This window comes from Hymenobacter busanensis (genome assembly GCF_008727865.1).
GTDB lineage: Bacteria > Bacteroidota > Bacteroidia > Cytophagales > Hymenobacteraceae > Solirubrum > Solirubrum busanense.
The window spans coordinates 281,662-339,332 of record NZ_VTWU01000006.1; the positions used below are offsets into that span (position 1 = coordinate 281,662).

43 protein-coding genes (2 of these 43 only partly in view) are annotated in these 57,671 nt (G+C 63.8%); 25 read left to right on the top strand and 18 right to left on the bottom strand.

Annotation, left to right across the window (positions count from 1 at the left end; genetic code table 11):
• A protein-coding gene (locus tag F0P96_RS17020) for a heavy metal translocating P-type ATPase (RefSeq protein ID WP_151080126.1) crosses the window boundary here: on the bottom strand, positions 1–1,380 show its 5' portion. The gene continues 888 nt to the left of window position 1, outside the view; only the first 1,380 of its 2,268 coding nucleotides appear in the window; it begins with the start codon at positions 1,378–1,380; its stop codon lies beyond the left edge, outside the window.
• A gap of 379 nt (positions 1,381–1,759) precedes the next feature.
• Here F0P96_RS17020 and F0P96_RS17025 point away from each other — a divergent pair, with 379 nt between their 5' ends.
• Genes F0P96_RS17025 through uxuA form a run of 3 tightly spaced genes read left to right on the top strand, consistent with a single transcriptional unit; the run spans position 1,760 to position 5,833 of the window.
• The gene (locus F0P96_RS17025) at positions 1,760–3,292 is read left to right on the top strand and encodes a xylulokinase (RefSeq protein WP_201743871.1); all 1,533 of its coding nucleotides are present in this window, start codon (positions 1,760–1,762) and stop codon (positions 3,290–3,292) included.
• Positions 3,270–4,601 (top strand): xylose isomerase, encoded by a 1,332-nt coding sequence (xylA, locus tag F0P96_RS17030; RefSeq protein ID WP_151080128.1) that lies wholly within the window; start codon positions 3,270–3,272, stop codon positions 4,599–4,601. The genes F0P96_RS17025 and xylA overlap by 23 nt, the downstream gene beginning before the upstream one ends.
• 53 nt (positions 4,602–4,654) lie before the next feature.
• Positions 4,655–5,833 carry a mannonate dehydratase gene (gene uxuA, locus F0P96_RS17035; RefSeq protein ID WP_151080129.1) on the top strand — a complete coding sequence of 393 codons (1,179 nt, stop codon included), beginning with the start codon at positions 4,655–4,657 and terminating at the stop codon, positions 5,831–5,833.
• A gap of 27 nt (positions 5,834–5,860) precedes the next feature.
• Here the strand turns inward: uxuA and F0P96_RS17040 are convergent, their stop codons facing one another.
• Entirely contained in the window at positions 5,861–6,220 is a 360-nt protein-coding gene (locus tag F0P96_RS17040; protein ID WP_151080130.1) for a YbbN family protein, read from the bottom strand.
• 167 nt (positions 6,221–6,387) lie between these two features.
• Here F0P96_RS17040 and F0P96_RS17045 point away from each other — a divergent pair, with 167 nt between their 5' ends.
• Together F0P96_RS17045 and F0P96_RS17050 are read left to right on the top strand one after the other, a co-directional pair.
• A complete protein-coding gene (locus F0P96_RS17045; protein ID WP_151080131.1) occupies positions 6,388–7,998 on the top strand; it encodes a sensor histidine kinase in 1,611 nt (536 codons plus the stop codon).
• Entirely contained in the window at positions 7,976–9,025 is a 1,050-nt protein-coding gene (locus tag F0P96_RS17050) for a response regulator (protein WP_151080132.1), read from the top strand. Before F0P96_RS17045 ends, F0P96_RS17050 begins: the two co-directional genes overlap by 23 nt.
• Before the next feature lie 74 nt (positions 9,026–9,099).
• Here F0P96_RS17050 and hemF read toward each other — a convergent pair whose 3' ends face one another.
• The 11 genes from hemF to F0P96_RS17105 all read right to left on the bottom strand — a co-directional run bounded on the left by hemF (position 9,100) and on the right by F0P96_RS17105 (position 20,821).
• Complete coding sequence (gene hemF / locus F0P96_RS17055; RefSeq protein ID WP_151080133.1) at positions 9,100–10,056, bottom strand: oxygen-dependent coproporphyrinogen oxidase; 957 nt, start codon at positions 10,054–10,056, stop codon at positions 9,100–9,102.
• A 44-nt stretch (positions 10,057–10,100) separates the two neighbouring features.
• Positions 10,101–11,009 carry a universal stress protein gene (locus F0P96_RS17060; protein ID WP_151080134.1) on the bottom strand — a complete coding sequence of 303 codons (909 nt, stop codon included), beginning with the start codon at positions 11,007–11,009 and terminating at the stop codon, positions 10,101–10,103.
• A 48-nt stretch (positions 11,010–11,057) separates the two neighbouring features.
• Positions 11,058–11,795, bottom strand: coding sequence for a sulfite exporter TauE/SafE family protein (locus tag F0P96_RS17065; protein WP_151080135.1), 738 nt, complete (start codon positions 11,793–11,795; stop codon positions 11,058–11,060).
• Positions 11,796–11,869: 74 nt separating this feature from the next.
• Complete coding sequence (locus F0P96_RS17070; protein ID WP_151080136.1) at positions 11,870–12,355, bottom strand: FixH family protein; 486 nt, start codon at positions 12,353–12,355, stop codon at positions 11,870–11,872.
• Positions 12,356–12,378: 23 nt separating this feature from the next.
• The gene (ccoG, locus tag F0P96_RS17075) at positions 12,379–13,794 is read right to left on the bottom strand and encodes a cytochrome c oxidase accessory protein CcoG (RefSeq protein ID WP_151080137.1); all 1,416 of its coding nucleotides are present in this window, start codon (positions 13,792–13,794) and stop codon (positions 12,379–12,381) included.
• 247 nt (positions 13,795–14,041) lie between these two features.
• Entirely contained in the window at positions 14,042–14,950 is a 909-nt protein-coding gene (locus F0P96_RS17080; protein WP_151080138.1) for a cbb3-type cytochrome c oxidase N-terminal domain-containing protein, read from the bottom strand.
• Positions 14,944–15,150 (bottom strand): hypothetical protein, encoded by a 207-nt coding sequence (locus F0P96_RS17085; RefSeq protein ID WP_151080139.1) that lies wholly within the window; start codon positions 15,148–15,150, stop codon positions 14,944–14,946. The genes F0P96_RS17080 and F0P96_RS17085 overlap by 7 nt, the downstream gene beginning before the upstream one ends.
• A gap of 90 nt (positions 15,151–15,240) precedes the next feature.
• Positions 15,241–17,433, bottom strand: coding sequence for a cytochrome-c oxidase, cbb3-type subunit I (gene ccoN, locus F0P96_RS17090; protein WP_151080140.1), 2,193 nt, complete (start codon positions 17,431–17,433; stop codon positions 15,241–15,243).
• A gap of 215 nt (positions 17,434–17,648) precedes the next feature.
• The gene (locus tag F0P96_RS17095; protein WP_151080141.1) at positions 17,649–18,083 is read right to left on the bottom strand and encodes a DoxX family protein; all 435 of its coding nucleotides are present in this window, start codon (positions 18,081–18,083) and stop codon (positions 17,649–17,651) included.
• A 116-nt stretch (positions 18,084–18,199) separates the two neighbouring features.
• On the bottom strand, positions 18,200–18,367 hold the full coding sequence (gene ccoS / locus F0P96_RS17100) for a cbb3-type cytochrome oxidase assembly protein CcoS (protein WP_151080142.1): 168 nt from the start codon (positions 18,365–18,367) through the stop codon (positions 18,200–18,202).
• A 6-nt stretch (positions 18,368–18,373) separates the two neighbouring features.
• A complete protein-coding gene (locus F0P96_RS17105) occupies positions 18,374–20,821 on the bottom strand; it encodes a heavy metal translocating P-type ATPase (RefSeq protein ID WP_151080143.1) in 2,448 nt (815 codons plus the stop codon).
• 167 nt (positions 20,822–20,988) lie between these two features.
• Here F0P96_RS17105 and F0P96_RS17110 point away from each other — a divergent pair, with 167 nt between their 5' ends.
• From F0P96_RS17110 to F0P96_RS17140, 7 genes are all read left to right on the top strand, one after another.
• Complete coding sequence (locus F0P96_RS17110; protein WP_201743870.1) at positions 20,989–21,477, top strand: hypothetical protein; 489 nt, start codon at positions 20,989–20,991, stop codon at positions 21,475–21,477.
• A gap of 24 nt (positions 21,478–21,501) precedes the next feature.
• Complete coding sequence (locus F0P96_RS17115; protein WP_151080144.1) at positions 21,502–21,903, top strand: group III truncated hemoglobin; 402 nt, start codon at positions 21,502–21,504, stop codon at positions 21,901–21,903.
• A gap of 306 nt (positions 21,904–22,209) precedes the next feature.
• Positions 22,210–23,553 (top strand): carboxylesterase family protein, encoded by a 1,344-nt coding sequence (locus F0P96_RS17120; protein WP_151080145.1) that lies wholly within the window; start codon positions 22,210–22,212, stop codon positions 23,551–23,553.
• Positions 23,554–23,885: 332 nt separating this feature from the next.
• Positions 23,886–24,215 carry a hypothetical protein gene (locus F0P96_RS17125; protein ID WP_151080146.1) on the top strand — a complete coding sequence of 110 codons (330 nt, stop codon included), beginning with the start codon at positions 23,886–23,888 and terminating at the stop codon, positions 24,213–24,215.
• 99 nt (positions 24,216–24,314) lie between these two features.
• Positions 24,315–24,599, top strand: coding sequence for a hypothetical protein (locus tag F0P96_RS17130; protein WP_235917505.1), 285 nt, complete (start codon positions 24,315–24,317; stop codon positions 24,597–24,599).
• 54 nt (positions 24,600–24,653) lie between these two features.
• The gene (locus F0P96_RS17135) at positions 24,654–25,610 is read left to right on the top strand and encodes an ABC transporter ATP-binding protein (protein ID WP_151080147.1); all 957 of its coding nucleotides are present in this window, start codon (positions 24,654–24,656) and stop codon (positions 25,608–25,610) included.
• Positions 25,607–29,242, top strand: coding sequence for an ABC transporter permease/M1 family aminopeptidase (locus F0P96_RS17140; protein ID WP_151080148.1), 3,636 nt, complete (start codon positions 25,607–25,609; stop codon positions 29,240–29,242). The genes F0P96_RS17135 and F0P96_RS17140 overlap by 4 nt, the downstream gene beginning before the upstream one ends.
• Before the next feature lie 38 nt (positions 29,243–29,280).
• Here the strand turns inward: F0P96_RS17140 and F0P96_RS17145 are convergent, their stop codons facing one another.
• Entirely contained in the window at positions 29,281–30,663 is a 1,383-nt protein-coding gene (locus F0P96_RS17145; protein ID WP_151080149.1) for a hypothetical protein, read from the bottom strand.
• Positions 30,664–30,799: 136 nt separating this feature from the next.
• Here F0P96_RS17145 and F0P96_RS17150 point away from each other — a divergent pair, with 136 nt between their 5' ends.
• From F0P96_RS17150 to F0P96_RS17160, 3 genes are all read left to right on the top strand, one after another.
• Complete coding sequence (locus tag F0P96_RS17150) at positions 30,800–31,399, top strand: hypothetical protein (protein ID WP_151080150.1); 600 nt, start codon at positions 30,800–30,802, stop codon at positions 31,397–31,399.
• A 252-nt stretch (positions 31,400–31,651) separates the two neighbouring features.
• A complete protein-coding gene (locus F0P96_RS17155; protein ID WP_151080151.1) occupies positions 31,652–32,884 on the top strand; it encodes an NADP-dependent isocitrate dehydrogenase in 1,233 nt (410 codons plus the stop codon).
• Positions 32,885–33,118: 234 nt separating this feature from the next.
• Positions 33,119–35,782, top strand: coding sequence for a cation-translocating P-type ATPase (locus tag F0P96_RS17160; protein ID WP_151080152.1), 2,664 nt, complete (start codon positions 33,119–33,121; stop codon positions 35,780–35,782).
• Positions 35,783–35,806: 24 nt separating this feature from the next.
• Here F0P96_RS17160 and F0P96_RS17165 read toward each other — a convergent pair whose 3' ends face one another.
• From F0P96_RS17165 to F0P96_RS17175, 3 genes are all read right to left on the bottom strand, one after another.
• Complete coding sequence (locus F0P96_RS17165; RefSeq protein ID WP_151080153.1) at positions 35,807–37,858, bottom strand: HelD family protein; 2,052 nt, start codon at positions 37,856–37,858, stop codon at positions 35,807–35,809.
• A 219-nt stretch (positions 37,859–38,077) separates the two neighbouring features.
• Positions 38,078–38,806 (bottom strand): LytR/AlgR family response regulator transcription factor, encoded by a 729-nt coding sequence (locus F0P96_RS17170; RefSeq protein WP_151080154.1) that lies wholly within the window; start codon positions 38,804–38,806, stop codon positions 38,078–38,080.
• Positions 38,775–39,503, bottom strand: coding sequence for a sensor histidine kinase (locus F0P96_RS17175; protein ID WP_235917506.1), 729 nt, complete (start codon positions 39,501–39,503; stop codon positions 38,775–38,777). Before F0P96_RS17175 ends, F0P96_RS17170 begins: the two co-directional genes overlap by 32 nt.
• 344 nt (positions 39,504–39,847) lie before the next feature.
• On the opposite strand from F0P96_RS17175, the gene F0P96_RS21065 reads away from it, so the two are divergent.
• The 7 genes from F0P96_RS21065 to F0P96_RS17205 all read left to right on the top strand — a co-directional run bounded on the left by F0P96_RS21065 (position 39,848) and on the right by F0P96_RS17205 (position 50,509).
• Positions 39,848–39,991, top strand: a complete 144-nt coding sequence (locus F0P96_RS21065; RefSeq protein ID WP_160619883.1) for a hypothetical protein — start codon at positions 39,848–39,850, stop codon at positions 39,989–39,991.
• A gap of 66 nt (positions 39,992–40,057) precedes the next feature.
• On the top strand, positions 40,058–40,984 hold the full coding sequence (locus tag F0P96_RS17180) for an ABC transporter ATP-binding protein (protein WP_151080156.1): 927 nt from the start codon (positions 40,058–40,060) through the stop codon (positions 40,982–40,984).
• Entirely contained in the window at positions 40,981–44,601 is a 3,621-nt protein-coding gene (locus tag F0P96_RS17185; RefSeq protein ID WP_151080157.1) for an ABC transporter permease/M1 family aminopeptidase, read from the top strand. Before F0P96_RS17180 ends, F0P96_RS17185 begins: the two co-directional genes overlap by 4 nt.
• Positions 44,602–44,649: 48 nt before the next feature.
• Positions 44,650–45,300 carry a hypothetical protein gene (locus tag F0P96_RS17190; protein ID WP_160619880.1) on the top strand — a complete coding sequence of 217 codons (651 nt, stop codon included), beginning with the start codon at positions 44,650–44,652 and terminating at the stop codon, positions 45,298–45,300.
• A 738-nt stretch (positions 45,301–46,038) separates the two neighbouring features.
• Positions 46,039–48,876, top strand: a complete 2,838-nt coding sequence (locus F0P96_RS17195; RefSeq protein WP_160619878.1) for a PAS domain-containing sensor histidine kinase — start codon at positions 46,039–46,041, stop codon at positions 48,874–48,876.
• Positions 48,877–48,905: 29 nt separating this feature from the next.
• Entirely contained in the window at positions 48,906–49,295 is a 390-nt protein-coding gene (locus tag F0P96_RS17200; RefSeq protein ID WP_160619875.1) for a response regulator, read from the top strand.
• 26 nt (positions 49,296–49,321) lie between these two features.
• On the top strand, positions 49,322–50,509 hold the full coding sequence (locus F0P96_RS17205) for a PAS domain-containing sensor histidine kinase (protein ID WP_151080161.1): 1,188 nt from the start codon (positions 49,322–49,324) through the stop codon (positions 50,507–50,509).
• A gap of 145 nt (positions 50,510–50,654) precedes the next feature.
• On the opposite strand, the gene F0P96_RS17210 is transcribed toward F0P96_RS17205, so the two are convergent.
• On the bottom strand, positions 50,655–50,843 hold the full coding sequence (locus tag F0P96_RS17210; protein ID WP_151080162.1) for a hypothetical protein: 189 nt from the start codon (positions 50,841–50,843) through the stop codon (positions 50,655–50,657).
• Positions 50,844–51,035: 192 nt separating this feature from the next.
• On the opposite strand from F0P96_RS17210, the gene F0P96_RS17215 reads away from it, so the two are divergent.
• From F0P96_RS17215 to F0P96_RS17225, 3 genes are all read left to right on the top strand, one after another.
• The gene (locus tag F0P96_RS17215) at positions 51,036–52,199 is read left to right on the top strand and encodes a PAS domain-containing sensor histidine kinase (protein ID WP_151080163.1); all 1,164 of its coding nucleotides are present in this window, start codon (positions 51,036–51,038) and stop codon (positions 52,197–52,199) included.
• A 90-nt stretch (positions 52,200–52,289) separates the two neighbouring features.
• Positions 52,290–52,712, top strand: coding sequence for a response regulator (locus tag F0P96_RS17220; protein ID WP_151080164.1), 423 nt, complete (start codon positions 52,290–52,292; stop codon positions 52,710–52,712).
• A gap of 412 nt (positions 52,713–53,124) precedes the next feature.
• Positions 53,125–57,671 carry the 5' portion of a hypothetical protein gene (locus F0P96_RS17225; RefSeq protein ID WP_151080165.1) on the top strand. It continues 2,290 nt past the right edge of the window, so the window shows 4,547 of its 6,837 coding nt (coding positions 1–4,547); its start codon is at positions 53,125–53,127; its stop codon lies beyond the right edge, outside the window.

A 57,671-nucleotide genomic window follows, 5' to 3' on the forward strand; every position in this document is an offset into this window, starting at 1 on the left:
GGGCGCCACGAAATCAGTCACGGCCGGCTCGCCCTGGGTGATGGTGCCGGTTTTGTCGAGCAGCACGGTATCGACTTGGTAAGCCTTTTCCAGCGCCTCGGCGTTGCGGATGAGCACGCCGTGCTCGGCGCCTTTGCCGGTACTCACCATCATGGCCGTGGGCGTGGCCAGCCCCAGGGCGCAGGGGCAGGCAATGATGAGCACGGCCACAAAATTGACCAATGCCAGCGGCAACCGGGTGCTTTCGGGCGCCAGATCGAACCACAGCACGAAGGTGAGAATGGCAATAACGACCACCGTGGGCACAAATACGGCGCTGACTTTGTCGGCCAGCCGCTGAATGGGCGCGCGGCTGCCCTGGGCCTCTTCCACCAGCTTCACAATTTGGGCCAGCAGGGTATCGGCCCCCACCTTGGTCACGCGGAAGCGAAACGAGCCGGTGGTGTTGAGCGTGGCCCCAAACACGGCGGCGCCCGGCAGCTTTTCCACCGGCAGACTTTCACCCGTGAGCATGGCCTCGTTCACGGACGAGTGGCCTTCGGTGACCACGCCGTCGGTGGCTACTTTTTCGCCGGGGCGCACCACTACCGTGTCACCCAGCTGCAGCTGCGCCAGCGGAACATCCATTTCTTGCCCACCGGGGCGCACCACGCGGGCCGTTTTGGCCTGCAGCCCCAGCAGCGACTTCATGGCCGCCGAAGTTTGGGTTTTGGCGCGCAGTTCCAGCACCTTGCCCAGCAGAATGAGCGCAATGATGGTGGCCGTGGTGTCGTAGTATACCTCGGGCATGATGCCCCGGCGGTGGAAGTAGCCCGGCACCACGGTAGCGGCGAGGCTGTAGAGAAACGCCGCGCCGGTGCCCACGGCAATGAGCGTGTCCATGTTGGCGGCCCGGTGCCGCAGCCCGTTCCAGGCCGACACGTAGAACTCGCGGCCGCTGTAGAGCAGCACGGGCAGCGTGAGCAACAGCAGCGCGTAGTTGAGCCACGACACGTTTACGCGCTCCAGCAGCGCGGGCCAGAGCATAAGCATGCTCAGCGGCATGATGACCAGGGCCAACCCGGCAGCTACTGCGAAGCGGCGCTTGAGTTGCCGGTAGGCCCGGGCCTTCTGCGCATCGAGGTCGGCTTGGCGGTCGGCGGCGCTGGTGTCGGGGGCGCGCTCGGTTACGCCGTAGCCGGCCTTCACCACGGCTTCTTTTATGGCCGCGGGCGTCACCTGGTCGGGCAGGTACTGCACGGTGGCTTTTTCGGTGGCCAGGTTCACCAGCGCATTTTGCACGCCGGGCGTGCGGCTCAACGACCTCTCAACAAACGACGCGCACGACGCGCACGTCATGCCTTCGATGTCGAGGGTGGTGGTTTCGGGAGTAGCAGACATTATTAAATCAGCGAATAGAATACCGGAAGGCCGTTTTGCGGGCATTGCACCAATCACAGAAAGGCTCTACAAAGTAACGCGCACCGGCGGCGGGAGTTGGTACGGAATCCGACCCGCGCACTTGCATAATTTGGCCGACGCCCAAACAAACACCCGTGGTTTTTCAGCCTGTTTTACAAGCTATTCACGTGCTTCTTCCACCGAAATTCTTTCCGCAACCGATTGCGGAAACCGGGCGCGGGCCAGCGGTTTTGCCGTGCTTCAGACCCACGCGGAAGACGTATATTCGGCAGCTAAACGCCTGCCAATGGCCCCGCAAGCTGCGTTTGGCGGCTGGTTGAGCGTCCCACCTGGCTTCTCTACGTTCCTTTCTCCGCCCATGACCTACCTCCTTGGCTACGATATCGGCAGCTCGTCGATCAAAGTCGCGCTGCTCGACGCCGATACGGGCCGGTGCCTGGCCAGCGTCACGTCGCCGCAGCAGGAAATGGAGATTAGTGCGCCGGTGGCGGGCTGGGCCGAGCAGCAGCCGGAACGCTGGTGGCAGGAAGTCGTCAACGCTACCCGGCAGCTCCGCCACGAGTACGCCTTCGATGCCGCGCGGGTGGCCGGCATTGGCATCACCTACCAGATGCACGGGCTGGTACTCGTCGACCACGCCGGCCAGGTGCTGCGCCCGGCCATCATCTGGTGCGACAGCCGCGCCGTGGACCTGGGCAACCAGGCATTCCACGACCTGGGCGAAACCCACTGCCTGCAGAACTACCTGAACTCGCCCGGCAACTTCACGGCCTCCAAGCTGAAGTGGGTGCAGGAACACGAGCCCGACATCTACGCCCGGGTTCACAAGATTCAGCTGCCCGGCGACTACATTGCCTTTCGGCTGACGGGCGAGCTGCAAACCACCGTCTCGGGCCTGTCGGAAGGCGTGTTCTGGAACTTCCGCGAGCAAGCCGTGGCGCAGGATCTGCTCGATTACTACGGCATCAGCCGCGAGCTGCTGCCCGCCGTGGTCGACACCTTTGCCGTGCAGGGCCGGCTGGCGCCCGCACCGGCCCAGGAGCTGGGCCTGCACGCGGGCACGCCCATCGGCTACCGCGCCGGCGACCAGCCCAACAACGCGTTTTCGCTCAACGTGCTGCAGCCCGGCGAAATTGCTGCCACGGCCGGCACCTCGGGCGTGGTCTACGGCATCAGCGACGCGCCGACCGCCGACCCACACTCCCGCGTGAATGCCTTTGTGCACGTAAACAGCACGCCCGAGCAGCCCCGCAACGGCGTGCTGATGTGCATGAACGGCACCGGCATTCTGAACAGCTGGCTGCGCAAAGTGGTGGGCGAGCTGCCCTACGACGAGATGAACCAACTGGCCGCACAAGCCCCCATTGGAGCCGCCGGCCTGCAGTTTTTCCCCTTCGGAAACGGCGCCGAGCGCATCCTGGAAAACCAGCCCACCGACGCCGAATTGCGCGGGCTCAACTTCAACATTCACGACCGTCGCCACGTGCTGCGGGCCGCGCAGGAAGGCATCGTTTTCGCCCTCGTCTACGGCCTGAACATCATGCGGGCCGCGGGCGTGCAGGTGCATACGGTGCGCGCCGGCAACGCCAACATGTTCCTGAGCCCGGTGTTTCGCGAGGCCTTTGTGAACTGCGGCAACGTGGCGCTGGAGCTCTACAACACCGACGCGGCCCAGGGCGCGGCCCGCGGCGCCGGCGTGGGCGTGGGCCTCTACGCCTCCCCTGCCGAAGCCTTCGGCGGCCTGGAGCGCCTGCTGACGCTGGCCCCCACCCCCGATTTGCAGCCGCAATACCAAGCGGCCTACGCCCGCTGGCAGCAGGTACTCACCACCCATATTCTTCCTCAACCCTCTAGCCTCCCCCAACGCAATGTCGCGCAGCCTGCTTTCTAAAACCGAGTACTTCCAAGGCATCGGCCCCATCCGTTTCGAGGGGCGCGAGTCGGACAACCCGCTGGCCTTTAAATGGTACGACGAAAACCGCGTGGTAGCCGGCAAAACCATGAAGGAGCACCTGCGCTTTGCCGTGTCGTACTGGCACACCTTCACCGGCACCGGCGGCGACCCGTTCGGCCCCGGCACCAAGCAGTTTGCCTGGGACGCGCACCCCGACATTCTGGGGCGGGCCAAAGACAAAATGGACGCGGCGTTTGAGTTTTTCACCAAGCTCGGCACGCCCTATTACTGCTTTCACGACATCGACCTGGTGGACGAAGGCGCCTCGCTGCGGGAGTACGAAAGCAACCTGCAAGGCATTGTCGACTATGCCAAAGGCAAGCAGCAGGAATCGGGCGTGAAGCTGCTCTGGGGCACGGCCAACGTGTTTTCGAACCCGCGCTACATGAACGGCGCCTCCACCAACCCCGACTTTCAGGTGGTGGCCCACGCCGGTACGCAGGTGCTCAACGCCCTCGACGCGACCATTGCGCTCGGCGGCGAAAATTACGTGTTCTGGGGCGGCCGCGAGGGCTACATGACGCTGCTCAACACCAACATGAAGCGCGAGCTGGAGCACATGGGCCGCTTCCTGACGATGGCCCGCGACTACGCCCGCCAGCAGGGTTTCCAGGGCAAGTTCTTTATCGAGCCCAAGCCCGCCGAGCCCACCAAGCATCAGTACGACTTCGACGCGGCCACCGTCATCGGCTTCCTGAAAGAATACGGGCTGCAAGACGACTTCATGCTGAACCTGGAAGTGAACCACGCTACGCTGGCCGGCCACACCTTCCAGCACGAGCTGCAGGTGGCCGCCGATGCCAACCTGCTGGGCTCGATGGACGCCAACCGCGGCGACTACCAGAACGGCTGGGACACCGACCAGTTCCCCAACAACCTCAACGAGCTGACCGAGTGCATGCTCATCATTCTGGAGCACGGCGGCATCCGGCCCGGCGGCATCAACTTCGACGCCAAAACCCGCCGCAACTCCACCGACCTGGAGGACATCTTCGTGGCCCACATCAGCGGCATGGATGCCTTTGCCCGCGCCCTCGTCACGGCCGACAACATCCTGCAGAAGTCGCCCTACCGCAAGTTCCGCACGGAACGTTACGCCTCGTTTGATGCCGGGCACGGCGCGGCCTTCGAGCAAGGCCAGCTGACGCTGGAAGACCTGCGCCGCATTGCCCACGAAAGCGGCGAACCGGCCCAGCGCAGCGGCAAGCAGGAATGGCTGGAAAGCATCATCAACCAGTACATCTAACCCCGGCCGCGCCGCCCACTCCCCAACCGCCTCCGCCCTAACCAACCGCAACAATGCCCATCATCCAAAGCTGGCGCTGGTACGGCCCCGCCGACCCGGTCAGCCTCTCGGACATCCGCCAGGCCGGCGCCACCGATGTAGTAACGGCTCTGCACCACATTCCCAACGGCCAGGTCTGGCCCGTCGAAGAAATTAAGCAGCGCCAGGCCGAAGTGGCCGCCGCCGGCCTGGTGTGGAGCGTGGTGGAGAGCGTGCCGGTGCACGAGCACATCAAAACGCGCACCGGCGACTTTGCCCGCTACATCGAGAACTACCAGCAGAGCCTGCGCAACCTGGCCGCCTGCGGCATCCGCACCGTTACCTACAACTTCATGCCGGCGCTCGACTGGACGCGCACCGACCTGAGTTACGAAGTGGAAGACGGCTCCCGTGCCCTGCGCTTCGAGCGCGCCGCCTTCGTGGCGTTTGATGCGCTGCTGCTGCAGCGCCCGGGAGCCCGCGCGGCGTACTCGGCCGCGGAGCTGGCCACCGCCGAAGCCCGGCTGGCGGGCATGAGCGAGGCGGAACGGGAGCTGCTGGTGCGCAACCTCATTGCCGGGCTGCCCGGCTCGGAGGAAAGCTTTACCCTCCAGCAGTTTCAGCAGGCGCTGGATACGTACCACGGCATTGACGCCGCGAAGCTGCGAGAGCATCTGATTCTATTTCTGCGCGAAATTGTGCCGGTGGCCGAGGAAGCGGGCGTGGTGCTGGCCATTCACCCCGACGACCCGCCCTACCCCATTCTGGGTTTGCCGCGCGTGGTGAGCACCGCCGCCGACGTGCAGGCCCTCTGCGACGCGGTGCCGTCGCGCAGCAACGGCCTGTGCTTCTGCACCGGCTCGTTCGGCGTGCGGCCCGACAACGACCTGCCGGCCATGGTGCGGCAGTTTGCCGAGCGCATCCACTTCATTCACTTGCGCAGCACCCAGCGCAACGCGCAAGGCGACTTCTACGAGGCCAACCACCTGGAAGGCGACGTGGACATGTACGCCGTCATGCGCGAGCTGATTGGCGTGATGCGCCGGCGCCAAACCAGCCTGCCCATGCGCCCCGACCACGGCCACCAAATGCTCGACGACCTCAAGAAAAAGACCAACCCCGGCTACTCGGCCATCGGGCGCCTGCGCGGGCTGGCCGAGCTACGCGGCCTGGAAATGGGCATAAGCCGCAGCCTGCCCGAAACCGCGCTGTAGCGGCGTGGGCCGACGGGTGCGGGCGGGCTAGGCCACCACGGGGAGGGGTTCCTCGGTCGGCCTAGCCGGCACCGCCAGCAAGCCCAGCATGTGGTTTATCGTTTGTTCGTCATCGGGCAGGCCGGTTTGCCGCCACAGCTCAATGCCCTGGCGCACCAGCACGCAGGCGGGCAGTTGCGTGGCGTGGAAGCTGCGCACCACGTTCGGGTGCAGGGCTTCGTCGATTTTGAGCACCCGAACGGCGCCGCCGAGGCGGTGCTGCAGCTGGGCCAGCAAAGCGCGGGTGGCGCCCAGCGGCTCTCCCCCCGGACTGGCAACCGGCAGCAGCACCAGCAGCACGGGCGCGTCGGCGGCCGGAAGCAGAGGTTGTGGTTGCGGGACGGTCATGGAAAGCAGGCGATGTTGGCGAAAACAATATTGCCCGATTTCGGCGCCGCAATCCATGATATTCGTCAGGTAGTGGCTAAACTTTGGTCATATCCGACCAATTTGTGACGAATTTCGTCCCGCAATACGGCTTCTTGCTTCCCACTCAACGGCTGATCTTGCCCGGTATGCCCACCCGCTCCTACGCCGACGCCCTGGTTCACACGCTGTTTCAGCAGGCCCAAGGCTTTGTGGGCGTTTACGATGCCCAGTTGAGCCGGTTTACCCGCGTCAATGCCAAGGGAGTGCAGCTGCTGGGCTTTGCCACTGAGCAGGCCCTGCTGGATGCGCCGGCGCTGCCCATTCGCCCGGCCACGCTCGAAAGCTGGGAAACCCTGCTGGAAGCCGCGCAACAGCACCATTACGTGGTCGACGCCCGCATCGAGTTGCCGGGGCGCCCCGCCGTAGATGCCCGCCTGGAGCTGACGCACTTTGAGCACGAAGGCCGCTCGCTGTTTTTGGTGGGCCTGCACGAGCAGGAACAAGGCCGCTTGCAACGGGCCGAACGGGAGCTGGCGCAGAGCGTGGGCCGCTTCGAAGCGGTGGTGGCCAATGCCACCATCGGCATTGTCGTCTGCGACCGGCAGGGTGTCATCATATCGGCCAACCGCTTGTCGCAGCAGCTCTTTGGCTACGCCGAAGGCGAGCTGCCGGGCCAGAAGATTGAAGTGCTGGTGCCCAACGCCGCCGGACGCCGGCACGAGCAGCTGCGCGAATCCTTCAACGCCAACCCCTCGGTGCGGGCCATGGGTGCGCACCGCGCCGGCCTTGAGGCCCTGCGCAAAGACGGCTCGGTATTCCCCGTGGAAGTGAGCCTGAGCTATTTCTATCTCGACGACGAGCTGTACGTGGTGTCCTACATCCTCGACATCACCTATAAGAAGGAAGCCGAGCGGGAGCTGATTGCCCAGCGCCAGCGCGTGGAGGGCCTCAATGCCGAGCTGGAGCAGAAAGTAGCCGACCGCACCCACGCCCTGCTCAGCACGCTGGAGCAGCTGGAGCAGCGCACCGAGGAGCTGGCCAAGGCGCTGGCCGCCGAGCAGGAATTGGGCGAGTTGAAGTCGCGCTTCGTGAGCATGGCTTCGCACGAGTTTCGCACCCCGCTCACGGCCGTCATGAACTCGGCCACGCTCATCGAGAAATACCCCGGTGCCGACCAGCAGGACAAGCGCGTGAAGCACCTGCAGCGCATTCGGGCCTCGGTGAAGCACCTCAACGACATTCTGGAAGAGTTTCTGTCGGTGGGCCGCATCGAGGAAGGCCGCATTGAGGCCCGCCCCGCCGACCTGGACTTCGGGGCCCTACTGGCCGATACCGTGGCCGACGTGCAGAGCCTGCTGAAACCCGGCCAAATCATTGAGCAACGCACGGAATGCCCCGCGCCGGTACACCTGGACTCTTCGCTGCTGCGCAAAATTCTGGTCAACCTGCTCTCCAACGCCATCAAGTACTCGGGCGACAACTCGGTGGTAACGGTGCGCACCGCCTGCACCGGCGGCCACCTCACCCTCACGGTGCAGGACCAGGGCGTGGGCATTTCGCAGGAAGACCAGGAGCACTTGTTCGAGCGGTTTTTCCGCGCCCGCAACGTCACCAACGTACCCGGCACCGGCCTCGGACTCTACATCATTGCCAAGTACCTGGAGCTGATGAACGGCCGCATCGAGTTGCTGAGCGAGCTAGGCCAGGGCACCACCGTCACCGTCACCATTCCCTATGAAAACCATCCTGCTGATTGAGGACAACGACCTGATTCGGGAAAGCACCGCCGAAATTCTGGAACTGGCCGGCTACGCCGTGCTGACGGCCGAAAACGGCAAAGTGGGCGTGGAACAGGCCCGCGCCACCCGGCCCGATCTGGTCATCTGCGACATCATGATGCCCGTGCTCGACGGCTACGGCGTGCTGCAGATTTTCAGCCAGGACGCACAGCTTTCGGGCATACCGTTCATTTTTCTGACCGCCAAAACCGAGCGCACCGACATGCGCAAGGGCATGGAACTGGGTGCCGACGACTACCTGACCAAACCCTTCGACGAGAGCGAGCTGCTGAGCGCCATTACGGGCCGCCTCAACCGCTTCAGCCACCTCAAAGCCGATTACGACCTGCAACGCGAAGGGCTGCACGAGTTTCTGGAAGACGCCCGCGCCGTGGGCAAGCTGGAAAGCCTCTCGACCGACCGCAAAGTGCACACCGTGCGCAAAAAGCAGGACATCTACCGCGAAGGCGACGACCCCACGCGGCTGTACTTTGTGAAATCGGGGCGGGTGAAAACGGTGAAAACCACCGCTGCGGGCAAGGAGCTGATAACCGGGATATATGCCCCCGGCGAGTTTTTCGGGTACATGGCCCTGCTGGAGCACACCCGTCACAACGACTCCGCCGTCGCCGTCGACGACTCCGAGCTGGTGTACATTCCCAAGGACGACTTTACCCAACTCGTGCTGCGCAACCCCCAAGTCGGCCAGCAGTTTATCCGGCTGCTGGCCGGGCGCGTGAGCGAGCGGGAACAGCAGCTCGTGGGCATGGCCTACAACTCCATCCGGCGCCGCGTGGCCGATACGCTGCTGCGCCTGCACGAGCAGCACGCCGCCGACGCCAGCCCGTTTCAGCTCTCCCGCGACGACATGGCCGCCCTGGTGGGCACCGCGCCGGAGTCGCTGATTCGCACGCTGAGCGAGTTTCGGCAGGACGGCCTTATTGAGCTGACGGGCAAGGACATTCGGGTGCTGCAGCCCGACAAGCTGCGCCGCGCCAACTGGTAGTAAAACCGAACCGCGGCCGGCGGGTACCCTGCGGGCGTCCTAGCCGGCCGTGGTTTGGCTTTTCCGCCTCACAATCAGCCGACCCGTTCCGGCACCGGCTGCTTTTCGGCGGCCAGCCAGTCGATGCCCTTCCGCAGCCACTGCAAGGTGTGGGCTTCGGCCGAGCCGGGCGCGGGCTGCTGGTTGTAGTGCCACTCGCAGCGCGGCGGCAAACTCATCAGGATGCTTTCGGTGCGGCCGCCAGTTTCCAGCCCGAACTTGGTGCCGCGGTCGATGGCCAGGTTGAACTCGGCGTAGCGCCCCCGGCGGATGAGCTGCCAGTGGGTTTCCGGCTCCCCGTAGGGCAGCGCCGCGTTCTGCCGGAGCAGGTGGGAATAAGTGCGGCCGTATACCTCGCCCACGGCTTGCACGAAAGCAAACAGCTCTTCGAACGTACCGTCTTGGCCCACGGTGAGGCGGTCGAAGAAGATGCCGCCGACGCCGCGCGTTTCCTGCCGGTGAGGCAGGTAGAAGTACTCGTCGGCCCACTGCTTGAAGCGCGGGTAGTACGTGGGGTTGTGCTGCCCACAGACCGCGGCAATCTGCGCGTGAAACCAGCGGGCCTGCGCCTCGTCCACGTAAATCGGCGTCAGGTCCAGGCCGCCGCCGAACCAGGCTTCGCCGTTGCCGGCCTCGAAGTAGCGCACGTTCATGTGCGAGATGGGCACCCGGGGGCTGCGCGGGTGCTGCACCACCGACACGCCCGTGGCGAAATAGCGCGGGTCGGGCATGAGCAGGTGCTGCGCCGCCCGTTCGTCCATCTGGCCCCACACGGCCGAAAAGGCCACGCCGCCTTTCTCCAGAATATTGCCGTCCTGAATCACGCGGGTGCGGCCTCCGCCCCCGCTGTTGTGCGTCCAGGCATCTTCGTGAAAGGCGGCCCCGCCGTCGGCTGATTCCAGCTGCTGGCACAGCCAATCCTGAAACTGGCGCATCCAGTGTTCGACCTGGGCGCGGCGCGGCGTAGTAGCTGCGGAAGCAAACGTGTTCATAAGAGGGTAACTAAGTCGAAGAAAAAAGAACCGGCGTCGCGGCCTCAGGCCCAGCGGATGGACCGGTAATCGGGCAGCGCCGCAACGGGCCGTAGCTCCTCCTGCCGGGCGCACTGCTCACAGCAAGTTGCCGCGGCCGAGCATTCGGTGGGCCGCAGCACCAGCACCGGAATGCGCGTGTGGTAGGCCTGCGTTTTGGTATAGCTCACGTCGAAAAAACGGCGCAGCGCGGCCGCATCGGTTGGGGCAAAAACCAGCAGTTGGGTCCGCTGTTGGGCGCAAAACTCCCCGATGGCTTCGAGCGCGTCGTCGTCGCGCAGCAGCCGGGCGTCGCTGCGCACGTCGGGCAGGTGCTCCTGAATCAGGCGCATGTTTTTCTTGGTGCTGATGAGCGTCGTCAGCTCCATACGGTGATAGAAATGCACGAGCTGCAAATGCGCCGCCAGGCTGCGGGCCAACTCGCCCACAACGCGCAGGGCGGCAAAATCAGATCCACTGAAATTGGCCAGAAAAGCCATGCGGCTTGGCAACTGCCGCACGCCCGGCGGCACCACCAGCACCGGACAGCTGGCCAGCTCGGCAATGCGCACGGCGTGGTTGCCGTTGGTGGCGGGTTCGCCGCAGTCGGTGTGCTCCAGGTTCATTATCAGCAACTCGGCCGCGTATTCCTCCACCACGCTTTGCACGTGGTCGTGCAGGCAGCCTGCGCGCACGGCGTAGCGGTAGCAAATGCGGCGGCCGTCTTGGCGCACCAGCTGCACGTAGCGCAGGCGCTCGGCCAGCGCGGCCAGGCGCTTTCCATACGCCGCCGCCTCGGGTTCCGTCAGGGTTGGGCCGTGGTGGCTGTAGAGCAGCACAACTTCGGCGCCGAGGTGCACGGCCAGCTTGTTGGCGTACACCACCGTGTGCTCCGCCGCGGCGGTCAGGTCGACGGGAACGAGAATGGTTTTCATGGGAGCGAGCAAGGCGCGAAAGCGGAAGAATCGGGAGAAAGCGGCGGCTTAGCGGCCGGGCGTGCCGTGGCACATGGTAATGGCGTGGTTGACGGCCTTGCCAACCGGCCCCAGGGTTTGGGCCAGCGCCGGGCTCAGGTACGGAATGCCGAGCCCGAGTCCGCGCACGATGAATAGCCCGGCCATAACGGCCGCCACCACCGGCACGGCCTGCCGCAGCCGCGTGCGCCACCGCAGCGGCACCAGCTGCCCGGTAAGCGAAAGGACCAGCATCAGCGGCAGGGTGCCCAGGCCAAACAGCCCCATATAGCCCGCCGCGCCGCCTACGCTGCCAGCGCTTAGGGCACCGGCCAGCGCTAGGTATACCAGGCCGCAGGGCAACAGGCCATTGAGCAGCCCAGTGGTGTAGAGGGCCCCCAGGGAGGGCCGCTGAAAGAACAAGGCCAAGGTTTGCTTGAGGCGGACCAGCACCTTTTCGAGGCCCACGGCGGCCGCGGCCCGGCCGGTGTAGCGCTCCGGCACCACCACCAGCAACAGAATCAGCACGCCCGAGGCCACGGACAAGCCCTGTTGCAGCCCGGCCACGCGCAACGACTGCCCCAGGAGCCCGGCCGCCGCGCCCAGCGTAGCGTAGGTACTCACCCGGCCCAGGTTGTAGAGCACCCGGCCCACCACGTAACGCACCCCGCGCGGCCCTGCGCCCGGCAAGGCCAGGGCAATGGCCCCGCACATGCCCACGCAGTGGAAGCTGCCAAGAAGCCCAAAAACGAATCCTGCCCAGAGCATCACACGAGGAAAAAGCGTAGCTGGTTTCGGGCAGCAAGTTGGTCAGGCCACGCCCTGCTGCGGCATGACGAAAATCAGTTGCCGACGCTGATATTCTTCTCCTGGAAATACGCCTCGCCACCAGCGGTGAAGTCGAGGCGGATGCGCCAGTAGCCGGGCTTGAGGCGGGCGGTGCTCAGGTGCTGCGCGCCGGTTGCATCAACCTGCAGCGGCACGGTAAAATCGAGGCGCTGATCGGAAGGCCGGAAGAACTGCACCTTGCCCGTGGGCTGCGGGCTGGTGAGGGCGGCCGGAATCTGCAGCCCCAGGTCGTGGCCGGTTTCGTCGTAGGTGATGGTGACCTGCGCGGGCAGCGCCTGGGTGCGGGCCGTGGCTTCCATGCGCTGTTGGTGTTGCAGCTCCTGCTCGTAGTAGTCCTTGCTCACGAGGTCGACGCTGCTGCTCATGGCCTGCTTGACCATGTAGCCGATGAAGGTGGCGAAAAGCACGAAAACGGCGATGATGGCGTAGGGCCACAGGCTGCGCTGGGGGGCGGGTTTCTGCACGGTGAGAGTAGGCATAGCAAGAGAGAAAGAAGCAGCGGCTACAGCGAAGGGCCTAGAAACTTGGTTTCTTCTTCCGTAATCAGCCGGCCGCCGCTGTACACGCCAATGCGGATTTTGCTGCTGGTTTTGGTCAGGGCGCTTGTAGGTAGCTCGGCGAAGAACACGCCCTCTACCATGCCCTGGGCCGGCAGCTTCAGGGTGTTCTGGCTCACCAGCTGCACCGTGCCGTTGGCCGGTTCCAGCACGCGCAGTTCAATGGGCATGGCCCGGTTGGTTTTGTTGATGACGGAGATGTTGTAGAGGTTCGTCACGCTGCCACGCTCCGTTTTCTGGAACAGCTGGCCGGGCGTGCGAAGCACCGTGGCTTCCACGTTGGAGCGCGTGAGCAGCAGGCCCGCCATAACGCCTACCAGCAGCACCAGCACCGCGGTGTAGGCCTTGATGCGGGCCGTCACCCGGAACTTGGTACCGGCCTCGATGTGCGCCTCCGAGTCGTAGCGGATCAGGCCCTGCGGCTTGTTGATCAGGTCCATGATGGAGTTGCACACGTCGATGCAGGCGGTGCAGTTGATGCACTCCATCTGCTGGGCGCCGTTGCGGATGTCGATGCCCGTGGGGCACACCTGCACGCACTGTTTGCAGTCGATGCAGTCGCCGGCGGTGCGCTCCTGGTTTTTGCGCAGCTTCTCGCGCGGCTCGCCGCGGCCGTAGTCGTAGGCCACGGTGATGGTGTTCCTGTCGAGCATCACGCCCTGCAGGCGGCCGTAGGGGCAGGCAATGGTGCACACCTGCTCGCGGAAGCGGGCAAACACGGCGTAGAACAGCCCCGTGAAAATCACCATCGAGCTGAGCCCGCCCAGGTGCTCCAGCGGCGAGGCGGTAATGATTTTTACCAGCGCCTCGGTCCCGATGATGTAAGCCAGGAAGGTGTTGGCAATCAGAAACGAGATGAGCAGAAACAGCGCGTGCTTGGTGGTTTTGCGCCAGATCTTGTTCCAGCTCCAGGCGGCCTTGTCGAGGGCTTTCTGCTGCGGGGCGTCGCCTTCCAGCCAGTACTCGATGCGGCGGAACACCATTTCGAGGAAGATGGTCTGGGGGCACACCCAGCCGCAGAAAATCCGGCCGTACACCACCGTGAAGAGGATGATGAACAGCACGAAGGCCATGAAGCCCAGCAGCAGGATGAAGAAGTCCTGGGGCCAGAAGATTTGCCCCATGATGATGAACTTCCGCTCCACCACGTTGAGCATCAGCACCGGCAGCTCGTGGATGCGCAGCCAGGGGCCGGCGAAGAGCAGCGCGAGCAAGCCGTAGCTTACCCATTTGCGGGCCGAATAGAGCTTGCCGCTGGGCTTTTTGGGGTAGAGCCACACGCGCTTGCCTTCGGCGTCTATCGTGGAGATAGAGTCGCGGAAGCTTTCGTCGGTGGCGGATTTGGGGGCGACGGGGTTCATCTGGTTCTGGGGGCCTGTGGGCGGCAAATGCGCCCGGCAGGCCGTTATCGGCTACACTTCCGTCGGCCTGCGGCTGGGCCGGGCGTGGCGGCGGCACGAAGCTCGCGGCCGGAGGTTGCAAGGCTCTTAATGCCCGCCGCCAGCGTCTCCGCTGGCGGCTCGCCCGAACGCGGGCCGTGCTAAACAAAACGTTCGGACAAACGGCGGGGGAAGGAGACCTGCCGCGGGCAAATAATTAGCGACTCCGCTACAGCTTGGCGACGCTCTTGGCGGGGGCCTCCTTCTCGCCTTGCGGCGCCTTGGCATTGGCCGGCTTCGAGCCCTGAATGCTCAAGATGTAGGACGACACCTGCAGCATCTGCTTCGAGGAGAGCTTGCCTTTCCAGGCCACCATGCCCTTGCCCTGCACGCCGTACTTCACCGTGTGGTACACCTTGTTCACCTCGCCGCCGTGCAGCCAGTATTCGTCGGTCAGGTTCGGGCCCACTTTGCCCTCGGCGCTCTGGCCGTGGCAGGCGGCGCAGTTCTGCGCAAAGAGGGTCTTGCCCGCGTCGATGTCGGCCGGGGCCGTCAGGGGTTGGTAGGTGGTGAGCTTGTTGGGGTCGTCGTTGGCGCCCAATTTGGCAGCCATCAAGGCGGCTTCGGCCATTTCGCTCTGGTACTCGGCGTCGCTGAGCTTGCCGGTATCCGTCACGTGGAAGTGAATGAAATAGGCCACGCCGAACACGATGGTGAGGTAGAAGCCGTACTTCCACCACGGCGGCAGGTCGTTGTCGTACTCCGTGATGCCGTCGTAGTCGTGGCCGGCCATGACGTCTTTCTTGTACTCGCCGGTCAGGCCCACGGTGTCGCCCAGAAACAGGCCCAGGGCGCGGCCGTACCACTGCTCCCGGATGGTCGGGATTTCGTAGACCTTCCAGAGCAGCGGCCGCATTTGCCAGAGCAGGCCAAACATCAGCAGCAGGATGAACACGATGAGGGCCGACAGGCCGCCCATCAGCCAGAGCATGGCTGTGAGGTCGGCGCCGGTGTCGGCAGCCTGCGTGGCGGCCTCGGCAGCCGGGGCAGCGGCGGCATCCTGCGCCAGGGCCGATGCGCTGGTCAGCAGCGTGCTCAGGGCCAGGAGTGCGCCGAGGGTAACCTTACGCGTTAGCACAGCGCACCTCCTTCCGTTTGGGCTTGCAGAGCGGCGTGGTCGTCGTCCAGCAGCGGCATTTGCTTCATGGCCTGGATGTGTTGGCGGCTCACAATGCACACGTACACCAGCAATGAGAGGAAGAAGAGAAAGAAAATGGCGAAGGAGATGAGCGGGTAGATTTCGATGCCCGTGATGTTCTCCAGAACGTTTTTGTACATGACTGCTCGGTCTTGGGAGGCCGGTGATGGGCTGGGCGCCGGAAGCAGGTGTTTCCAGCTTGTTCAGGGCCCCGCCCGGGGCCACGGTTATTACTCAGCGGCTACGGCGGCAGCCTGCTCGTCTTTCACTTTGATGTCGGTGCCGAGGCGCTGCAGGTAGGCAATCAGCGCCACGATTTCCTTGTCCGACTTCACCTGGATATCTTCTTTGGCCAGGTCGCGGCTGATGCTTTCGGCTTGCTTCCGGGCCTCCGCTACTGCTATTTGATCGAAGCCGGCCGGGTACGGGGTGCCGAGCTTGCGCAGGGCGTTGATTTTGGCCGGGGTGTCGGAGTAGTCGATGTCGTTTTCGAACAGCCACGGGTAGGGCGGCATTATGGAGCCGGGCGACATGCTGGTGGGGTCCAGCATGTGGTTGTAGTGCCAGGAGTGCGGGTATTTCTGGCCCACGCGGTGCAAATCGGGCCCGGTGCGCTTGGAGCCCCACAGGAAGGGCCGGTCGTACACGAACTCGCCGGCCTTGGAGTACTCCCCGTACCGCTCGGTTTCGGAGCGGAAGGGGCGCACCATCTGGGTGTGGCAGTTCACGCAGCCTTCGCGGATGTATAGGTCGCGGCCTTCCAGCTCCAGCGAGGTATAGGGCTTCACCGAAGCAATGGTGGGCACGTTCGACCTGATCATGAAGGTCGGAATCATTTCGACCGCGCCGCCGATGAGGATGGCAATGGTGGCGCCGATGCTCAGTTGCACCGGGCGGCGCTCAATCCAGCGGTGCCAGTGCCCGCCCTCGTGGCTGTGCTCGTTGTCGATGACGGCCGGGGCGTGGAATTTCTCGTTGGCCAGCAGCGTGCCGGCTTTGGCGGTTTGCCACAGGTTGTACACCATCAGAAACACGCCGCTCAGGTAGAGCACCCCGCCAATGCCGCGCAGGTAGTACATCGGCACAATCTGCATCACCGTCTCGAGGAAGTTGGCGTACTGCAGCATGCCCTCGTCGTTGAACTGCTTCCACATCAGGCCCTGGGTGAAGCCGGCCCAGTACATCGGAATGGCGTAGAACAGGATGCCGAGGGTACCCAGCCAGAAGTGCACGTTTTGCAGCTTGCGCGAGTGAATCGGGGTCTGGTAGAGGCGCGGCCACAACCAGTAGAGCACGGCGAAGGTCAGGAAGCCGTTCCAGCCCAGGGCCCCCACGTGCACGTGGGCCACAATCCAGTCGGTGAAGTGGGCAATGGCGTTGACGTTCTTCAAGCTCAGCATCGGGCCCTCGAAGGTGGCCATGCCGTAGGCCGTAATGGCCACCACCATGAACTTTAGGATGGGTTCCTGGCGCACTTTGTCCCAGGCGCCGCGCAGCGTGAGCAGGCCGTTGATCATGCCGCCCCAGGAGGGAGCAATCAGCATCACGCTAAAGACCACGCCCAGGCTCTGCGCCCAGTCGGGCAGGGCGGTGTAAAGCAAGTGGTGCGGGCCGGCCCAGATGTAGATGAAAATCAGGGACCAGAAGTGAATGATACTCAGCCGGTACGAGTACACCGGCCGCTCCGCCGCCTTGGGCAGGAAGTAGTACATCAGGCCCAGGTAGGGCGTGGTGAGGAAGAAGGCCACCGCGTTGTGGCCGTACCACCACTGCACCAGCGCGTCCTGCACCCCGGCGTAGAGCGAGTAGCTCTTCAGGAAGCTCACCGGAATTTCCATCGAGTTGACGATGTGCAGCACCGCCACCGTCAGGAAGGTGGCAATGTAGAACCAGATGCCCACGTACAGGTGCTTTTCCTTGCGCCGCGCAATGGTGCCGAACATGTTCCAGCCGAACACCACCCAGATCAGCGTAATGGCAATATCGATGGGCCATTCCAGCTCGGCGTACTCCTTAGAGGTAGTGAAGCCCAGCGGCAGGGTAGCCACGGCCGACACGATGATGAGCTGCCAGCCCCAGAAGTGGATTTTGCTGAGCACGTCCGAGAACATGCGCGTCTTGCACAGGCGCTGCAGCGAGTAGTACACCCCGGTGAAGATGCCGTTGCCGACGAAGGCGAAGATGACCGCGTTGGTGTGCAGCGGGCGGATGCGACCGAACGTGGTGTAGGGCGTGCCCAGGTTCAACTCGGGCCGGGCCAGCTGAAAGGCCGCAATGACGCCGATGAGCATGCCCGCAATGCCCCAAAACACGGTGGCAACGCCGAAGTCCCGGACGATTTTGTTGTCGTAAAACGATGCGAGAACGGCCTTGGACAGAGGTTTTTCCTCCCCGGGCAATTTCGCTGGAGCCAGCACAGCCATAGCGCGAAACGGGTTGTTTTGAAGTAGGACAAAACTCCGAATCAGGCCCTTGGCAAAAGATGACGAACGTCAGTCGCGCCGGCTGATAGATGTCAGATGACAGCCCTTCAGAACGTCATCCTGAGCGCAGCGAAGGACCTTCTCACCGCAGAACGAGACGTGGTTACGTCGATTGTTCACACGTGATAAGGTCCTTCCTTCGTCAGGATGACGGGCTATTTTGCTTTCCGCTGCCGGCTCTGCCACAAGGCCCGCAGCGCGCCGGTGCTCCACAGGGCCCAGGCCACCAGCACGGGCTGAAAAAACAGCCGTGCCAGCCGCTTCTGGTCCGTATCGAGGCCAAAGGCGTCGATATGGTGCGTGTATTGGTGCACGTTGCCGGGAAACACGGCTACGTAGAACGCGCCCAGCGCCAACCCGAGCGGCACCCGCTCGCGTTTCCAGAACAGCAACGACAAGCCCAACCCGATTTCAACCACGCCCGATAGCAGCACCGTGGTGTCTTTGTCGAAGGGCACGAAGTCGGGCACCTGGGCCTGAAACTGGTGGCGCTGAAACGTGAGGTGGCCGGTGCCGGCCATTACCATAAAGGTGCCCAGGATGCCGCGGGCGGCATCCTGCAAAGTCGTGGTCTGGGTGTGGTGCAGCATAGCAAACGGGCGGGATACAGCCCCGCTGCCTTAGCCTACGAGTCAGGCGGACGATCGGATAGCCCTGCTTTCCTTTACCGCCCGGCAACCACCTGGCCGGGTGAGGCGGACCGAAATTACGGTGTCTGCTGCTCGGCCGGCCCTTCGTTGTCGTCGAAGAGCATGCGTACGGCGGGCGTATAGGTGTCGTCGTACTGCCGGCTGCGCACGGCCCACACGAAGGCCAGCAGAAAGAACACCGCCACAATCAGGCTGATGGTGATAAGGCCGAAGATGATTTCCATGATGAATTAAAGTTTGTGCTTGCATGCCGCCAGCCGCACCAGCAGCGTGGCAAAAAGGATGACGCTCAGGGAGCTGATGGGCATCAGAATGGCCGAAACAATGGGCGAGAACTTGCCCTGCAACGCCAGCCCCAGCCCCACGCCGTTGTACACGAAGGAGAGGACAAACGTCGCCAGCACCACCTGCAGGCAGTCCTGGGTGAAGCGCAGGAAAGTGCCGAACTGCCCGAAGCTGCCCGCGTCCAGAATGGCGTCGCAGGCGGGAGAGAAGTTGGTGAGCGTGTCGGTAAGGGCAATGCCGGCGTCGGCTTGCTGCAGGGCGCCCGCGTCGTTGAGCCCGTCGCCCACCATCACTACGGTTTCGCCGCGGCGCTTCAGCCCGGCGATGTAGTCGAGCTTATCCTGCGGCGACTGGCGGAAGCGCAGCTCGGCTTGCGGCCCGAACAACTCGCGCAGGCGGTCCTGCTCGGTGTCGTTGTCGCCCGACAGCACGGCGAGGCGGTAGCGGCGGCTCAGCTCACTCAGCACGGCGGGCAGCTCGGGGCGGTACACGTTGCGGAAGATATAGCACCCCTGCCGCGCGCCCCCGTCCAAGCTCACGTACACCCTGGACTGCAGGTGGTCTGTGGTCGTGGCAGAGCCGGCGGCCCGCAGTTCCGGCTGACCTGCGGCGGCCACAAACGCAGCCGCGCCCACCTTCACCAGCAGGCCGTCGACCACGCCGCTCAGGCCTTGGCCGGGTACTTCGCGGAAGCCGGTGACCGGCAGCGCCCCGGCGGGCAGCTCGGCGGCCAGACGCTGGCTCAGCGGGTGCGTGCTCTGGGCCACCACGGCAGCCACGGCCTGCTGCTCGCGCCGCGTGAGCGTGGGGTCCTGGTATTCCACGGCCGAGCGCTTCACGTCGGTTAGCGTGCCGGTTTTGTCGAACACGATGGTGGTGGCGCGGCCCAGCACTTCGGCCACGGCGGAGTTCTTCAGGTAGAATTTGTGGCGCCCAAACACCGTCAGGGCGCTGCCCAGCGCGAAGGGCGTGGCCAGTGAGAGGGCGCACGGGCAGGCAATGACGAGCACCGAGGTAAACGCCCGCCACATCATGGCCTGGTCGCGCGGGAGCCAGTACAGCACGGTGCCGGCGGCCAGCAGCAGCGTGACGGCCACGAAGTAGCGGCCCACCTTGTTGGCGTAGCTTTCCAGCGTCTGCTTTTCGGCTTTCTGGAAGGCGGGGTTGTTCCAGAGCTGGGTGAGGTAGCCCTGCGACACTTCGCGCACCACTTCCAGCTCCACGGCTTCGCCCAGCTGCCGGCCGCCGGCGTACACCACTTCGCCCGCCACCTTGCCCACCGGCACGCTCTCCCCCGACACGAAGGAATAGTCGATCTGCCCGGTGCCGCGCATCAGCATCGCGTCGGCGGGCACCACTTCCTGGTTGCGCACCCGAATGCGGTGGCCCACCTTCAGGTCTTTCACTGACACCGACTGCTCGCCCTCGGCCGTGAGCAGCGTTACGGCCACCGGGAAGTAAGAGGTGAAGTCCCGGTCGAAGCGCAACGCATCGTAGGTGCGCTGCTGCACCCACTTGCCGATCAGCATGAAGAATACCAGGCCGGTGAACGAGTCAAGGTAGCCGGGGCCGCGCTGTAGCAGAATGTCGAACCCGCTCACCAGAAACAGAGCCGTCAGGCCCAGGCTGATGGGAAAGTCGAGGTTGATGGTGCGCTGGCGCAGCCCGGCCCAGGCCGAGCGGTAGAAGCCGCGGGCACTAAACAGCAGCACCGGCAGCGCCAGCACCAGGCTCAGGTAACCGAAAAAGCGGCCGAACTGGGCACCCAGCTGCCCGGTCACGGCCAGGTAATCGGGGAAGGCCAGCAGCATCACGTTGCCGAAGCAGAACGCGGCCAGGCCCAGTTGGTAGTACAGCATGCGGCTGCTATGGCGGGGCTGCGCGCCCAGCTCGGCCAGGGTTATCTGCGGTTCGTAGCCCAGCGAGGCAAGCAGCTGCACCACCTCCTTGAGCGAGGTGTGCGCGGGCTGGTAGCTGATGTTGATTTCCTTGCGCAGGAAATTCACCCGCGACTCGCGCACGCCGGGGTTGAGCTGGTAGAGGTGCTCCAACAGGTAAATGCACGAGGCGCAGTGCATCTGCGGCAGGTGCAGGGTGAGGCGGGCCAGCGTGTCGGAGCGGAAGCTCAGCAGCTGGGCCTGCACGGTTTCGGTGTCGAGGTAGTCGAAGCGGCCGGGCAGCTCCACCGCCTGCACCTTCTGGCCGGGGTGCTCGTCGAAGGCGTAGTAGCGGCAGAGGTTGTTGGCGTCGAGCAGCTCGTACACGGCTTTGCAGCCCTGGCAGCAGAAAGACAGCTCGGGCCGGACCGCCAGCCGAATGGGCTGCTCGGGGCAGTCGTCGCCGCAGTGGGCGCAGGCCAGGTGAGAGGGAGCAGGGGCAGTCGTCGGATGCACGCCGGAGGTCGGGTCAGTGGAAAAGCAAATTTCCCCCCGGTGCCCCGGCGAAAAGCTGACGAACGTCAGGCGCCGGACCTGATCCTCATCAGCGGCGGGGCGTGAACCAAGCCCGACTTTTGAGGTGTTGATCCGGCGCCCGGGCCGGCTTCCTCTTATCTTTCGCTATGCGTCCGTCTGCCCCTACCCTCTCGCTGCTGCTGGTGCTGGCCCTGTTTCTGTGGGCCGGTATGGTGGCGGGCATTTCTTTTCTCGAAGCCCCGCTGAAGTTTACCGCCCCCCACATCACGGTGGTGCTGGGTGTGGGCATTGGGCGCATCGTCTTCCACGCCCTCAATAAGGTGGAGCTGGTGCTGAGCGTGGTGGCGCTGCTGTGTGCCGGTTGGTTGCAGGTGCCCGGCCGCGTGTGGGTAGCTCTTTTTGCGGCCGTGGGCATTCTGCTCGCCCAATCGTTCTGGCTGTTACCCGCCCTCGATGTGCGCGCCGAAGCCTTGCTGGCCGGTTCGCCCAACCCGCCCAACTCCCAGCATGTCACCTACATTGTGCTGGAAGCCCTGAAGCTGCTGAGCCTGCTGACCGGCGGCGGCATGGCATTCGGGTGGGCCGTGCGCATGGCCCGCCGCCAAACAGCCCACCGTTTCTCCCAAAACGCGTAGTTCTTCCTTCTTTTTCCGCTGCTGATGTCCGCCCCAACCGCCTCCCCTCGCCCCGACATTGCCCACGAAGCCGATATCCAAACGTTGGTCGACCGGTTCTACGACAAAGTAAACCAGGATGAGCTGCTGGGACCGATCTTCAATGCCGTGGCGGCCGTGCACTGGCCGGCGCACCTGCTCACCATGTACGACTTCTGGAGTTCGGTGTTGTTCGGTACCTCGCGCTACAAAGGCCGCCCCTTCCCCAAGCACCTTGCCCTGCCCATCAACGGTCCGCACTTTCAGCGCTGGCTGCAGCTGTTTTACGCCACGGTCGATGAAAACTTTGCCGGCCCCAAGGCCGAGGAGGCCAAAGCAAAGGCGCTCAACATTGCCACTATGTTTGAGTACCGCATGCGGCCCAAAGCCACGCTGTCTATTCTCTAGGCGCCCGTCGCCGACCTCGCCCGCCAACTGGTTGACAGTGCCTTACTAGCTGTCGGCCGGTTGGCGGGCATGTGCATTCGGCCGATTCCCGCGGGCGCACCTCCGCATGCCGCAGGGCGGCCGTTCGCTTCAGCCCACGCTTGGTCACGCAGCCAGCCGGCAACCGCCGAACCGGCCTTTTCCCAAGTGCCCCAAACGCATGTTGCCACCTGGCAGTACCGGTCGCGCCGCAACGCTACGCTTCCAAGTCGCGTTGCGGTCCTGGTGCAGCGCCGGGCTGCCGATATCTGGACACTACACCTCAACATGAAGCTGCCTCCCCCTCGTTTCTATACGGCCGCCGGCACCATTCTCGGCTGGCGAAACGGGGCTGTGGTCGGTGCCAGCGGCATTCGGTATGCCCGCGCAGCCCGCTTTCAGCCGCCCACCGACGAGCCGGCCTCTGCCACGCCCGTGCAGGCTACGGCGCCCGGTCCGGTTTGCCCACAGGTGGTCGATTCGCTGCTCGGCCAGGCGCTGGGGCCAGTCATGGCCGGGCGCACGTTCGACGAAGACTGCCTGCGGCTGACCGTTACGGCGCCGGCCGAAGCACAGCCCCAGGAGGGCCTGCCCGTTATTGTGTGGGTGCACGGCGGCTCCTACGTGAGCGGCGCCGGCGACCTGGCCTTTTACGACCCTGCCCCGCTGATAACCGAGCAGCGGGTGGTAGTGGTGGCCGTCACCTACCGCCTAGGGCTGTTTGGTTTTTTGGGCCGGGGCGATGCGCCGGCCAACCTGGGCTTGCTCGACCTGCTGGCGGCCCTGCGCTGGGTGCAGCGCAACATCGCCGCGTTTGGCGGAGACGCGGCTTGCGTAACCCTGCTGGGCCACTCTTCCGGGGGCGATGCAGCCGCGCACCTGCTGGTTGCAGAAGGTGCTACGGGTTTGTTTCGGCGTGTTATCCTGCACAGTGCCCCGCTGGGTTTAGCTCCCAACCGCGCCCGCATGACGCGGGCCATGGCCGCTGCCGTTGCCAGCATTCCGCCCGGTGCCCCACCCGAAGCAGTACTGGCCCGCGAGGCAGCGGCTTGGCGCGCCGCCCGCTGGTCGGGCCTGAAGGCCGGCATGCCCTTCGGCACGCAATACGGTGCCTTTCCGCTGCCGCCCGAAGATGCCGTAGCCGAGGCTTGGCGGGCGGCCGCTCCCCGCGTAGACGTGCTCATCGGGTCTACCGCCGAGGAGTTGCGCTTTTTCGCCGTCATCGACCCGAAATTCCGCTGGCTCGCGCGGTTTCCCTGGCTAGGACCTGCCGTTACGCGCCGGTTGGTGGCCGCCGGCTCGCGCCGCATTTACGTCGATCCGGCGGCGGCCTTTGCTCGCCGGCACGCCCAGGCCGGGGGTCGGGCATACTTGTTTTCCGTAACATACCGGCCCCGCGGCAGCGTGTTCGGCGCTGCCCACACCATCGACTTGCCGCTGCTGTTTGGCACGCGCGAAACGTGGTCGGCCGTGCCGCTGCTCGGCAACGCCTCCTGGGCCGAGGTACAGCAAGCCGGGCAGCAGGTACGGCGCTTGTGGGCCACTTTCGCCCGCACGGGCACTCTGCCCACCCCTGTGGAAGTTCCCCACGTATTGCACGTGACCCAGGTTTGGGAAGAAAGCCTCGATTGAGAAGTAGGTTCCGTTCCTTTCGCAGTACCCATTCGGCGCTTGAGGTGCAAGGTGCATTTCCCAACGTGCCTGCTAGGTTTCCAGCAATATACCCAGCAGCGCTTCCAGTCATTCCACCTAAAGGGCTGCTGCTTTGGGAAGGCATCGGCTGAGGATTCCCCGAGAGGCAGAAATAAACATAGCACTTTGTATTGCAAAGTCGACTTACAATCACATACTTTGCAACACAAAGTTCTTTCGGAGCAATACCATTGGTAGCCAAGTAAGCATTCGACTGATGCACCGCGGCTGCACCGCTAAGTAGCACGCTTGCGGCGCTTCAAGGCTCGCTTATGCTTCACTCCTTCCTCCAAACCCAACATGGCCATGGCCCACACCTCCACTTTTTCACCGACTGCCTTACCCGCCGTCAGCCGGTTGTTGAGCCTTTTCTTCATGGCTATTGGACGATAAAAATATTCTGGGGAAACGACCCGAATTTCGGAGCATTAACAATTATTCTTTCGCTCGTCTATTTGCCAGCAATTAATAATCTGATCAAAGCCAAAATAAGTTTTATAATCCATAGCACAGCAAAAATTATTTTAGGTATACATATTCTGTTTGCTACACTAGGCGTGGGCAAATTATTTAGCAAAATCGATCTGACGGTGGCGATTTAGTAATGTTTCTTTTGGTGTGGTTGAAGTCAGGGTAGCTGAATTCACAACCTTCCCATTAGCCCGACTATACGGCAGAGCAACAAAAGCCAAACAAAACTCATGAACAAAGCAGAAGCCAGAATGAACATCCCCGACCTGATTGGCTGGGTGTATGGCACGACGGTCGTGGTAATTGGTGTGCTGAATTTAGTGCTGGTGCATCCAGTACCGGGAATTGCCTACTTGGTTGTTTCCTTGATTTACTTGCCTCCAACAGCAGCCATTCTAAAGAAGAAAATAGGTTTCGCAATCCCCAGAATACTGAAAATTATTGTTGGTATACTTGTTATTCAATTCACTTTGGGTGTAAGCGACCTGGGAGACATGATTGACAAGGCATTCTGAATAACAGATTGGGTTCTTTAAAATCTACTCCTCAGCATACATCCTACCCCACTTATGGAACAGCACGAATCCCCCTATTTGGTTGACGCTGCAAGTCAAGTCCAGTTACGTATTTCTAACGTTTCCAAAACCTATCCCAACGGCGTGCAGGCCCTGCACGATGTGTCGCTGGACATTCCGCCGGGCATGTACGGGCTGCTGGGCCCGAACGGGGCCGGCAAGTCGACCCTGATGCGCATTCTGGCCACGCTGCAGGAGCCCGACAGCGGCCAGCTGCGGCTGGGCCACCTCGACGTGGTGCACCAGAAGGACGCGGTGCGCCGGACGCTGGGCTACCTGCCCCAGGAGTTTGGCCTGTACCCCAAGGCCCGCGCGGAGGAGCTGCTCGACTACTTCGCGGTGCTCAAAGGCCTTACCAACCGGGCCCGGCGCCGGGAAACCACCGCGGCCCTGCTCCGGCAAACCAACCTCTGGGACACGCGCCGGCAGCAGCTGGGCGGCTACTCGGGCGGCATGAAGCAGCGCTTCGGCGTGGCCGTGGCTTTGCTGGGCACCCCGCGGCTGCTCATCGTCGACGAGCCCACGGCGGGCCTGGACCCGGCCGAGCGGGTGCGCTTCCTGAACCTGCTCAGCGAAGTGGGCGAAACCGGCGTGGTCATCCTCTCCACCCACCTCGTGGCCGACGTGGCGGAGCTCTGCACCCGCATGGCCATCATCGACCGGGGCCGCATTCTGCTCGAGGCCCGGCCGCTGGAGGCCGTGGCCGCCCTGCACGGCCGCATCTGGCGCCGGCTGACCGATAAACCCGCCCTGCCCGCGCTGGCGCAGCAGCACCGGATCATTTCGGCCAAGCGGCTGAGCGGGCGCACCCTGGTGCACGTGTACAGCGAAGAAGCACCCGGCCCCGGGTTTGAGCCGGTGAAGCCCGATCTGGAAGACGTGTACTTCAGCGCCATGGCCGGGCACTTTGGCCACGCCGTGCCGCACCGCGCTAAGGAAGTAGGGCTATGAGGTTCTGGGCAATATTTCGCTTCGAGTTTACTTACCAGGTGCGCCGGCCGTGGCCCTGGCTCTTTGTGGCCGTCCTGCTGCTGCTCGATTTCCTGATGACGCGGGACGGTACCCTTTCCGGGGTACTCTACGCCGACTTTTTTCTGAACTCACCCTTTGCCGTGGCCAAAACCACGGTGTTTGGCGGTCTGCTCTGGCTGGTGATGGCCGCGGCCGTTGCCGGCGAAGCCGCCGCGCGGGATGTGGCCACGCGCATGCATCCGCTCATCTATACTACCTCCGTCAGCAAGGCCGATTACCTGGGGGGACGCTTTCTGGCGGCTCTTGCCATCAATGCCTTGCTGCTGCTTGCCGTGCAGGCGGGCATCCTGCTGGGGGTTTACCTGCCCGGCGTGGCTCCCGAGTTGATTGGCCCGTTTCGGCCGGCCGCTTTTCTCACCTCGTACGCCTTCATTGCCCTTCCGAATGCCTTTGCGGCCACGGCCCTTCAGTTTTTGCTGGCGGCGCGCAGCGGCCGGGCTATGGCCAGTTACTTCGGCAGCTTTCTAATTGTGTTCATGGGCTTCTTCGTGGCCTCGCTCCTGCTTTACAAACGGGGACTGGGCGCGCTACTCGACCCCATCGGCATCCGCTTCGTGGTAGAAGATCTGGCGCATTTGTGGACGCCCATTGAGAAAAACCGGCGCCTGTTGGGGTTGGAAGGCCCGCTGCTCATCAACCGTCTGCTATGGCTCAGTATCGGGCTGGTTGCTTGCGCGGTTACCTACCTGGGCTTTCGATTTGCGCATCGCACCGACAGCAGCGGATGGCCGGCACGTGCCTGGGCCCGGCTCAGCCGCACAACTACACCGGCGGCGGGCACTTTTCCGCTCCCGGCTCCCGCGCCGGCCGGCATCGGCGTCGCGGCAAGCGTGCCCGTCCCGGTTCCGCGGGTTGCCCGCACATTCGGTTTCGCCACCCACACGCGGCAGCTGCTGGCCGTAGCCGCAGATGCTTTTCGTTCCATTGCGGCTAGTTGGGGCGGCCTGGCTTTGCTGGTCGTCATTCCGCTCCTGACGGTTCCCGTGGTGCTCGACCAAATGTCGGCCAACGACGTGCCGCTGCTGCCCACCACCCCACGCGTCATCAGCGAGCTGACTGCCTCGCTGTCGGATGAGCTGAGCCGCTGGGTAATCATTCCGTTCCTCATCGTGTACTTCGCTGGCGAGCTGGTGTGGCGGGAGCGGGATGCCCGGCTGAGCGAAATTACCGATGCCATGCCGGGGTCGGACTGGCCTCTATTCCTGGGTAAATTCCTGGGGCTGGGCCTTGTACTCGTCGTGTTTCTGGCGCTGCAAACGGCGGCCGGCATGCTGGCACAGGCCATGCAGGGCTACCAGCGGTTCGAGGTGGGGCTTTACCTGAAAATCCTGTTTGGGCTGCAGCTGACCGATTACCTGCTCTTTGCCCTGCTTGCCTTGGCAGTGCACGTGGTGGCAAACCAGAAATACGTGGGGCATCTGGTATCCATTCTCGCCTTCGTGTTCATTGCCTTGGCGTCCTTGTTCGGCGTCGAGCACAACCTGCTTATCTACGGCGCCAGTCCGGGGTGGTCGTACACGGAAATGCGCGGTTTCGGCGCCTCGCTCGGGCCGTGGCTGTGGTTTAAGCTCTATTGGGCGGCGTGGGCGCTGCTGCTGGCGGTGGTAGCCCGGCTGTGGTGGGTGCGCGGCCGCCAAAACGCTCTGGGCGAGCGGCTCCGGCTGGCGCGCAGCCGTTTCGCTGGCTCCACAGCTTGGGTCGCTACGGTTGCGGCGGGGCTGCTGCTGGTGCTTGGCGGCTACATTTTCTACAACACCAACGTGCTCAACCAGTACCGCAACACCGCCGCAACCAAGGCGCGGGCGGCCCGGTACGAACGGCGCTACGGCCGGTACGCGGCCACTCCGCAACCGCAGCGCACGGCCACGTCCCTGCACATCGAGGTGTATCCCACGCGGCGGACCGTGCACATCCGGGGCACGTACCGCCTGGTGAACCGCAGCTCCAAGCCGCTCGACTCGATTCACGTGGCTACTGCTTCGGACGCCGACACGCGGGCCATTGCCTTCGACCGGCCGGCAACCTGTGTACTGACCGACACCGAACTGGGGCATCGGGTGTACGCGCTCCGGCATCCGCTTCGGCCCGGCGACTCGCTGCAACTTCGTTTTGAGGTGCGGGTTGCGCCCCGGGGCTTCCGCGAAAACGGCGTCGACGGCTCCGTGGTGGCAAACGGCACCTCCTTCACCAACAGCTGGCTGCCCGCCATCGGCTACCAAACAAGTCGGGAGTTGCTCGGTGCCAGCGACCGGCGGGAACATGGCCTCGCCCCGCGCCCGGTAATTGCGTCGCTCTACAACGTGGCCGCACGGCATGAGCGGGGTGGCGGCACCGCCTTCGAGGCGGTGGTGGGCACCGAGGCGGGGCAGGTGGCGGTGGCGCCGGGCGTGTTGCGCCGCACCTGGACGGCGGGCGGCCGCCGCTACTTCCGGTACGCTTCCGACGGACCGATTGGGAGTGAGTGGGCTTTCTTCTCGGCCCGCTACGCGGTGCACGAAGCCAAGTGGAAGAGCCCCGACGGCTCGGGGCACGACGTGGCCATTCGCGTATTCCATCACCCAACGCACACGGCCCATCTGGCCCGCATGGTCCGGAGCATTCGGGCTTCGCTGAACTACTACACCCAGCAGTTTGGCCCTTACCGGCAGCGCCAGCTTACCGTGGTGGAGCGCCCCGGCAACGGCACCGGCATGCACGCTGAAGCCAGCATGCTTTCCTACGGAGAAGGGTTTTCGCACTGGGCCCCGCAGCAGGCGCCGGGCAGCCTCGATCTGCCCTACGCAGTGGTGGCGCACGAAATGGCCCACCAGTGGACGGTGCCGTACGCCAACGTGGAAGGGGCTCCGGTGATGTCCGAAAGCGTGGCTTGGTACTACGCCATGCAGGCCATAGAAGCCGCGCGGGGGCACGAGGAGTTGGAGCGGCTCCGGCACTTTATGCGCCAGCCGTACCCGTACGCGCCCATCCGCCGGGGCGAACCGCTCCTGCGCGGCCTCGATCCCTACCTGAGCTACCGCCGCGGCCCCTTCGCGCTCTACACTATGAGCCAGTACATCGGTGTGCCGCGGGTGAATGGCGCGTTGCGGCGCCTGCTCGAAAAGCACCGGTCGCCGGGGGCTCCGCTGGCCACCACGCTTGATTTGTACCGGGAACTGCAGGCTGCCACGCCAGACTCGCTGCACTACCTGCTGCGCGACCTGTTTGAGGTGAATACCTACTGGGAGCTGAAAACGAAGCAAGCCACGGCCCAGCAGACCCCAGCCGGCTCCTGGCAGGTTACGCTGCAGGTGCAGGCCCGCAAACTAGTGGCCGACAGTGCGGGCACCGAGCGGGAAGTGCCGATGAATGACTGGGTGGAGGTGGGCGTTTTTGCGCCCCGCACCTCAGATGAGGACCTTAGCCAACCCTTGTACCAGCACAAACACCGCATCCGCTCCGGCCCGCAAACCCTGGTGGTGACGGTACCTCGCAAGCCCGCCCGCGCCGGCATCGACCCGCAGCTGCTGCTGATTGATTTGAACGGCGCCGACAATGTGGTGAACGTGCGCTGACGCCCTCGACTGCCGGCTTCGGCGCGGCGCTACGCTCCTTACAGGTGACGCAGCTCCACGCGGTCAATTGCCAGGCGGCCGCTGGGGTGCAGGTCGAGTTGGTAGCGGTTCAGGACCGGCCCTATTTCTTGCACAACGGGCTTGCCGTTTTTCTGCACCACCGGCGCCCCATTCAGCGCGTACTGCAACTGCGTACCCGTCTTCGTAATTTCCACGTCCACCCATTCGCTGTCGAACTTCGGCCCGGGATGATCTGCTTGCATGCCGTACCACACACCGCTGCCCCGCACGGGAGCAAACACCCCAAACGTCTCGCCGGTTTGGTAGGCCTCGTCGGCGTACACAAACGTGTAGTACCACGTCTTTTGGCTTTTGAGCTGGGTTCGTTTGCGTAAGTCCAGCCGCAGGGTGTTGACGCCAAATAGCTTTACGCGCAAGCTGTAATAGTCTTCGTCCATGCCCATGCTGTTGATACGCTGGCGGGGCGCCAGGGCCTTGAGGCGCAGCTTGAGGCTGAAGTCCTTGGTGAAATCAAACCCGCTGGTGTTGGCAAACGCCCGGCTCTGGCTGACCACCGGCCAAAAGCTGTCGTAGAACCCATCCAAACCCGATACTTTGTGGGCCTCGGGCGCCACGCTGTCGGCCAGCACGTAGGTTCCCGGCGCAAACGAGGCCCCCGCCCATGCCTGCCGCTGCGGGCCGTTGCTGGCGCGGGGAATGTAGCGCAGCAACATTTCCGGGTCGGCGTTGCTGCTGGGTTCGGCCGGCAGGTCGGTTCTGAGCCATTGCCGGGTGTTGCGAAATTGCCGCCATTGCTTGCTTGGCTCGTCGAATTCTTCCACCAACACTTGCTTGCGCAGGGCGTGGTAGGTGCCGTCGGCAGAAACGAACTTGCTGATGCGAGGCGTCAGCGCGTCTACTTCCTTGCGCTGCTTGGCGTAACTGATGAAGTCGTTGACGGTGGACAGCACGGCCTCGGCGCCCAGCGCCAGCGCGCCCAAATCGGTGAGGCCGCCGTTGAGTTGCAGGCGCAGGAGTTCGGGGCTGGCCAGCAGTTGGGTTTGCACGTCGGGCGGCACCACCGTGAGCAGCTGCGTAATCAGCTGCCCGGCCGACTGCTCGTAGCTCTTGCCCTGGCTGCTTTGCAGCGTGCGGTTGAGCTGCCCCACCAAGCCATTGAGCGTGGCGGGGTTGTCCAGATTCAAGCCAGCCGTGCCCTGCGCAGTGTTCATCGTCAGCGTTTGCAGCAGCAGCGTCACGTCGTCGGGCGTAACCTTGCCGTTGGTCAGCATGGCTTTCAGCGGCCCCTCGCTGCTGGCGCGCAGCTGCTCGGCCAAACCAGGTGCCGACTGCGCCTGGGCGCTGAACCGGGGCGCGCCCAGGGCACCCAACAGGAAGAAAAACGAAAACAGCTTGCGCATACGAAGGGGTAAAATCACGCCAAAGCTATCCGCCCTGTCGGCGGTTCACAATACCCGATAGTAGGTATTTCAGGAAGGGGAGCCGCCCGCTACATTTGGCCGAAACCGTCCTTTTTCCACTTCTTCTCCTCGCCTGATGTTGCACCGTTTACTCCGTTTGGTTTTCCTCGTGCTTTGCATGGGCGCACCGGCCCTGGGCCAGGCCCAGATCAAGCTGCAGAGCGGCACCTACATTTCCTCCGATGGCCGCATGGAAGTGCTGGTGGACATGCAGGCCGACGGCACCTTTATTCTGAAAGCGCCCAACCGCACCAACCGCTACGTGCGGCAAAGCGGCGACGTGTACCAACACGCCGAAATGACCAACTACCAGCTGCGCGTGGTCAGCCCCACCAAGTTCACCTCGTTTATGGCCGGCGGCGGCAACCCCTTCGACTTTACCCTCAGCCGGCCCGGCCTGACCCCGCCCACCGCCGTAGCCGAGCACCCGCAGTGGCAGGCGCTGTACGACAAATACAAAACCAAGGCCCAGCAGGCCGAGGGCGACGAAGTGCAGGCGTGGACGTTTTGCGCCGCCGTGGCCTATACCCGCGCCCACATGGCCAACAACCAGGAAGTTACCGACTCCTACATCGAGCCCATCATCGTCAGCCTGAAGCAAATTCTGGTTGAGCCGCAGACCTGCCCGTGCTCCGACGTCATTCCGGCGGCGCTCTGGTCGCGCTTCAATCCCTGATTTCCGCCCCGGCGTCCGGGCAGCGGGCCCGAGCAACTAGCCACACCCCACCAGCCGGAAGCAGCTGCTTTGCCGCCATTCTCTAGCCAGCACCCGGGCCCCGACTGGCCCGGCTAGTGCCCTCTTGTGCCCGCGGCTTGCGGCGGGCTGACATTTCTGCTTTAAGTTTGGCGGTGAATACGGCGCGCAGGGCTGGAACCACCAGCCCCGCGTTGCCCACCCCCAACCGCAATACCCCTCACACCCTCCGAAATGACCAAAATCAAGGTAGCAAACCCCGTTGTGGAGCTGGATGGCGACGAAATGACGCGCATCATCTGGAAGTTTATCAAAGACAAACTGATTACCCCGTACCTCGACCTCGACATCAAGTACTACGACCTCGGCATCGAGTACCGCGACGAGACCAACGACCAAGTCACGATTGACGCCGCCAACGCCATCAAGCAGTACGGCGTGGGCATCAAGTGCGCCACCATTACCCCCGACGAGGAGCGCGTGAAGGAATTCAACCTGAAGCAGATGTGGAAGTCGCCGAACGGCACCATCCGCAACATCCTGGACGGCACCGTGTTCCGCGAACCTATCGTGATGCAGAACGTGCCGCGCCTGGTGCCGAACTGGACCGCCCCGATCTGCATCGGCCGCCACGCCTTCGGCGACCAGTACCGCGCCACCGATTTCGTGACCAAGGGCAAGGGCAAGCTCACCATCACCTTCCAGCCCGAAGACGGCGGCGAGGCGCAGTCGTTTGAGGTGTTCAACTTCAAGAGCGACGGCGTGGCCCTGGCCATGTACAACACCGACGAAAGCATCCGTGGCTTCGCGCACGCCTGCTTCAACCAGGCCCTGATGAAGGGCTGGCCACTGTACCTGTCGACGAAAAACACCATCCTGAAGAAGTACGACGGCCGCTTCAAGGACATCTTCCAGGAAATCTACGAGCAGGACTACCTGGAGAAATTCAAGGAAGCCGGCATCACCTACGAGCACCGCCTGATCGACGACATGGTGGCCTCGGCGCTGAAGTGGAACGGCAACTTCGTGTGGGCCTGCAAAAACTACGACGGCGACGTGCAGAGCGACACCGTGGCGCAGGGCTTTGGCTCCCTGGGCCTGATGACCTCGACGCTGGTGACGCCCGACGGCAAAACGATGGAAGCCGAAGCCGCCCACGGCACCGTGACGCGCCACTACCGCGACCATCAGAAGGGCAAGCCCACCTCCACCAACCCGATTGCCAGCATCTTCGCCTGGACGCGCGGCCTGGAGTTCCGCGGCATCCTCGACGGCAACCAAGAGCTCATCGACTTCTGCAAAGCCCTGGAGCAGGTGTGCATCGAAACCGTGGAAAGCGGCAAGATGACCAAAGACTTGGCCGTCTGCATCCACGGCAACAAAGTGGAGCACGGCCGCGACTACCTCTACACCGAGGAATTCCTGGAAGCCCTGGACACGAACCTGAAAGCCAAGCTCGGCAAGTAAGCTCGCCGCCGTTTCGGCAAACGCAACAAGCCCATCCGGTCCTCGGGTGGGCTTGTTGCGTTTGCAGCGCATCGACTGTTGCCTGGCTCACGCAGCGCATCGCCGTTTCGGGCGCAGACGCAGCGCTACTGTAGCATGCGCAAGGCGGCCCACCGCCGACTTATATTTCCGTTGCGTTTATTACGCGCCGGAGCCGCTTCGGCCACCCGCTGCCGCCCACAACCCGCCGAGCTTATGCAGATTTCCACGCCGGTAGAACAGGTGCTTCAGGAGCTGGACGTGAACCCCGCCACCGGGCTGACGGAGCAGGAAGCCGCCGCGCGGCTCGTACAGCACGGCCCCAACAAGCTGCAGGCCCGCCAGAAGAAAACCCTGCTGCAGCTGTTTCTGGCGCAGCTCCGCGACGCCCTGATTTACGTGCTGTTTGCGGCGGTGGCCATTACCGTGTTCATGGGTGAGTACGTGGATGCGCTGATTATTCTGGGCGTTATTGTGCTGAATGCGGTGCTGGGCGTGGTGCAGGAAGTAAAGGCCGGCAATGCCATTGAGGCGCTGCAACAACTGGCTTCGCCGCGGGCGCTGGTGCGGCGCGGCGGGCAGGCCCACGAAGTGGAATCGGAAGGGCTGGTGCCGGGCGACATTGTGCTGCTCGACGCCGGGCGGCTGGTGGCAGCCGATTTGCGGCTGCTGGAGTCGGCCAACCTGCAAATCGAAGAATCGGCCCTGACCGGCGAGTCGGTGCCGACGACCAAGGACGCGCACGCCACCCTCGACGATCCGCAAACGCCGCTCGGCGACCAGGCCAACGCGGCTTTCATGTCGACACTGGTTACCTATGGGCGGGGCACGGGCGTGGTGGTGGGCACGGGCATGAACACGCAGGTGGGCAAAATTGCGGGCTTGCTCGGCGCGCAGCCGGCCAGCAAAACGCCCCTGGAAAAGCGGCTCGACGAGCTGGGCAAAACGCTGGGCAAGGTTGCCGTCGGCATTTGCGTGGTGATGTTCGCGCTGGCCGCCCTGCGGGGCCACGATTTGGCCAGCACGTTTCTGCTGGCCGTGTCGCTGGCGGTGGCCTCCATTCCCGAAGGCCTGACGGCCATTGTGGCGGTGGTGCTGTCGGTGGGCGTCACGGCCATGGCCCGCCACCACGCCATCATCCGCAAGCTGCCTGCCGTGGAAACCCTGGGCTCGGTAGACATCGTGTGCACCGACAAAACCGGCACGCTAACGCAGAACAAGATGACCGTGACGCGCTACTATGTGCCCGGCGCGGGCGAGGCCACCGTGGAAGCCACGGGCACCACCGGCTCGAAGGACGCCCGCCGCTTGGCCGAGGCCCTGATCCTGTGCTCGGATGCCACCTACGACCACGGCGAAGGCACCGGCGACCCGACCGAAATTGCCCTGCTCGTGTTCGGCGACCAGCTGGGCCTGGACCGCCGCGCGCTGGCGGCCACCGAAAGCCGGGTGAGCGAGCGGGCCTTCGACTCGGACCGCAAGCTCATGTCGACCCTTTCCGACAACGGCGAGCTGCGCGTGTTCACCAAGGGCGCCATCGACAGCCTGCTGCCGCGCTGCACCCACGTGCACGAACACGGCCAGGCGGTGCTCCTCACCGATGCCCGCCGCGCGCAGGTGCTGCAAGCCGCCGAAGCCATGTCGGAGCAGGCGCTGCGTACCCTGGCCGCCGCCTACAAGCCCGTCGAGGAGGTAATCGAGCCGGAAAGTATGGAGCAGGACCTGGTGTTGCTGGGCGTGGTTGGCATGATCGACCCGCCGCGGCAGGAAGCCCGCGACGCCATCGGCCGGGCAGCGGCGGCGGGCATTACCACCGTCATGATTACCGGCGACCATAAAAACACGGCCTTCGCCATTGCGCGGCAGCTGGGCATAGCCGACGCCCCCGGCCAGGCCGTGACGGGCGAAGAAATCAACGGGTTTCCCGACGCGGAATTTGCGCAGCGCGTGGCGCAGTACCGGGTGTTTGCGCGGGTGTCGCCGGAGCACAAAGTGAAGATCGTGAGGGCGTTCCAGGCCGGGGGCAACATCGTGTCGATGACCGGCGACGGCGTCAACGACGCCCCTTCGCTGAGCGCGGCCGACATTGGGGTGGCCATGGGCATAACCGGCACCGACGTGGCCCGCAACGCCGCCGACATGATTCTGACCGACGACAACTTCGCCACCATCATTGCCGCCATCGAGCAGGGCCGCAACATCTACAACAACATCAAGAAGTCGGTTATTTTCTTGCTGGCCAGCAACATGGGCGAAGTCGTAGCCATGGTGCTTTGCATTCTCATTGGCCTGCCGGCGCCGCTCATTGCCACGCAACTGCTCTGGATCAACCTGCTCACCGACTCGCTACCCGCCGTGGCCCTGGGCATGGACCCCGGCGACCCGGACGTGATGCAGGAGCGGCCGCGCAACCCGCAGGAAAGCTTTTTCGCGCACGGCGCGGGCTGGCAGGTGGTGCTGGGCGGCGCGCTCATCGGCCTGCTCACCATGGCGGCGTTCTGGTACGGGTACTACGAGCACGACTACAGCCCGTACGACCAAGCCATTCCAGCGGCGGCGCACGAGTACGCCCGCACCCTGGCGTTCATGACCATCATTTGCAGCCAGCTGCTGTTCGCCCTTTCGTTCCGCAGTTCCACCAAGTCCCTCTTCCGGCTGGGCCTGCTGAGCAACAAATACCTGGTGGGTGCTGTGGCGCTGGGGCTGGGGCTGCAACTGCTGGCCCTCACCGTACCGCCGCTGCAAAAAGCCTTTAAGCTGCAGATGCTGGACGCGCGCGGCTGGCTGGTGGCCATTGCATTCGGCCTTGTTCCGCTGGCTATGAGCGAAGTATACAAGGCTATTGCCCGCGCGCGTGCCGCCAGGCAACAAGTCGGATAACTCGGCGCGGCGGTGGGGCTGCACCTACTTGGCAAACCCCAAAAACGGCGTGAGTTCCCCCGAATACGTGAGCGTGAGCTGGTGCATGGCGCGGGTACAGGCCACGTAGAGCATGCTTTTATCGACCTCCGTTTTGTAGCTGCGGGCCGAGGCAAACGGCACCACCACGGCGTCGAATTCCAGGCCCTTCGCCAAGTGGGCGGTGGTGATGATAACTCCTTCCTTGAAGGTCGTGGAATCCTCGGTGAGCAAATGCACGCCCGCCGCCTGCAGCACCTGGTGCGCCTGTTCGGCTTGCCGCAGGGTTTTGCAGATGATGCCCAGGGAATGAAGGCCGGAGCCTTGAAAGTTCGTCACCAGCTGCCGAATGGCGGCCAGCTCCTCGTCGGGGCTGCCGAAGTGCACAACGCTGGGCTCCGGCCCGTGCCGCTCCAGCGGAATGATGTGAGGATTGGGCGTGATGCGCTGCGCGAAGCTTGTAATTTCGATGGTCGAGCGGTAGCTGCGGTAGAGCCGGACCACCTCGGCTTGCGGAAACACCCGCTCGATGGTTTCGGCCGAAGAGGCGCTGTAGGGGTTCACCGTCTGGCTAACGTCGCCGAGAATGGTTTTGCGGCAGTGAAACAGGCGCGACAAGACGGCATACTGCACCGGCGTGTAATCCTGCATTTCGTCCACCAGCAAGTGCTTCACGTGGTCGTAGCCGGTGAGGCCTTCCAGGCGGATGCGCAGGTAGATCAGGGCAAATACGTCGGCGTATTCCAGGTGCAGGCCGTGGTTGAGCCGGAGCAGCTCGGGCCGGCCCAGCCAGCGGTAAAAGTCGCGGTAGAGGTCCAGCACGTTGCTGAACCGGAACATGCGCGGAATGCCTTCCCCAATGGCGGCTTTTTCCCCGCCCGTAAGCTTCCGATCGGCTTTGTCGCGCACGTAGGCCCGCACGTCGTTAGCCACCTGCCCAAAGCGCTTGAGCAGCGGCACGCGGTGGTAGGCCTTGAACTTTTGCTGGATAAACACACCGGGCACCACGGTGCGGCCCACTCGCAGGTCGGCCACGCTGAAGTAGTTGTTCTCGACGTGGAGCAGGTACTGGTTGAGCTGGCTCAGAAACTCAAACGACGACTTGAACCGGATCCGCTCGATGAACGCGGCATCGTGCTGCTCCAGCAGCGCCGATACCTGCTCGAAAAATGTCTGGAACGTGAACCGGTTGTCGAGCAAATCGGCCGCCAGCTCTTCCATGCCCATTTCGGGCAGGTGCTCCTCCCCTAGCTCCGGCAACACGTTCGAGATGTAGTCGGCGAAGACCTTGTTAGGCGAAATGATGAGGATGTCTTTGGCGGCAATCGTGTCGCGAAAACGGTAGAGCAGAAACGCAATGCGGTGCAGGGCAATGGAGGTTTTGCCCGAGCCAGCCACGCCCTGAATGACCATCACCGACGCCTCTTCGTTGCGGATAACCGCGTTCTGGTCGCGCTGAATCGTGGCGACGATGTTCTTCATCTTATCGTCCGACGACTTGGCCAGCTCGCGCTGCAGCACGTCGTCGTGGATGTTCACGTCGCTATCGAGCATGAACTCCATCCGCCCGTCCCGAATCTTGTACTGCCGCTTGAGCTCGATGCGACCCTGAATGGGGCCCGAGGGCGTGGTGTAGGTGGCGTCGCCCAGCTCGAAGTCGTAGAACAGGGAGGAGACAGGAGCGCGCCAATCGTAAATCAGGTTTTGGCGCTGCCGCTCGTCCAGAAACGAATGCACGCCAATGTACACGGGCACGGCGGCTTGGTTGGGAGCGGCAAAATCGATGCGGCCGAAGTACGGCGACTGAATGAGCTTGAGCAGCCGGCGCTTGCGGCCCACGGCGGCTTCGCCCGTGAAGGCCATGCGGTCGATGGACTGGCCGGCGGCCACCATGTCGGCGTCGTCCATGCCCGACTGGTGCTCGTGGATGTACTGCTTTTTCTGCCGCAGCTCGTCGGAAAACTGCCGCACGGCGTCGTCGATCCGCTTGATGGCGAGGGTCAGCTTCTCCTTGATTTCTTCCAGGTATTCTCGTTCTTCTTGTTCGGTTGCGTTCATCACCGGCAGCTCTTAGGGAAAAAGGACCGCAAAAGTGCCTGCAAATTTCGGCATGAAGAACTTCCTCCTTTTCGTCGCGCAGCGTTCGGCCGCATGCGCGTTGCGGCCTAGCAGCCGCTCAACACGTGGTGCAGCCGTTTCACGCCCGGTGCAGTGGCCCGAATACCCTTCTCCACGGGCCTTGGGCAGGAAGAAAACCAGGCCCCTACCAGGCCTGCCCTACTGAAAGCCCTTCAGCATTTTGTAAAACGCCTCGGCGTACGTGTCGCTGATGGGAATGATCTGGTCGGCAATCTGAATCCGGTTTTTCTCGATGTGGTCAATCTTGTCGATAGCCACCAGGAAGGACCGGTGCACGCGGGCAAAATCCTGGGCGGGCAGCAGCTCTTCCAGTTTGGCAAAATTCAGCAGCGTCATGATTTTCTCTTCCGTGGTATGAATCCGCAGGTAATCTTTCATGCCCTCCACGAAGAGAATATCCCGAATAGCCAGCTTTTGAATGCGGTGGCCCACCTTGATAAAAATATACTCCTGCTCGTTTTTGGGCTCCGGTTTTTCCTCTTTTTTCTCGGTGATATATAGGGGTTTTTGCTCCTGGTAGAGACGTAGAACGGCTTTGTAAAACCGCTCAAATGTGAAGGGCTTCAACAGGTAGTCTTTCACCTCCAGCTCATACGCTTTCAGGGCGTACTGATCATAGGCGGTGGTCAGAATGATCGAGGGTTTGGGGTTCAGCATCGGAATGAAGCTGAGTCCGTCCAGATCCGGCAGGTTGATGTCCAGAAACAGCAGGTCGGGCTTGTTTGCCTGCAAATGCCCGGCCGCTTCCAGAGGGCTCAAGTAGCTGCCCTTTAGCTCCAGGAACGGGACTTTGCGGATGTATTCTTCCAGCATCTCCTGGGCCAGGTACTCGTCTTCAATGATGCAGCAGCTGAGCGTTGATTTCATGGGCTGGTACGTGAAGGCCGTGGATAGTGAGCAGGACCGTAAAGGTTTCGCCGGTGTCCTGAATGGTTAGCGTATGCTGGCCGGGATACTGCAACGCCAGCCGTTTCCGCACGTTGGGCAGCCCGATGCCGCCGGGCTCTTCCAGCGGATGAGCCGGCTTTCGTCCGATGGGGTTCTGCACGCTGAAGTGCAGGACATCTGCTTGTACTTCAACCCTCACCTTCAGGTCGCCGGGCTCCAGGCGGGCGGGGCTGTGTTTGTAGGCGTTTTCCAGCAGGTGGATGAACAGCAGGGGGGCAATGTAGCAGGCGTCCGTTTCGCCCTCAATCTGCAGGTCCACCACCGGGCTGGGCTTGTACCGCAGCTGCTGCAAACTCACGTAGTCCTGCACGTAGTCCATTTCCCGGCTCAGCGGCACCGTGGCCGCGTTGGACTCGTAAATCATGTAGCGCATCAGCGAGGCCAGCTGCATGACGGCTTCCGGGGCTGCCGCGGCCTGCTTATACACCAGCGTGTGAATGTTGTTGAGCGTATTAAACAGGAAATGCGGGTTGATCTGGGATTTTAAATAATGTAATTCTGCCTCTACGGCCTGCTTTTCCAGCTGTTCTTTTCGGATGGTATTGAGCACCAGATTTTCGGTAACCCGGGCCAGCCAGCTCAGGAAGATAAAGATGGCCGCCGTGACCAGGTGCATGAAGTAAATCCCAACATCGAATAGCTTTTGGTAGAACAAAAAAAACGGCACAGGCCCGCTTATAAAAATTGCCGTCAGTTTGAGCCAATAGTCTCTTCCTTTCCGCTTGCCGGCATACTGGGTTAGCAGGTAAAAGTGCAGGTAAAAAACATACAGGCAGGTTGCTATAAAGCCCGTGGCAGTGGTGCGCCAGAGGGCGTCGGAGTCACTATTGAGCTGCAAGCCGGCCACCAGGGTGAACAAGACCCAAACGCCGAGGTGAATCAGCCAGAAGATTTTTTTGACGCGCTCCATACCACAAAGGTGGGTTTTCTGGTCGGGCCCGGCCCGCCGCCCTCGACCAGATGCTCCTTCCAATCTACGAGTGGTGGAAAGGAGCCGGCCGGCGCTTTGGCGGAAGGAAAACCGCCTTTGGCCGATTACTTCGCCGCATCAGCATAACGGGTTTCGCTTTCCGCTCGGGCAACGAGTGCTTCGGCCTGAAATAGCGAAAGAACGCACCGAGCCCGGTGCTTTCCTCCTGTCAGCCGACGAACCGAAGCAAAACCAAACCAATGGAAAAATACCCGAGTGGCCTGACCATCCGCAACGTCTCGAAACGATATGCGAATGGCGTGCAGGCCCTGCACGATGTGTCGCTGGATATTCCACCGGGCATGTATGGGCTGCTGGGCCCCAACGGCGCCGGCAAATCGACCCTGATGCGCACCCTGGCCACGCTGCAGGAGCCGGATACCGGCCAGCTGCGGCTGGGCCACCTCGACGTGGTGCACCAGAAGGAAGCGGTGCGCCAGACGCTGGGCTACCTGCCCCAGGAGTTTGGCGTGTATCCCAAGGCCAGCGCGGAGGAGCTGCTCGACTATTTCGCCGTGCTGAAAGGCATTACCGACCGGGCGACGCGCAAAGCAGCCACCGAGGCCCTGCTCAGGCAAACCAACCTCTGGGACAAGCGCAAGCAGCAGCTGGGCGGCTACTCGGGCGGCATGAAGCAGCGCTTCGGCGTGGCCGTGGCTTTGCTGGGCACCCCGCGGCTGCTCATCGTCGACGAGCCCACGGCGGGCCTGGACCCGGCCGAGCGGGTGCGCTTCCTGAACCTGCTCAGCGAAGTGGGCGAAACCGGCGTGGTCATCCTCTCCACCCACCTCGTGGCCGACGTGGCGGAGCTCTGCACCCGCATGGCCATCATCGACCGGGGCCGCATTCTGCTCGAGGCCCGGCCGCTGGAGGCCGTGGCCGCCCTGCACGGCCGCATCTGGCGCCGGCTGACCGATAAACCCGCCCTGCCCGCGCTGGCGCAGCAGCACCGGATCATTTCGGCCAAGCGGCTGAGCGGGCGCACCCTGGTGCACGTGTACAGCGAAGCACTACCCGGCCCCGGGTTTGAGCCGGTGGAGCCGGACCTGGAGGACGTGTACTTCAGCGCCCTGACGGGCTGCCTCGGAGCGGCCCGTCAGCAGCCGAAAGCGGCGGTAGGGCTATGAAGTTCTGGGCAATATTTCGCTTCGAGTTTACTTACCAGGTGCGCCGGGTCACCACCTGGCTTTACTTCGCGGTGCTGCTGATGCTCGCGTTTCTGATTGTCATCGGCAATTACGCCCCCGATGCGCGGGACGGGTATTTTTTAGTCAACGCGCCCATCGTCATGGCGTCCGTCACGGCTATCTGCAGCGTGAAGTGGCTGCTGGTCGGCGCCTCGGTGGCGGGCGACGCGGCCGCCCGCGACGTGCAGACGCGCATGCATCTGCTCACCTACACTGCCCCAGCCAGCAAGGCCGCCTACCTGGGCGGGCGGTTTCTGGCGGCCTTCGCCCTCAGTCTGCTCATCCTGCTCGGCATCCCGGCGGGCCTGCTGCTGGCACTGCACTTTGCCGGCATAGAGTCCGACATTCTGGGGCCGTTTCGGGCGTCGGCCTACCTGACCACCTTCGGCTTTATCGCGCTGCCCAACGCCTTTTTCGCCACGGCCATTCAGTTCTCGGTGGCCACACTCAGCCGCCGGGCCTTGGCCAGCTACCTGGCCGGCGCGGCCCTGTTCGCGGCGGCCTACCTGATCTGGCCGCTGCTGCCGCAGGTGGGAAAATGGGGCAATCTGGTCGATCCGATGAGCTTTGGCCCCATCCTGGACCATGTGTCGAATGACTGGAGCCCGTTGGAGAAGAACACGCGCCTGCTGCTGCTGGAAGGGTCTTTTCTCACCAACCGCCTGCTGTGGCTGGGCATCTCGCTGGGCATGCTCGCGTTTACCTACTCCCGGTTTCAGCTCGCATTACCCGAATCAGGTCAGAAAGCGAAACCGGACAACCAGCCCCAACCGGCTGTGGTGGCTTGGCCGAGCCTGAACCGGGAAGCCCAAAACGCGCTGCCGCCGGCCCGGGGAACGTACGGCGCGGCCACGCAGCTGCGCCAGTTGCGCCTTATCACCTGGAAATCCTTTTTGCAGCTGGCCAGAAGCCGCGCCGGACTGCCCCTGCTGGCCGGCCTGGCTCTGTTGATTGGCATGACCATCCCCGGCAACCTGAAGGGTCGCGGCACGCCCCTGCTGCCCCGCACCGACTTTGTGCTGGAACACCTGACCGCGCCCCTCACGCAGCCGATGTCGTTCTGGATTATCATCGTCCTGCTCACCGTTTTCTACGCCGGGGAGCTGGTGTGGCGGGAGCGGGAAGCCGGTCTGAGCGACATTGCCAACGCGGCACCGGTGTCGGAATGGGTGCTTTTCCTAAGCCGGTTTCTGGCCCTGGCCCTGGTACTGGTGCTGTGGCTGATCCTGCTGATGACGACCGGAATAGCCGCGCAGGCGGCCATCGGTGGGGCTACGCCCGAAATCGGGCTGTACCTGCAAACCTTCTTCGGGCTGCAGCTGGTCGATTGCCTGCTCTTCGCCCTGTTGGCCCTGCTAGTGCACGTACTGGTGAATCAGAAGTTCGTAGGCCATCTGGTGGCGCTGCTGGCCTACGGCTTTATTGCCTTCGCGCCTACTCTGGGCGTCGAGCACAAGCTGCTCGTCTTCGGCGCCAGCCCGCGCTGGACGTATACCGACATGGCCGGCTTTGGGCCGACCCTGACGCCCTGGCTGTGGTTTAAGGGCTATTGGATAGCCTGGGCGCTGCTGCTGGCGGTGGCGGCGGTACTCTTTTGGGTACGCGGCCGGGAGGGCAGCGTGGCCGCCCGGCTTCAGCTGGCCCGCCGGCGCTTCAAGGGTTCCACCGCCGTCTTTTCTACGGTGGCCGGAGCCGGCATCCTCGGGTTTGGCGGTGTCATCTTCTACAACACCAACGTGCTGCACGGCTACACCAACTCCGCCGCCGCCACGGCACAGCAGGCTGCCTACGAGCAGCGCTACCGCCGCTACCAGCACGCGCCTCAGCCCCTGCTGACCGGCATTAACCTACGGGTAGAAATGTACCCCAGGCAGCAGGCGGTGCACATACAGGGCACTTACCTGCTGGTGAATAACCAGCAACTACCCATCGACTCGGTTCAACTGGGAACGGGCGCGGACGTAGAAACGGACTCAGTCAGCTTCGACCAGCCCGCGAAAGAAGTACTCGTAGATGCGAAGCTTGGCCACCGCATGTATGCCCTGGCGCAGCCCCTCCGCCCCGGTGATTCGCTACGCCTGAACTTTCAGGTTACCTATAAAGCCCGGGGCTTTTCCAACAACGGGGCCGACGGGCAGGTGCTGGCAAACGGCAGCAGCTTCCGGAACCTGGAATGGCTGCCAGTTATCGGGTACCAGCCGTACCGGGAGCTGGACGAGGCCGGCGCCCGCAAAGCCCACGGCCTGCCCCCCCGGCCCGCCACCTATTCGCTCCACGACGCGGCGGCCCGCCGCTACGCCCCGTTTACCGAGCAGATCCGCTTTGAGGCCATCGTAGGGACGGACGCGGACCAGACGGTGGTGGCTCCCGGCACCTTGCGCCGGACCTGGGTCCAAGCCGGCCGCCGCTACTTCCATTACGCCACCGAGGCGCCCATCCGCAACGAATACGCCTTCTTCTCGGCCAATTACGCGGTGCAGGAAGGCCAATGGCGCAATCCGGGGGGCGGCTCCGCGCAACAGGTGGCCATCCAGGTGTATTATCCGCCGGGACTCACGCTAAACCCGGCGCGAATGGTCCGGAGCGCCCAGGCTTCACTGGACTATTACAGCAAGCAGTTCGGTCCCTACCCGCACCGGCAGCTCCGCTTTGTGGCCCATCCCAGCTACGCCTTCGGCCACCACGCCGCCCCCATCGACATTACGGCGGAGGAGGGCTTTTTTCTGCTGAATCCGAAGGCGGACGAGCGGGGCTTCGACCTGGTAACGGCCGTGGTGGCGCACGAGGTGGCGCACCAGTGGTGGGGCAACCAGCTCAAGCAAGCCTACGTGGAGGGCGCCGGCCTGATTTCGGAAAGCCTAGCCTGGTACTCGGCCATGGGCGTGCTGGAGGATAAATACGGCCCCGAACACCTGCAGCGGCTCCTGAGCTTTCTGCGGGAAGAAAACGAAACCCCGCGCACCCGGGCCGCCAAGCCGCTGCTGCAGGCCGACGACTTTTACCAGAACTACCGCAAAGGCCCCCTGGCCCTGTACACGCTCAGTCAGTACCTAGGTCGGGGCCGGGTAAACGGGGCGCTCCGGAACCTACTGGCGCACCACCGGCCCGGGACGCTCCCCCACCCCACTTCGCTGGACCTGTACCGGGAGCTGCAGCAGGCCACGCCCGACTCGCTCCAGCCGCTGCTCCACGACCTGTTCCGGGCCAATACCTTCTGGGAGCTGCAGACCGAAGCCGCCACGGCCCGGCAAATTAGAGGCGGCCGCTGGCAGGTGAAGCTCACCCTGCAGGCCCGCAAGCTGGTGGTAGACAGCGCCGGCACCGAGACGAAGCTACCGATGCAGGAGTGGGTGGAAATTGGCGTCTTCGCCCCGGCCGAAGCGGGCAAGGAAACGGGCAAGCCGCTCTACCGGCAAAAACACCGGCTCCGATCCGGCAAGCAGACCGTCGTGCTGACGGTACCTGCCCGACCCGCCAAAGTCGGCGTTGATCCGCGCCAGTTATTGATTGATTGGAATCCGATAAACAACTACAAAGTGCTGCAGTTGAAGGAGTAATACTTCACGGGCTTTTCGTTTTTTAAAAGTGGTTATTACTGTCTTGCTATGGAAAATAACCAAGTGGGGCATCCAAAGGGCATGACGTATATCATGCCCTTGTTCTCCGCTTCCCTGGCTCGGCTGGCGCGTTTTCCGCTCCCGGCTGCCGGTCTCCTCATCGCCTTGCTGCTTGTGCCCGGCCGCAGTACAGGGCAAGCCGGGCCCGACTCGTTGGCGCCCGTGTTGCGCCACTACCAGCCCCTGCCCTTGGCCCTGCCGGAGGTCCGCGTGGCCCTGGGCGAGCGGGGCACGGTGCACCTGCCGCCGCAGGCCACCCACCGGCGCACCGGCACCAAGGACTCAGAGCGAGGCGAGCTGCGCCTGGCCGGTGGGCTGCTCGTGGGCTACGACATCGGCCCGATGGCCGGCACGCACGTGAGTGCCTACAACCGCGGCGGCGACCGGTTCCCGGAGGGCAACCCCACCCCGTTCAGCGCCTACCACGAGCGTACCCTCGGCCCGCTGCAGGCCACGCTCGGCCTGCGCCCCAGTCTGGCGGGCCTGAATGCGGTGGCTACCCTGCAGGCAGCCGGCCGGCCGCTGGACGACGCCGCCGCCGCCTTCCCCGCCAATTTCTGGGCCTTGGTGCACACCCAGACCGAGCTCGAGCAGTTTCTGGCCCTCGTGTTCAGCTACCGCCCGGTAGCCAAGCCCTGATCCAACCACGCGAACGAACGGGTGGCTCCAGCAAATGGGCACTTCGTCAAACGAGCGTCATTATTAACGCTATTGCCGAGGTGAACGGCCGTTTGGGGAAACGAGCCGACTGCGCGTCCGCTGCCAGCGGCTTGGCTGGGCTTCCCGGCGTCTCGTTGCGCGCTCAAACCTCCTACGCCGACACAGCTGCAGCACGGAACGGAAGCCAGCCTGCGCCTTACCCTCTCCGAGGCGCCCTAGAGCCGGCATGTCGCGTTGTTACTTATCAGCCCCTGGGCTGCGGCGGCTTGACGTGTCGTTTTTCTGAGTTTCCCCTCCGCTTTTGCGCCCCTGTAACCGATCCAATAGTCCCTTTTTACAGACAGAACTGCGCGCCGTACACGCGCCCAACCAATGGCGGCGGGCCCTATCGGGCCCAACAAGAACGGGCCACGCTGGCCAAGATTTCCAGCAAATACCGGTGCGCTTTTACCGTGGGTTCGACCGAGCACTGTTGGGCCTGAAAATGATGCCTACGTTCATCTAACCAGCTAACCTGGCGGTACGGGCCGTGCTGCACCCGCCCGCCCGAAGGAATGCCAGGGCGTACTTCTGGCTACCTGAATGCCACGGCTTCCCCAATCCCCGTACATAGATTAATTCAACGGTTCCATCTACCCAATGCATGATTCGCCTATACCTGTACCGCTTCGCTCCCTACCCGCTGATGCCCTGTTAGGCGATTTGCTGGCTGTGTCAATGACTGGGCTGATATTCTACACGCCTGTTTACGACCCGGCCGGCTCGGGCGCGATTGTGGACTTCCGCTTCGAGTACCTCAACCCCGCGGCCCAGCGCATGATGGGCATGCCGGAGGTGCCCGCCGTGACCCACAACGAGCAGTGGCCCCACAGCAAGGCCCACGGCACCTTCGATTTCCACGTGGCGGCCTACGTGACGGGGGAGCCCCGCGAGTACAACATCAACTACCAGGCCGACGGCTACGACAACTACTACCGCCTGGCCGCCCGCCGCTCCGGCGACGGGCTCTGGGTCAGCTTCACCGACACGGCCGACCAGCCCCGCTCCCCCGTGGAAATGGCCCTGCGCGAGGCCCAGGCCGCCGAAAAAGCCGCCCGCGCCGACGCCGAAACCCAGCGCCAGCGCTTGTACCAGGTGCTCATGAACCTGCCCGCGCAAGTTGCCACCTACCACGGGGCCGAGCACGTGTACACCCTGCTCAACCAACGCTATCAGGACTACTTCCCCCGGCATACCCTGCTCGGGCGCTCCGTCCGCGAAGCTTTACCGGAAGCTGCCCACCAAGGCTTTTTCACCCGCCTCGACCAAGTCTACGCCAGCGGGGAGCCCGCCTATGGGGTGGAGCTGCCCGTACGGCTTGACTTTGCCGGCAGTGGCCAGGCTCAGCTCATTTACATCAACGCCTTTTACCTGCCCCTGCGCGACGCGGCCGGCAACGTAGACGGCGTCCTCGATTTCTCCTACGACGTCACCGAGCAGGTGGTGGCCCGCCAGCAGCTGCAGCTGCTCAACCAGGAGCTGGAAACCCGGGTGCAGGCCCGCACCCAGGAAGCCGAACGCGCCCGCGCCGACGCCGAAGAGCAGCGCAACCGCCTCGAACGCCTTTTCAGCCAAGCCCCGGCCCTCATCAATATCTTCAGCGGCCCCGACCACGTGCTCACCATGGTGCACCCCGCCACCGAGCAACTGTTGCCGGGCCGTCCTTTGCTGGGTTTGCCGCGGCGCCAGGCCCTGCCCGAATTGCCGGAAGCCCTGCACGAACCCTTGGACCGCGTGTACCGCACCGGCGAGGCACTGCACGAGCACGAGCGCCTCACCCGCCTCGACCGTTTCGGGACTGGTGAGCTGCAGGACCTGTACCTTGACCTGGCGTACCAGCCGCTGTTTGACGCCGCCGGGCAGATCGAAGGCGTGATGAGCTTCGCCGTTGACGTGACAGAGCGCGTGCAGGCGCGCCTGCAGAACGAGGCCCTGCAGGCCGAAGTGGCTGCCGCCACCCAGCGGCAGGTGCAGGAGCGCGAAGCCTTGCTACACATCCTGGCCTACACGCCCGCCGCCGTGGCGCTGCTGCGCGGCCCCGAGCACCGCTTCGAGTACGTCAACACGGCCTACCAGCAGCTGTTCCCCGAGCGGCGGCTCACCGGTCGGCCCGTGGCCGAAGCCCTGCCCGAAACCGAGGCGGCCGGCTTTCTGGCCAAGCTCGACCACGTGTTTCGCAGCGGCGACACCTTCTTCGGCACGGAGCTGCCCATGCACCTGCAGCCGGCCGATGGCCCGGCCCGGGTAGTACACTATACTTTCACCTACCAGGCCTACCGCGAGCAAGACGAAATTGCCGGCGTGTCCATCTTTGCTTTCGACGTGACGGAACAGGTGCGCGCCCGCCGCCAAGGCGAGGCCGAGCGTCAGCAGCTGCAGCAGCTGTTTATGGAGGCCCCGGCTCCCATCGTCATCCTCGACGGCCCCGAGTTGGTCTTCCAGCTCGTCAACCCGGCCTACCAGCGCGTGTTTCCCGGCCGCGCGCTGCTGGGCAAGCCCGTGCTGGAGGCCCTGCCCGAAATTGCCGAGGCGCTCATTCACCAGCAGCTGCGGCGCGTGTACGACACGGGCGACACCCTGGTGGCCCGGGAAATGCCCCTGCAACTGGCCCGCCACGACGACGGCCCGCTGGAAGAGCTGTACTTCACCTTTACCTACCAGGCCCGCCGCAACGCCGACGGGGTGGTTGACGGCGTGCTTGTGTTTGCCCACGAAGTGACCGACCAGGTGCAGGCCCGACGTGTGGTGGAAGAAGGCGGGCAGCAGGCCCGGGCTCTGGCCGAAGAGCTGGCCGCCTCCAACCAGCAGCTCGTGCGCACAAACGCCGACCTAGACAACTTCATCTACACCGCCTCCCACGACCTGAAAGCACCCATCAGCAACATCGAGGGGCTACTGAATCTGCTGCAGGAGGAATTGCCTGCCAGCGTGGTGGCTGAGCAGCACGTGGCCGCCTCTTTGGCCCGCATGCTCGATGCGGTGGAGCGCTTCAAGCGCACCATCGACCACCTGACGGACGTCTCCAAGCTGCAGAAGGAGCACGACTCGGCGGCCACCTCGGTCGACCTGGCCGCGGTGGTGGAAGATGTGCGCCAGGACCTGCTGCCCCTCATCCACAGCACGGGTGCCAAGCTCGTGGTGGACGTGTCGGCCCAACCGCCCGTTCAATTCTCGCAGAAGAATCTGCGTTCGGTGGTCTACAATCTCTTGAGCAACGCCCTCAAGTACCACTCGCCCGACCGGCCGCCCCACGTGGACGTGCGGGCCCACGTGCGGGCGGGCTACACCGTGCTGGAGGTGCACGACAACGGCCTGGGCATCGAGCCGGTGTACTGGCCGCGCCTGTTCACCATGTTTCAGCGCTTTCACACCCACGTCGAGGGCTCCGGCATTGGCCTGTACATGGTCAAGCGCATGGTCGACAACGCCGGCGGCCGCATCGAGGTGCACAGCCAGCCCGGCGCCGGCACCACGTTTTTCGTACACCTGCCCAAGGCGACGGGCCCGGCGGCCTGACGCAGTTCTATTCGCTTTTTTCTGCTGCCGTGGCCGCCCTTTCCTGTACCTTGCTCGTCGACGTCGACGCGCCGACCAACTACCTCAACCAGGCGCTGCTGCGGCGCATGACCGTCACCGGCTACGTGCTGGTGGCCACCCACGGCCAGGAGGCGCTGGACGTAGCGCCCGGCCCTGATTCTGCTCGACATGAAAATGCCGCGCGTGAACGGCCTGGAGTTTCTGCAGACGTACGCATAGTACCCGCCTGTCGAGCCCCCCGCCGTGGTCAGCATCCTTTTCACCACCTTGCTGAATCCCTCGACGTAGCCCGCATACAGCGCCTGCCTATTGCCGGCTACCTGACCAAGCCCCTGACCCTGGAAAAGGTCGACGGGATATTTCACGAGCATTTTTCCTTACCGCCCGCCGCGGGCTAGACTGCAGCGGCTTAGTTGCCTCTCCTATGCTGACGCCTGCCGACTGCCACGCCGTGGATGCGGAAAACCAGGTCCTGCGAGCCGAAAACCAGCGGCTGCGTGCGTGCCTGGCGGACGCGCAGGCGCGGCAGGCCAACGCCGACGACAAGGATGGGCGCCAGGCCCGCTTCCGCACGGTGTTCGAAAACTCCCCGTTTGGTCAGAAAATCATCACCCCGGACCTGATCATCCGCCAGGCCAACCGGGCCGTGGCCCAGATGCTGGGCGTACCGGACGCCGCGGCGTTGCTCGGCCGCCAGATTCTGGAATTTGCTCACCCCGACCACCGTGCCGATTGGGCGTTTCTGCAGCAGCGGCTGTGGAACCACAAGCTGCCGTATTTCACCCTCGAAACCTGCCTGATGCGACCGGACGGCTCCTCGTTCTGGTGCCAGGTCACCTCCATCCGATTTCCGGATGCGGGCCAGGAGCTGGGCTATACTCTGCTGGAGGACATCAGCGAACGGAAAGCCATTGAGCTGTCGTTGAAGCGCCTTTACGACGCGCAGGAAACCATCCTGCACTTGGTCACGCACGACCTGAAAACGCCCATTGCCCACATCCAGCTGCTGACCGATTTGCTGGAGCGCCAAGGCACCGGGGCGGCAGGGTTGGCGGCCGACACCCAGCACTACCTGGACCTGATTCGCCGGGCGTGCCGCGAAGCCGACAAGTTGCTCAAGGATGTGCTCATGCTCGGCTCGCTCGATGCCCGGCACCTGCCCAAGTGCCCCACAGACCTATGCGCCCTGCTGCACGAGCGGCTGGCCGCGCACAAGCTGGCAGCGCAAGCCAAAGGCCTGGCTCTGGTGCTAAACGCCCCCGCGGCGGTGCATGCCAACCTCAACGCCGACGCATTTGGGCGGGTGGTCGACAACTTGGTCAGCAATGCCCTGAAATTTACCCCGCCCGGGGGCTGTGTAAGCGTGGGGGTGCGGGAGGAAGCAGGCGTGATTTTGCTGACCGTGCGCGACTCCGGTATCGGCATACCCGCCGCGCTGCAGGAGCAGCTGTTTGAGAAGTTCAGCGCCGCGGCCCGCCCCGGCGTGGCCGGCGAGGCCAGTACGGGCCTGGGGCTGTTCATCACCAAGCAAATTGTGCAGCTGCACCGCGGCAAGCTATGGGTAGAAAGCCGCGAGGGCGAAGGCTCCTGCTTCTTTGTGGAACTGCGCTAAGCGGGCTGCGCAGTGTCGGCGCAACCCCGATGCCCGCCTGGGCAAGCAAGGCGGCCCACCGGCTACGGCGCACCCGCGTGCTTTCGACGGCGGCGCGCCGCTGGGCTTCGCTGAAACGGTACGTGAGCCGAAAAACGTGAGGCGGTCAGTCCGCCGCCTGCTGCTCCAGTTGTACCTCCAATTCGTCAAGCGTCAGCTCGCCGGCGACGAACTCGGCCAGCAGCTGCTGCTCCGGTACCAGCGGTTCCAGGCGCGTGCCCTGCGCCAGACGCAGGACAAAGGCTACCGCCTGTTGACGCTGCACGGGGCTGGAGAGAGGGGCATCGGTTTGCATACACAAAGCTCGCAGCTAGGCCGCGCAGGGGCAAGCTCGACTTAACGGATTTTGGCACAGATAAATACGGATTTTGAGGCGGATTGCCCGCTCCCCGAGGTGATAGACACTTACGGGCAGCTACCAATTGGCAAGCGGCATGGCTACCAGGCGGCAGCTGCCCGTATACCCCACAGACTATTTTCGTGACTCATGCCGCAAGAGCCCCCTTCCGCCCCCGCCGCCGTGCCGGAGGGCCCCAGCACCGGGGCCGCCCCGCGCCCACCCCAGGACCCCTATGAGCAAAGTCAAGCCCGCTTCCGCACGGTGTTTGAAAACTCGCCGCTGGGCCAGAAAATCATTACCCCCGACCTGACCATCCGCCAGGTCAACCAAGCGGTGCTGGCCATGCTCGGCTTTACGCGCCCCGAGGAACTGGTGGGCCACAAAATCATCGATTTTGCCCACCCCGACCACCGCGCCGACTGGCAGGAGCTGCAAGAGCGGCTGTGGACGCACAAACTGCCGGCCTTCACGCTCGAAACCTGCCTGATGCGCGCCGACGGCTCTTCCTTCTGGTGCCAGGTGCACTCGGTGCTGTTTCCCGACGAAGGCGGCGAACTGGGCTACACAATCCTAGAGGACATTTCCGCCCGTAAAACCCTTGAAGCCACCCTGAAGCGCCTCTACGACGCGCAGGAAACCATTCTGCAGCTGGCCACCCACGATTTGAAGGGGCCTATTGCCCACATCGAGCTGCTCACCGACCTGCTGCAGCGCGAAGTAGCCAGCCGCAGCGGGGCGGCCCCGCCCCCGCCCGAGATGGTGCACTATCTGGCCTTGATTCAGCAATCCTGCACCCACGCCCACGCTTTGTTGCAGGACGTGCTCTACGTGGGCGACCTGGACGAGCACGGCATGCAGAAGCGTCCCACCGACCTAAGCGCCTACCTGACCGCCCAGCTGGAGCGGCACCGGCTGGCGGCGGAGGAAAAGGGAATTCGGCTGAAGCTGGACCTGCCGCCGGCTGCCCTGCACACACGCCTGCACCCCGATAAATTCGGCCGGGTGCTCGACAACTTGCTCCACAACGCGCTCAAGTTCACGCCGGCCGGCGGCACCGTTACCGTCGGGCTGCGCGAGCAGGGCGGCAAGCCCCTGCTCACGGTGCAGGACACGGGCATCGGCATTCCCAGCAAGCTGCACGGCAACCTGTTCGACAAATTCAACCCCACCCGCCGCGCCGGGCTGCAGGGCGAAATCACCACCGGCCTGGGCCTGTTCATTGCCCGGCAAATCGTCGAGCTGCACGGCGGGGCCATTTGGCTGGAAAGCCGCGAGCAGGAAGGCACCACCTTCTTTATCGAGCTGCCCTAGCCCCCTATACGCCTTGGCGCTACCTTTGTAGCCTTTCCCCTTGGGCCCACGCGCGGCATTTTGCTGGTTGTCGCCAGCGCCCCGTTATCGATGAAAAAGCTCTCCAGCGTGCTGCTGGTCGATGACGACCCGCTCACCAACGACCTCAATGAGCGCCTGCTTCAGCAGCTCCACGTCGCCGACCGCTACCTCGCCGTCACCAACGGCGAAGCAGCCTTAGCCGCCCTGCAGGACCTGGCGGCCGATGCCAACCCCAGCAGCCCGGTCTTGGTGTTACTCGACGTCAAGATGTCCGGCATGGACGGCATGGCCTTCGTGGAAGCGTACCAGCGTCTGCCCGTAGCCGCGCAGCAAACGGTTGTGATTGTGCTGCACACGGCTTCCATGAGTTCGGCCGACCTGGCCCGCATCGAGGCCCTGCCCATCGCCGGCCTGGTCAGCAAGCCCCTGACCAAGGAAAAGCTCGACACCATTCTCAAGCTGCACTTTCAGCGTCATTTTCCCTCCGATTGACGTCCGCCGGCCCCCGCGCGCAACCCAAGCACGCATACGCCCGCGCCGAACTTTAAAGCCTACCGGACCCCGGTAGGCTTTTCTGTGTAGTACACTAGCTGAAAGAGAGGAATGGACTCTGCCCATCCTTCTTAGTAGCCCATGCATAAGAGCCGTTTCAGGAAGGCCTACATCATCGACATCCTACTCATGTAGGGATGGAAACAGGACCCAGCCTTTGCGGCAATTCGACTTTTCATATAGTACTTATCAACAAGCGTTTATAAGTCCTGTAGCAGCAGCTAGGGTTTTTCGACTGACGAAATAATTTACAAGCAACAGAGCCAGTTAGCACTAAAAATACCTGGATCCGGGTATTGGATGGACAACTATTGTGTCGGAACCTTTGAGTTGGCTTTTTCCGGACTCGCAAATGATTGTACCCTTTACACACAAATACACCAATCGATTAAGTCGGTACGCGGTGATGCTGCTGATGCTTTTGTTGGCAGTACCGGCCTGGGCTGGCTCCCCAGCCGGACCCAGCAATGAATCCGGCACCAACACGCCTTCCCTCGGCCAGGCACTTAACCCAGACGGCACATTGCGGGCGGGCATTAACGGCTCGTTTGATGCCCGTGCTTTCACAATGGCCGCAGCACCCGATGGCCGGCCGGTATTTCGACCAACCAGTGCCTACAGTACTCAAGGAACAGGCGACGAAAACTGGCAGGACGGCTTCGGTATCCGCGGGGCCAACGCCGCGGTGCAGGCCGTAGTACAGGTAGGCACCGATACCTACGTAGCCGGGGGCTTTACCATAATAGGTAATGTGGTAGCCAACCGCGTGGCGAAGTGGAACGGTACCACCTGGACCAGCCTCGGAACCGGCACGGCCAATGGCGTGGGCGGCACCGTGAATGCGCTGGCCGTGGACGGCAGCGGTAATGTGTACGTGGGCGGCAGCTTCACTACCGCCGGTGGCAACCCCGCCAGCCGGGTGGCCAAGTGGAACGGCACCACCTGGAGCACCTTGGGCACCGGAGCGGCCGAAGGCGTAGGCGGAACCGTGAGTGCACTGGCCGTGCAAGGCACGAATGTGTATGTGGGCGGCAGCTTCACGGCAGCTGGCGGTAACCCCGCCAACCGGGTGGCCCGCTGGGACGGCAACGCATGGCAGACGCTGGGCAACGGCACCGTCGCCACCGACGGCACGGCCAACGGCGTGGGCGGCACCGTGAATGCGCTGGCCGTGGACGGCAGCGGCAACGTGTACGCCGGGGGCACCTTCAGCACCGCTGGTGGCACCGCCGCGCGCAACGTAGCCAAGTGGAACGGCACCACCTGGACCAGCCTAGGCACCGGCACTACCGCCACCGACGGCAGCGCCAACGGGGTCAACTCTTTGGTTTATGCCCTCGCAGTGTCGGGGAGCGATGTATACGTGGGAGGTGCATTCAGCACCGCTGGTGGCACCGCCGCGCGCAACGTGGCCCGCTGGAATGGCACACTTTGGAGCAGCCTGGGCACCGGCACCACCGCCACCGACGGCAGCGCCAACGGGGTGAGTTCTTTGGTTTTTGCTCTCGCAGTGTCGGGGAGCAATGTATATGTTGGCGGACTTCTCTCGACGGCAGGCGGCCTCACGGCTACCCGCGTGGCCAAGTGGAACGGCTCGGCCTGGAGCAGCCTCGGATCCGGCACCGCCAACGGCGTGAACAGCACCGTGCAGGCCCTGGCGCTGAATGGTACTAGTGTATTGGTGGGCGGTTTGTTCGCCACGGCCGGTGGCACCACCGTCAACCGCCTGGCCCGCTGGGACGGAACCAACTGGAACCCCTTTGGCACGACTACCGCCAACGGCATATTTGGGGGGAGTATTAACGACATCCGGGCAGTAGCCGTGAACGGGGCCGATGTGTATGTGGGCGGCCCCTTTACCCAAGTGGGTGGCGTGGCAGCCAACTACGTGGCCAAGTGGAACGGCACGGCTTGGAGCAGCCTGGGCACCGGCACGGCCAATGGCACCGACGGAATTGTGGAGGCGATGGTCGTGAGCGGCACTACGCTCTATGTGGGCGGCCGCTTTCTCAACGCCGGCGGCACCGCAGCCAGCCACGTGGCCCGATGGAACGGCACGAGTTGGAGCGCCCTAGGGGCGGGCATTGACGACGGAGCTAACGTTTTTGTGAATGCGCTTGCCGTGATTGGGTCTAACCTCTATGTAGGCGGACAATTTACCGCAGCCGGCGGCGTGACCACCACCAACGTGGCCCGCTGGAACGGTACGGCATGGACCAGCTTGGGCACCGGTGCCGACGAGGGAGTAAACTCCCTCGTCCTCGCTTTTGGCGTCCGCGGCACCGACCTTTACCTCGGCGGCGCCTTCAGCATGGCCGGCTCGCTGGATGCCAACCACGTAGCCCGCTGGAACGGCTCGGCCTGGAGCAGCCTGGGCACCGGCACGGCCAACGGCATCGACTTGAGCGGCCTAGTAGAAGCTTTGGTGGTGAACAGCACCGACGTGTACGTGGGCGGCACCTTCACTGCGGCCGGGGGCAATCCGGCCAATAACGTAGCCCGCTGGAACGGCTCTGCCTGGAGCAGCCTGGGCACCGGCACCGACGGCCGGGTGCAGGCCCTGGCCTTAAATGGCACCGACCTCTACGCGGGCGGCGAGTTTACCCAGGCCGGCGGCACCGCCGCCAGCCGCATTGCGAAGTGGAACGGCGGCACGTGGAGTATGCTCGGTACGGGCCTCAACAATGCCGTATATGCACTGGGGGCTACCCCCGGCGGCAACGTGTACGCCGGCGGCCCTTTCACCGCCGTCGGCGACGGCAGCAAGGTCAGCTACGGCTTTGGGGTGTACGAGCCGGTCAGCACGGCCTTCGCCGTCACGGGCTTCAGCCCGGCAAGTGCGGCTGCCGGGGCGGTGGTTACCATCACGGGCACCAACCTGACCGGGGCCACGGGTGTGCGTTTCGGTACGGGCGCGCTGGCCCTGCGCTTCACCGTGGTCAATGCCGGCACCATCACGGCCGTAGTGCCAGTGGCGGCGGCATCAGGCCCCATTACCGTAAGCACAGCCACGGCAGTGGCCAGTAGCCCGGCCTCGTTCACCTACGCCCCCATGCTCGATGCCCAGGTCAGCCTGAGCCCGGCTGGCCCGCTCAGCGCCTGCGCGCCCCAAACTCTGACGGCCACGGGCACCCGCCCCGGTTTCGCTCCCGGCGGTACCGGCTTCAACGACGCCGTACGCGCCTTGGCCGTGCAAACCGACGGCAAGGTGCTAGCCGGCGGCACCTTTACCCAATTCAACGGCGCTTCGCAACCCTACTTGGTTCGGCTCAATGCCAACGGCACGCTTGACAACACATTCAATGCAAGTGTGGCTGGGGTGAACAGCGAGGTGCTGGCCCTGGTAGCGCAGCCCGATGGCAAAACCCTGGTGGGCGGCGCCTTTGGCAGTTCCGGTGGAATTGGTACGGGCAAGCTGCTGCGGCTCAACGCCGATGGCACCCTGGATACCTCGTTCAACATCGGCAACGGCTTCGATGGCGTGGTATGGGCCGTAGCCCTGCAGCCCGACGGCAAAATTCTGGTCGGGGGCACGTTCGGCACCCTCAACGGGGTGGCCGTGCCCGTGGGCCTGGTGCGCCTCAACGCCAACGGTACCCGCGACGCCACCTTCAACCCCGGCGGGCTGGGCGTAGACGGAGGCATCCTCGCCCTGGCTTTGCAGGCCAACGGCAGGATTGTGGCCGGCGGTGAGTTCAACACCTACAACGGCGCGGCCGTGGCTCACCTGTTGCGCGTGAATGCCGACGGCAGCCGCGACCTGACCTTCGACAGCAGCCCGTCCGTCATCAACAACCGGGTATGGGCCGTGGCAGTGCAGCCCGACGGCAAGGTGCTGGCCGGCGGCAGCTTCAACTTCAACACGCTGGCTTCCGACCACCTCGTGCGCCTCACCGCCACCGGGGGGCTCGATAATACCTTTAACGTCAACGGGGCAGGCTTTGCCAACGACGGTTTCAACAACGTGGTCTGGAACGTGAGCGTGCTGGCCGATGGCAAAATCCTGGTTGGTACCCCAGCCAATAGCTACAACGGGGCTACCGTGCCCGGCGGCCTGCTGCGGCTGACGGCCGCCGGCCTGCACGACAACACCTTCAACACCGGCGGCACCGGCTTCGGACTTGCCGACGTGTTTAGCATTGCCCTCCAAGCCGACGGCAAGGTGCTGGCCGGGGGCTCCTTCCTGAGCTACAACGGGGTGGCCTCGGCGCCCGACTACCTGGCCCGCGTTCAGGCCGATGGCAGCCTCAACGCCACGGCCACGGCCCTTTCCGGGGCCACGTTCACGTTTACGCCCGGCGGCAGCACTACCAATCCGCTCACTACGAACACGGTCGGCTCTTATTCGGCCACGGCCACAGTGGGCAGCAGCACCTCGGGGCCATCCAATACGGTGGTGCTGACTTCGTGCCCCGCGCCTACCCTGACCTCGTTTACGCCCACCAGCGGCCCGGTTACCACCAGCGTGCAGCTCACGGGCACCAACTTTACCGGAGCCACCGCCGTGGCCTTCAACGGCACGGCGGCGCCGGGCTTTGTGGTCAATTCCAGCACTCAGATTACGGTGAGCGTGCCGGCCGGGGCCAGCACAGGTCCCATCTCGGTAACCACGCCCGGGGGCACGGCCACGAGCACCGGCAGCTTTACGGTATCGGCCGGCTCGGCCCCGGTGGTGGTAAGTGTGGGCGTGCCGGCTTCCCAGAATTATAAACTAGGCCAGTCCTTGGCCTTTTCGGTCGTATTCGATGCGCCGGTAACCGTGAGCGGCACTCCTACCTTGGACTTGGTAATGGGGTCTTCTTCCGTACCGGCTACATTGGTAAGCGGCAGCGGCACCGCAACCCTACAGTTCAGCCGCACCGTGGCCAGCACCGACCTGGACCTGGATGGTATTACTTT

What these genes read in the sequence shown, in the direction of transcription:
- hemF (WP_151080133.1), bottom strand. Translation starts at nt 10,056, where the DNA reads ATGAACACGTTTGCTTCCGCAGCTACTACGCCGCGCCGCGCCCAGGTC.
- ccoG (WP_151080137.1), bottom strand. Translation starts at nt 13,794, where the DNA reads ATGAACCCCGTCGCCCCCAAATCCGCCACCGACGAAAGCTTCCGCGAC.
- F0P96_RS17110 (WP_201743870.1), top strand. Translation starts at nt 20,989, where the DNA reads ATGCGTCCGTCTGCCCCTACCCTCTCGCTGCTGCTGGTGCTGGCCCTG.
- F0P96_RS17040 (WP_151080130.1), bottom strand. Translation starts at nt 6,220, where the DNA reads ATGACCGTCCCGCAACCACAACCTCTGCTTCCGGCCGCCGACGCGCCC.
- F0P96_RS17085 (WP_151080139.1), bottom strand. Translation starts at nt 15,150, where the DNA reads ATGTACAAAAACGTTCTGGAGAACATCACGGGCATCGAAATCTACCCG.
- ccoS (WP_151080142.1), bottom strand. Translation starts at nt 18,367, where the DNA reads ATGGAAATCATCTTCGGCCTTATCACCATCAGCCTGATTGTGGCGGTG.
- F0P96_RS17195 (WP_160619878.1), top strand. Translation starts at nt 46,039, where the DNA reads ATGACTGGGCTGATATTCTACACGCCTGTTTACGACCCGGCCGGCTCG.
- F0P96_RS17070 (WP_151080136.1), bottom strand. Translation starts at nt 12,355, where the DNA reads ATGCCTACTCTCACCGTGCAGAAACCCGCCCCCCAGCGCAGCCTGTGG.
- F0P96_RS17140 (WP_151080148.1), top strand. Translation starts at nt 25,607, where the DNA reads ATGAGGTTCTGGGCAATATTTCGCTTCGAGTTTACTTACCAGGTGCGC.
- ccoN (WP_151080140.1), bottom strand. Translation starts at nt 17,433, where the DNA reads ATGGCTGTGCTGGCTCCAGCGAAATTGCCCGGGGAGGAAAAACCTCTG.
- F0P96_RS17150 (WP_151080150.1), top strand. Translation starts at nt 30,800, where the DNA reads ATGTTGCACCGTTTACTCCGTTTGGTTTTCCTCGTGCTTTGCATGGGC.
- F0P96_RS17220 (WP_151080164.1), top strand. Translation starts at nt 52,290, where the DNA reads ATGAAAAAGCTCTCCAGCGTGCTGCTGGTCGATGACGACCCGCTCACC.
- F0P96_RS17170 (WP_151080154.1), bottom strand. Translation starts at nt 38,806, where the DNA reads ATGAAATCAACGCTCAGCTGCTGCATCATTGAAGACGAGTACCTGGCC.
- F0P96_RS17145 (WP_151080149.1), bottom strand. Translation starts at nt 30,663, where the DNA reads ATGCGCAAGCTGTTTTCGTTTTTCTTCCTGTTGGGTGCCCTGGGCGCG.
- F0P96_RS17135 (WP_151080147.1), top strand. Translation starts at nt 24,654, where the DNA reads ATGGAACAGCACGAATCCCCCTATTTGGTTGACGCTGCAAGTCAAGTC.
- F0P96_RS17190 (WP_160619880.1), top strand. Translation starts at nt 44,650, where the DNA reads ATGGAAAATAACCAAGTGGGGCATCCAAAGGGCATGACGTATATCATG.
- F0P96_RS17165 (WP_151080153.1), bottom strand. Translation starts at nt 37,858, where the DNA reads ATGAACGCAACCGAACAAGAAGAACGAGAATACCTGGAAGAAATCAAG.
- F0P96_RS17060 (WP_151080134.1), bottom strand. Translation starts at nt 11,009, where the DNA reads ATGAAAACCATTCTCGTTCCCGTCGACCTGACCGCCGCGGCGGAGCAC.
- F0P96_RS17215 (WP_151080163.1), top strand. Translation starts at nt 51,036, where the DNA reads ATGCCGCAAGAGCCCCCTTCCGCCCCCGCCGCCGTGCCGGAGGGCCCC.
- F0P96_RS17125 (WP_151080146.1), top strand. Translation starts at nt 23,886, where the DNA reads ATGCTTCACTCCTTCCTCCAAACCCAACATGGCCATGGCCCACACCTC.
- F0P96_RS17120 (WP_151080145.1), top strand. Translation starts at nt 22,210, where the DNA reads ATGAAGCTGCCTCCCCCTCGTTTCTATACGGCCGCCGGCACCATTCTC.
- F0P96_RS17045 (WP_151080131.1), top strand. Translation starts at nt 6,388, where the DNA reads ATGCCCACCCGCTCCTACGCCGACGCCCTGGTTCACACGCTGTTTCAG.
- F0P96_RS17065 (WP_151080135.1), bottom strand. Translation starts at nt 11,795, where the DNA reads ATGCTCTGGGCAGGATTCGTTTTTGGGCTTCTTGGCAGCTTCCACTGC.
- F0P96_RS17160 (WP_151080152.1), top strand. Translation starts at nt 33,119, where the DNA reads ATGCAGATTTCCACGCCGGTAGAACAGGTGCTTCAGGAGCTGGACGTG.
- F0P96_RS17130 (WP_235917505.1), top strand. Translation starts at nt 24,315, where the DNA reads ATGAACAAAGCAGAAGCCAGAATGAACATCCCCGACCTGATTGGCTGG.
- F0P96_RS17025 (WP_201743871.1), top strand. Translation starts at nt 1,760, where the DNA reads ATGACCTACCTCCTTGGCTACGATATCGGCAGCTCGTCGATCAAAGTC.
- F0P96_RS17115 (WP_151080144.1), top strand. Translation starts at nt 21,502, where the DNA reads ATGTCCGCCCCAACCGCCTCCCCTCGCCCCGACATTGCCCACGAAGCC.
- F0P96_RS17185 (WP_151080157.1), top strand. Translation starts at nt 40,981, where the DNA reads ATGAAGTTCTGGGCAATATTTCGCTTCGAGTTTACTTACCAGGTGCGC.
- F0P96_RS17205 (WP_151080161.1), top strand. Translation starts at nt 49,322, where the DNA reads ATGCTGACGCCTGCCGACTGCCACGCCGTGGATGCGGAAAACCAGGTC.
- F0P96_RS17050 (WP_151080132.1), top strand. Translation starts at nt 7,976, where the DNA reads ATGAAAACCATCCTGCTGATTGAGGACAACGACCTGATTCGGGAAAGC.
- F0P96_RS17180 (WP_151080156.1), top strand. Translation starts at nt 40,058, where the DNA reads ATGGAAAAATACCCGAGTGGCCTGACCATCCGCAACGTCTCGAAACGA.
- F0P96_RS17155 (WP_151080151.1), top strand. Translation starts at nt 31,652, where the DNA reads ATGACCAAAATCAAGGTAGCAAACCCCGTTGTGGAGCTGGATGGCGAC.
- F0P96_RS17095 (WP_151080141.1), bottom strand. Translation starts at nt 18,083, where the DNA reads ATGCTGCACCACACCCAGACCACGACTTTGCAGGATGCCGCCCGCGGC.
- uxuA (WP_151080129.1), top strand. Translation starts at nt 4,655, where the DNA reads ATGCCCATCATCCAAAGCTGGCGCTGGTACGGCCCCGCCGACCCGGTC.
- F0P96_RS17210 (WP_151080162.1), bottom strand. Translation starts at nt 50,843, where the DNA reads ATGCAAACCGATGCCCCTCTCTCCAGCCCCGTGCAGCGTCAACAGGCG.
- F0P96_RS17175 (WP_235917506.1), bottom strand. Translation starts at nt 39,503, where the DNA reads ATGCACCTGGTCACGGCGGCCATCTTTATCTTCCTGAGCTGGCTGGCC.
- xylA (WP_151080128.1), top strand. Translation starts at nt 3,270, where the DNA reads ATGTCGCGCAGCCTGCTTTCTAAAACCGAGTACTTCCAAGGCATCGGC.
- F0P96_RS21065 (WP_160619883.1), top strand. Translation starts at nt 39,848, where the DNA reads ATGCTCCTTCCAATCTACGAGTGGTGGAAAGGAGCCGGCCGGCGCTTT.